The 56,790-nt window shown below is 59.0% G+C and carries 53 protein-coding genes (2 of these 53 running past the window's edge); 12 read left to right on the top strand and 41 right to left on the bottom strand.

Features of this window, described 5'->3' with window-relative positions; all coding sequences use genetic code 11:
* On the bottom strand, positions 1–318 hold the 5' portion of the coding sequence (locus tag HMPREF2614_RS10160; protein ID WP_016422221.1) for a sigma-70 family RNA polymerase sigma factor. 312 nt of this gene lie to the left of the window's left edge; only the first 318 of its 630 coding nucleotides appear in the window; it begins with the start codon at positions 316–318; its stop codon lies beyond the left edge, outside the window.
* A gap of 97 nt (positions 319–415) precedes the next feature.
* On the opposite strand from HMPREF2614_RS10160, the gene ybaK reads away from it, so the two are divergent.
* Positions 416–928, top strand: coding sequence for a Cys-tRNA(Pro) deacylase (gene ybaK, locus HMPREF2614_RS10155; protein WP_038627936.1), 513 nt, complete (start codon positions 416–418; stop codon positions 926–928).
* Between the two features lie 39 nt (positions 929–967).
* Here the strand turns inward: ybaK and HMPREF2614_RS10150 are convergent, their stop codons facing one another.
* On the bottom strand, positions 968–1,663 hold the full coding sequence (locus HMPREF2614_RS10150; RefSeq protein ID WP_038627934.1) for an SOS response-associated peptidase: 696 nt from the start codon (positions 1,661–1,663) through the stop codon (positions 968–970).
* Between the two features lie 70 nt (positions 1,664–1,733).
* Here HMPREF2614_RS10150 and aroA point away from each other — a divergent pair, with 70 nt between their 5' ends.
* The 3 genes from aroA to HMPREF2614_RS10135 are packed head-to-tail and all read left to right on the top strand — an operon-like array spanning position 1,734 to position 5,633.
* Positions 1,734–3,212: a 3-phosphoshikimate 1-carboxyvinyltransferase gene (gene aroA / locus HMPREF2614_RS10145; protein WP_080972919.1), complete on the top strand. Its 1,479-nt coding sequence runs from the start codon at positions 1,734–1,736 to the stop codon at positions 3,210–3,212.
* A gap of 2 nt (positions 3,213–3,214) precedes the next feature.
* The gene (gene rsgA / locus HMPREF2614_RS10140) at positions 3,215–4,261 is read left to right on the top strand and encodes a ribosome small subunit-dependent GTPase A (RefSeq protein ID WP_070560914.1); all 1,047 of its coding nucleotides are present in this window, start codon (positions 3,215–3,217) and stop codon (positions 4,259–4,261) included.
* Complete coding sequence (locus tag HMPREF2614_RS10135; RefSeq protein WP_038627927.1) at positions 4,248–5,633, top strand: chloride channel protein; 1,386 nt, start codon at positions 4,248–4,250, stop codon at positions 5,631–5,633. The genes rsgA and HMPREF2614_RS10135 overlap by 14 nt, the downstream gene beginning before the upstream one ends.
* On the opposite strand, the gene HMPREF2614_RS10130 is transcribed toward HMPREF2614_RS10135, so the two are convergent.
* The 4 genes from HMPREF2614_RS10130 to HMPREF2614_RS10115 form a co-directional block, all read right to left on the bottom strand.
* Positions 5,630–6,970, bottom strand: a complete 1,341-nt coding sequence (locus HMPREF2614_RS10130) for a fatty acid desaturase family protein (protein ID WP_070560912.1) — start codon at positions 6,968–6,970, stop codon at positions 5,630–5,632. The genes HMPREF2614_RS10135 and HMPREF2614_RS10130 overlap by 4 nt on opposite strands.
* Positions 6,971–7,039: 69 nt before the next feature.
* The gene (locus tag HMPREF2614_RS10125) at positions 7,040–8,104 is read right to left on the bottom strand and encodes a flavin reductase family protein (protein WP_038627922.1); all 1,065 of its coding nucleotides are present in this window, start codon (positions 8,102–8,104) and stop codon (positions 7,040–7,042) included.
* A gap of 327 nt (positions 8,105–8,431) precedes the next feature.
* Complete coding sequence (locus HMPREF2614_RS10120) at positions 8,432–8,923, bottom strand: DUF6912 family protein (RefSeq protein WP_038627920.1); 492 nt, start codon at positions 8,921–8,923, stop codon at positions 8,432–8,434.
* Complete coding sequence (locus HMPREF2614_RS10115; protein ID WP_038627918.1) at positions 8,923–9,333, bottom strand: HAD-IA family hydrolase; 411 nt, start codon at positions 9,331–9,333, stop codon at positions 8,923–8,925. The genes HMPREF2614_RS10120 and HMPREF2614_RS10115 overlap by 1 nt, the downstream gene beginning before the upstream one ends.
* Before the next feature lie 285 nt (positions 9,334–9,618).
* On the opposite strand from HMPREF2614_RS10115, the gene HMPREF2614_RS10110 reads away from it, so the two are divergent.
* Complete coding sequence (locus HMPREF2614_RS10110; RefSeq protein ID WP_052155585.1) at positions 9,619–10,242, top strand: hypothetical protein; 624 nt, start codon at positions 9,619–9,621, stop codon at positions 10,240–10,242.
* A gap of 3 nt (positions 10,243–10,245) precedes the next feature.
* On the opposite strand, the gene secA is transcribed toward HMPREF2614_RS10110, so the two are convergent.
* The 9 genes from secA to HMPREF2614_RS10065 form a co-directional block, all read right to left on the bottom strand.
* A complete protein-coding gene (gene secA, locus HMPREF2614_RS10105; protein WP_038627913.1) occupies positions 10,246–12,948 on the bottom strand; it encodes a preprotein translocase subunit SecA in 2,703 nt (900 codons plus the stop codon).
* Positions 12,949–13,109: 161 nt separating this feature from the next.
* The gene (hpf, locus tag HMPREF2614_RS10100) at positions 13,110–13,769 is read right to left on the bottom strand and encodes a ribosome hibernation-promoting factor, HPF/YfiA family (RefSeq protein WP_038627911.1); all 660 of its coding nucleotides are present in this window, start codon (positions 13,767–13,769) and stop codon (positions 13,110–13,112) included.
* Between the two features lie 161 nt (positions 13,770–13,930).
* Complete coding sequence (locus HMPREF2614_RS10980) at positions 13,931–14,188, bottom strand: hypothetical protein (RefSeq protein WP_052155584.1); 258 nt, start codon at positions 14,186–14,188, stop codon at positions 13,931–13,933.
* A gap of 493 nt (positions 14,189–14,681) precedes the next feature.
* The gene (locus tag HMPREF2614_RS10090; protein ID WP_070431947.1) at positions 14,682–16,523 is read right to left on the bottom strand and encodes an LpqB family beta-propeller domain-containing protein; all 1,842 of its coding nucleotides are present in this window, start codon (positions 16,521–16,523) and stop codon (positions 14,682–14,684) included.
* Positions 16,524–18,197 carry an MtrAB system histidine kinase MtrB gene (gene mtrB, locus HMPREF2614_RS10085; RefSeq protein WP_038627906.1) on the bottom strand — a complete coding sequence of 558 codons (1,674 nt, stop codon included), beginning with the start codon at positions 18,195–18,197 and terminating at the stop codon, positions 16,524–16,526.
* 78 nt (positions 18,198–18,275) lie between these two features.
* The gene (gene mtrA, locus HMPREF2614_RS10080) at positions 18,276–18,950 is read right to left on the bottom strand and encodes an MtrAB system response regulator MtrA (RefSeq protein ID WP_070431948.1); all 675 of its coding nucleotides are present in this window, start codon (positions 18,948–18,950) and stop codon (positions 18,276–18,278) included.
* Between the two features lie 54 nt (positions 18,951–19,004).
* Entirely contained in the window at positions 19,005–19,634 is a 630-nt protein-coding gene (locus tag HMPREF2614_RS10075; RefSeq protein WP_038629425.1) for a dTMP kinase, read from the bottom strand.
* A 45-nt stretch (positions 19,635–19,679) separates the two neighbouring features.
* Positions 19,680–21,134: an adenosylhomocysteinase gene (gene ahcY, locus HMPREF2614_RS10070; protein ID WP_049182268.1), complete on the bottom strand. Its 1,455-nt coding sequence runs from the start codon at positions 21,132–21,134 to the stop codon at positions 19,680–19,682.
* 67 nt (positions 21,135–21,201) lie between these two features.
* On the bottom strand, positions 21,202–21,576 hold the full coding sequence (locus HMPREF2614_RS10065) for a DUF4259 domain-containing protein (RefSeq protein ID WP_038627901.1): 375 nt from the start codon (positions 21,574–21,576) through the stop codon (positions 21,202–21,204).
* Positions 21,577–21,926: 350 nt separating this feature from the next.
* On the opposite strand from HMPREF2614_RS10065, the gene HMPREF2614_RS10060 reads away from it, so the two are divergent.
* Positions 21,927–22,685, top strand: a complete 759-nt coding sequence (locus HMPREF2614_RS10060) for a hypothetical protein (protein ID WP_070560907.1) — start codon at positions 21,927–21,929, stop codon at positions 22,683–22,685.
* Here the strand turns inward: HMPREF2614_RS10060 and manA are convergent.
* The 4 genes from manA to HMPREF2614_RS10040 all read right to left on the bottom strand — a co-directional run bounded on the left by manA (position 22,682) and on the right by HMPREF2614_RS10040 (position 26,929).
* A complete protein-coding gene (gene manA, locus HMPREF2614_RS10055) occupies positions 22,682–23,884 on the bottom strand; it encodes a mannose-6-phosphate isomerase, class I (protein ID WP_038627896.1) in 1,203 nt (400 codons plus the stop codon). The two genes, HMPREF2614_RS10060 and manA, sit on opposite strands and share 4 nt — an antisense overlap.
* An 86-nt stretch (positions 23,885–23,970) precedes the next feature.
* Entirely contained in the window at positions 23,971–24,987 is a 1,017-nt protein-coding gene (locus HMPREF2614_RS10050; RefSeq protein WP_038627894.1) for a hypothetical protein, read from the bottom strand.
* Positions 24,988–25,025: 38 nt separating this feature from the next.
* Complete coding sequence (locus HMPREF2614_RS10045) at positions 25,026–26,405, bottom strand: phosphomannomutase/phosphoglucomutase (protein WP_081914004.1); 1,380 nt, start codon at positions 26,403–26,405, stop codon at positions 25,026–25,028.
* Positions 26,406–26,521: 116 nt separating this feature from the next.
* A complete protein-coding gene (locus HMPREF2614_RS10040) occupies positions 26,522–26,929 on the bottom strand; it encodes a DUF3499 domain-containing protein (RefSeq protein WP_005509890.1) in 408 nt (135 codons plus the stop codon).
* A gap of 172 nt (positions 26,930–27,101) precedes the next feature.
* Here HMPREF2614_RS10040 and HMPREF2614_RS10975 point away from each other — a divergent pair, with 172 nt between their 5' ends.
* Entirely contained in the window at positions 27,102–27,584 is a 483-nt protein-coding gene (locus tag HMPREF2614_RS10975; RefSeq protein ID WP_070628649.1) for a metallopeptidase family protein, read from the top strand.
* A gap of 123 nt (positions 27,585–27,707) precedes the next feature.
* On the opposite strand, the gene HMPREF2614_RS10030 is transcribed toward HMPREF2614_RS10975, so the two are convergent.
* The 4 genes from HMPREF2614_RS10030 to rfbD form a co-directional block, all read right to left on the bottom strand.
* Positions 27,708–28,076: a WhiB family transcriptional regulator gene (locus tag HMPREF2614_RS10030; RefSeq protein WP_005510060.1), complete on the bottom strand. Its 369-nt coding sequence runs from the start codon at positions 28,074–28,076 to the stop codon at positions 27,708–27,710.
* A 320-nt stretch (positions 28,077–28,396) separates the two neighbouring features.
* Positions 28,397–29,554, bottom strand: coding sequence for a mannose-1-phosphate guanylyltransferase (locus HMPREF2614_RS10025; RefSeq protein ID WP_038627889.1), 1,158 nt, complete (start codon positions 29,552–29,554; stop codon positions 28,397–28,399).
* A gap of 41 nt (positions 29,555–29,595) precedes the next feature.
* A complete protein-coding gene (locus HMPREF2614_RS10020; RefSeq protein WP_049182273.1) occupies positions 29,596–30,519 on the bottom strand; it encodes a glycosyltransferase family 2 protein in 924 nt (307 codons plus the stop codon).
* Between the two features lie 11 nt (positions 30,520–30,530).
* Positions 30,531–31,505 (bottom strand): dTDP-4-dehydrorhamnose reductase, encoded by a 975-nt coding sequence (gene rfbD, locus HMPREF2614_RS10015; protein WP_070560905.1) that lies wholly within the window; start codon positions 31,503–31,505, stop codon positions 30,531–30,533.
* A gap of 168 nt (positions 31,506–31,673) precedes the next feature.
* Here rfbD and HMPREF2614_RS10010 point away from each other — a divergent pair, with 168 nt between their 5' ends.
* Positions 31,674–33,308, top strand: coding sequence for an LCP family protein (locus HMPREF2614_RS10010; protein ID WP_371199666.1), 1,635 nt, complete (start codon positions 31,674–31,676; stop codon positions 33,306–33,308).
* Here the strand turns inward: HMPREF2614_RS10010 and HMPREF2614_RS10005 are convergent.
* Complete coding sequence (locus tag HMPREF2614_RS10005; protein WP_038627884.1) at positions 33,305–33,565, bottom strand: HypC/HybG/HupF family hydrogenase formation chaperone; 261 nt, start codon at positions 33,563–33,565, stop codon at positions 33,305–33,307. The genes HMPREF2614_RS10010 and HMPREF2614_RS10005 overlap by 4 nt on opposite strands.
* Positions 33,566–33,569: 4 nt before the next feature.
* On the bottom strand, positions 33,570–34,925 hold the full coding sequence (locus tag HMPREF2614_RS10000) for a nickel-dependent hydrogenase large subunit (protein WP_038627881.1): 1,356 nt from the start codon (positions 34,923–34,925) through the stop codon (positions 33,570–33,572).
* Positions 34,926–34,965: 40 nt separating this feature from the next.
* Here HMPREF2614_RS10000 and HMPREF2614_RS09995 point away from each other — a divergent pair, with 40 nt between their 5' ends.
* The gene (locus HMPREF2614_RS09995; protein WP_187271236.1) at positions 34,966–35,325 is read left to right on the top strand and encodes a hydrogenase maturation nickel metallochaperone HypA/HybF; all 360 of its coding nucleotides are present in this window, start codon (positions 34,966–34,968) and stop codon (positions 35,323–35,325) included.
* Here the strand turns inward: HMPREF2614_RS09995 and HMPREF2614_RS09990 are convergent.
* From HMPREF2614_RS09990 to HMPREF2614_RS09965, 6 genes are all read right to left on the bottom strand, one after another.
* Complete coding sequence (locus tag HMPREF2614_RS09990) at positions 35,322–35,906, bottom strand: hydrogenase maturation protease (RefSeq protein WP_038629417.1); 585 nt, start codon at positions 35,904–35,906, stop codon at positions 35,322–35,324. The two genes, HMPREF2614_RS09995 and HMPREF2614_RS09990, sit on opposite strands and share 4 nt — an antisense overlap.
* A 61-nt stretch (positions 35,907–35,967) precedes the next feature.
* Positions 35,968–37,236, bottom strand: coding sequence for a Ni/Fe-hydrogenase, b-type cytochrome subunit (gene cybH, locus HMPREF2614_RS09985; RefSeq protein WP_052155583.1), 1,269 nt, complete (start codon positions 37,234–37,236; stop codon positions 35,968–35,970).
* On the bottom strand, positions 37,233–38,981 hold the full coding sequence (locus HMPREF2614_RS09980; protein WP_038627878.1) for a nickel-dependent hydrogenase large subunit: 1,749 nt from the start codon (positions 38,979–38,981) through the stop codon (positions 37,233–37,235). Before HMPREF2614_RS09980 ends, cybH begins: the two co-directional genes overlap by 4 nt.
* 11 nt (positions 38,982–38,992) lie before the next feature.
* Complete coding sequence (locus HMPREF2614_RS09975; protein ID WP_038627876.1) at positions 38,993–40,231, bottom strand: hydrogenase small subunit; 1,239 nt, start codon at positions 40,229–40,231, stop codon at positions 38,993–38,995.
* Positions 40,232–40,560: 329 nt separating this feature from the next.
* Positions 40,561–41,367: a hydrogenase nickel incorporation protein HypB gene (hypB, locus tag HMPREF2614_RS09970; protein WP_070560903.1), complete on the bottom strand. Its 807-nt coding sequence runs from the start codon at positions 41,365–41,367 to the stop codon at positions 40,561–40,563.
* 16 nt (positions 41,368–41,383) lie between these two features.
* Positions 41,384–41,701 carry a hydrogenase maturation nickel metallochaperone HypA gene (locus HMPREF2614_RS09965; RefSeq protein WP_038627871.1) on the bottom strand — a complete coding sequence of 106 codons (318 nt, stop codon included), beginning with the start codon at positions 41,699–41,701 and terminating at the stop codon, positions 41,384–41,386.
* A gap of 76 nt (positions 41,702–41,777) precedes the next feature.
* Between HMPREF2614_RS09965 and hypF the strand changes: the two genes are divergently transcribed.
* Positions 41,778–44,180, top strand: a complete 2,403-nt coding sequence (gene hypF / locus HMPREF2614_RS09960; RefSeq protein ID WP_083300230.1) for a carbamoyltransferase HypF — start codon at positions 41,778–41,780, stop codon at positions 44,178–44,180.
* Here the strand turns inward: hypF and hypE are convergent.
* Complete coding sequence (gene hypE, locus HMPREF2614_RS09955) at positions 44,177–45,319, bottom strand: hydrogenase expression/formation protein HypE (RefSeq protein WP_070560898.1); 1,143 nt, start codon at positions 45,317–45,319, stop codon at positions 44,177–44,179. The genes hypF and hypE overlap by 4 nt on opposite strands.
* Before the next feature lie 127 nt (positions 45,320–45,446).
* Between hypE and HMPREF2614_RS09950 the strand changes: the two genes are divergently transcribed.
* Both HMPREF2614_RS09950 and hypD read left to right on the top strand, forming a co-directional pair.
* Positions 45,447–45,716: a HypC/HybG/HupF family hydrogenase formation chaperone gene (locus tag HMPREF2614_RS09950; protein WP_038629409.1), complete on the top strand. Its 270-nt coding sequence runs from the start codon at positions 45,447–45,449 to the stop codon at positions 45,714–45,716.
* A 16-nt stretch (positions 45,717–45,732) separates the two neighbouring features.
* On the top strand, positions 45,733–46,884 hold the full coding sequence (hypD, locus tag HMPREF2614_RS09945) for a hydrogenase formation protein HypD (RefSeq protein ID WP_016422178.1): 1,152 nt from the start codon (positions 45,733–45,735) through the stop codon (positions 46,882–46,884).
* Here the strand turns inward: hypD and HMPREF2614_RS09940 are convergent, their stop codons facing one another.
* The 9 genes from HMPREF2614_RS09940 to HMPREF2614_RS09900 all read right to left on the bottom strand — a co-directional run.
* On the bottom strand, positions 46,885–47,748 hold the full coding sequence (locus HMPREF2614_RS09940; protein WP_070560897.1) for an HpcH/HpaI aldolase/citrate lyase family protein: 864 nt from the start codon (positions 47,746–47,748) through the stop codon (positions 46,885–46,887).
* A gap of 129 nt (positions 47,749–47,877) precedes the next feature.
* Positions 47,878–49,086, bottom strand: coding sequence for an acetyl-CoA C-acetyltransferase (locus HMPREF2614_RS09935; RefSeq protein WP_049182283.1), 1,209 nt, complete (start codon positions 49,084–49,086; stop codon positions 47,878–47,880).
* 58 nt (positions 49,087–49,144) lie between these two features.
* Positions 49,145–49,813, bottom strand: coding sequence for a 3-oxoacid CoA-transferase subunit B (locus tag HMPREF2614_RS09930; protein ID WP_038627860.1), 669 nt, complete (start codon positions 49,811–49,813; stop codon positions 49,145–49,147).
* Positions 49,814–50,566: a CoA transferase subunit A gene (locus tag HMPREF2614_RS09925; RefSeq protein ID WP_038627858.1), complete on the bottom strand. Its 753-nt coding sequence runs from the start codon at positions 50,564–50,566 to the stop codon at positions 49,814–49,816.
* Positions 50,567–50,570: 4 nt separating this feature from the next.
* The gene (locus HMPREF2614_RS09920) at positions 50,571–52,325 is read right to left on the bottom strand and encodes an AMP-binding protein (RefSeq protein WP_038627856.1); all 1,755 of its coding nucleotides are present in this window, start codon (positions 52,323–52,325) and stop codon (positions 50,571–50,573) included.
* 103 nt (positions 52,326–52,428) lie between these two features.
* Positions 52,429–53,307: an HpcH/HpaI aldolase/citrate lyase family protein gene (locus HMPREF2614_RS09915; protein ID WP_070560895.1), complete on the bottom strand. Its 879-nt coding sequence runs from the start codon at positions 53,305–53,307 to the stop codon at positions 52,429–52,431.
* A 7-nt stretch (positions 53,308–53,314) separates the two neighbouring features.
* Positions 53,315–53,857, bottom strand: coding sequence for a MaoC family dehydratase (locus HMPREF2614_RS09910; RefSeq protein ID WP_038627852.1), 543 nt, complete (start codon positions 53,855–53,857; stop codon positions 53,315–53,317).
* 2 nt (positions 53,858–53,859) lie between these two features.
* Positions 53,860–55,029 (bottom strand): acyl-CoA dehydrogenase family protein, encoded by a 1,170-nt coding sequence (locus HMPREF2614_RS09905; protein ID WP_049182292.1) that lies wholly within the window; start codon positions 55,027–55,029, stop codon positions 53,860–53,862.
* 62 nt (positions 55,030–55,091) lie between these two features.
* Positions 55,092–56,790, bottom strand: partial view of an acetyl-CoA carboxylase biotin carboxylase subunit gene (locus HMPREF2614_RS09900; protein WP_070560893.1) — the 3' portion only. It continues 395 nt past the right edge of the window; only the last 1,699 of its 2,094 coding nucleotides appear in the window; the start codon falls outside the window, past its right edge; the stop codon is at positions 55,092–55,094.

The following is a 56,790-nucleotide window of genomic DNA, read 5'->3' as shown; positions in this document are numbered from 1 at the left end:
ATCGGTGATGTCATCGGTGGCGTACTCGGCAGGACGACGCTGCGCCTTGCGGTAGTTGTTGATGTACGCATTCGTCAGAATGCGGTAGAGCCATGCTTTCAGATTCGTGCCCGGCTTGTAGGAGCGGAAGCCCTGAAAAGCCTTTATATAGGTCTCCTGCACCAGGTCTTCGGCATCGGCGGGGTTGCGTGTCATCCGCAGCGCCGCTCCATAGAGCTGATCCAAAAGAGGCATGGCATCACGCTCAAAGCGCTGCGCAAGCTCCTCATCCGACTCATCAGTCCGGATGGCCGATGTTCCTGTCTGATCACCTGACATGCTACCTATCCTAAAACATCCGCACCCACGAGTCGGCAGACCCCCGTCACCAGGCATTTCGTAGCGTAATTGCGCTGATGTGCAACGATGGGAAATTATGTCGAAGAAGTCCGCCAAAAAATCCGCTGCCGCCACCCCGGCCATCGCCTTCTGTCAGAACGCCGGAATCGACTTCCACGTTCACCAATTCCCCCACGGCAGCGACAACTTCGGCGAAGAGGCCGCCTCTTGGCTGCTAGAGCACCTCGGCATCGAGCCCGAACGCATCTTCAAAACTCTCATTATCGAGCTATCCGGCAAACGCACTGGGCTGGCCATCGCCGTCGTTCCCGCCACCGGAATGCTCAACCTCAAGGCCGCCGCCGCGGCTATCGGGGCTTCCAAGGCCACGATGGCCGACCCCCATGACGCGTCACTTGCCACCGGCTACATTCCCGGCGGCATCTCCCCGCTTGGCGGTCGCCGCAAGCTCCCCACCGTCATTGATGAGACAGCCACTCTCTCCGACACTGTGTTCGTCTCCGGTGGTCGCCGCGGGTGGGACATCGAACTGTCACCCGCTGATTTGGTTTCGCTTTGCGACGCCACGGTCGCCGACATCGCCCGCTAATCCTGCGGCTACTCCTGCAACCTCCCCGCTGATACGGCCTTAAAACAGCTCCTCGTTGTGGCCGGGTACCGCGCCATCGGGCTCATCCAACAGGTGCGGCCCTTCATTCGCAACATTGCCGACGGCGCGGTTGACCGGTCGGATGGTCAGTTTGTCCACCACCTCGGCGCTGGTCACGCCAACATCTCCGTTTGCTGCCCAGGCCGAGAGATCCAGCCAATCGCTGACTTCGTCGTCGGCAAGCACGCGCGGCATACGATGATGCAGATCCGCGAGCTGTCCCACGGCGTCGGTGGTGAGAATTGTGGCGGAGACTATATCTCCCCAGCGTGCCCACAGACCCGCGACGGTGAAAAGCGGTGCATCATCACCGAAGCTGACGAAGTAGGGCTGGCGATTTTTCCATTCATACCAACCGTTCATGGGGATTGCGCAGGGAAGGCCGTCCCGGAAAGTCGGTTTGGACTGCCAGGTTTCCGCACGGGCGTTGAAGAAAGGTGTCGTTGGCACTTCGCGGGCCCACTGCGGAATTAAACCCCAGCGCACGGCGGCTGCAATGGTTCCTGTGCGGCCGGGATGCTCGCGGGCAAGAGCAACTATTGGCATGGTCGGGCCGATGTTGTAGCGGGAGGTGGGCAACGGGCCGTCGGCACGCACGGGCGCCAAACCGGGAATTTCAGCCGTGGTGCTGAGCAGCTTTTCGGCGACTGCGAAATTGACGAAACGACCACACATACCAACTGATTGTGCCGATGACTCCCCCTCTAGTCGAGGTATGGAGTGAAAGTGTTCCATAATTGGTTGTGTGTGTTCCCAAAATCAGAATTGGTCCGCCCCTACTGTAAGTGTCGACGGTGCCGAATCCGGTCGACAGCCTTTTAGCGCCACGGTGCAGATTGCCGGCTCGAAGTCGATTACGAACCGTGCTCTTGTCATCGCGGCGCTATCTTCGACCCCATCGGTTATCCATGGTGCTCTGCGCTCTCGCGATACCGATCTTATGATTCGCGCACTGCAGGCCTTGGGAACTGACATCAGTGCCGACTCGACATATTCGGGTGCCCCGAACCACACGCTCCGTGTCACTCCACGCATGCTCCGCGGTGGTGTCGTGGAATGTGGCCTTGCAGGTACGGTTATGCGCTTCGTGCCGCCTATCGCAGCTCTTGCGCAGGGGTCGGTGTTCTTCGAGGGCGACGTAGAGGCCAAGGCTCGCCCGATGTCGGCCGTGCTGGATGCCCTGCGCGGCCTCGGTGTGAACATCACTGGAAATGGGCTTCCTTTCACGGTCAATCCACAGGGTCCGAACCAGGGCAACCGCCTCGGTGACTCGGTCCAAGAGCAAGATCTGCCGGACATCGGCGGCGAAGTGGAAATTGACGCTTCGGCCTCAAGCCAGTTCGTCTCTGGCCTGTTGCTGTCAGCGCCGCGCTATGGCCGTGGCCTCGTACTTCACCCGACCGGTGAGATTCCATCCCGCCCGCACATTGACATGACCCTGGACATGCTTCGCGAGGCCGGTGTGCAGATCGAGGAGACCACGGCCGACGCACCTGAGGGATCACGCACAACGTTCACCATTCGCCCCACCGAAATGATGGGTCGTACTTGGCAAATCGAGCCCGACCTGTCCAACGCTGCCGCCTTCCTGGCCGCTGCGGCTGTCACTGGTGGCAGCGTCACCGTGCCCGACTGGCCAGAGCACACCACGCAGCCGGGCAACCGCATCCGCGAGATCCTCACCGCTATGGGCGCTACTGTGACGTTCAACCGTCACGAGGGCGGCCGCACCAGCCTCACCGTCGTGGGTCCAAAGCCGTCGGAGCTGCGCGGAATCACGATGGACATGTCCGAGATTGGCGAGCTGACCCCAACGGTCGCTGCCATCGCCACCCTGGCCACCACCCGCACCGAGCTGACGGGTATTGCACACTTGCGCGGTCACGAAACCAACCGTCTTGCCGCGCTCACCACGGAAATCAACCGCCTCGGCGGTCGCGCTACGGAGCTTGACGACGGCATTGCGATTGACCCCGTTCCGCTCCACGGTGGCCTCTGGCACAGCTACGCCGACCATCGAATGGCCACCGCTGGTGCCATTGTTGGCCTGCGCACGGAGGACGTGGAAGTCGAAAACATCAGTACCACCGCTAAGACCATGCCTGGATTCGACCTGCGCTGGCTGGAGATGCTCGGACTGGCCTCCCCCAGCCCTAGCTCGTTGGAAAAGTCGGTCGACACTCGACTTGATGGCATGGAGAACGGAACCGAGGCAGGGAAATAACAGTGGCGGCACGCAGGCGTGGACGGCAATGGGACGAGTCCGATGTACGCATCCGCCCCGGTAGAGGGTCTCGGCCACGGACGAAGGATCGCCCCAGCCACGCCGATGCCCACTGGGGCATGGTGGTGACCAAGGATCGTGGTCGTTGGGGTGTAGTCCTCGATAACAACGCTGATGTTGCAGTGACATGCATGCGTGCCCGCGAGCTCGGCCGCACCAATATCGTTGTCGGTGACCGTGTCGGTGTCGTCGGCGATGTCAGCGGCCGTGAGGGCACACTGGCCCGCATCGTCAAGCTGGCAGAGCGCAGCACGGTTTTGCGTCGCACCGCTGATGACAATGACCCGTATGAGCGCATTGTCGTGGCCAATGCCAGCCTGCTACTCATTGTGTGTGCAGTCGCCGATCCTGAACCCCGCACCGGTTTTGTCGAACGCGCGCTGGTCGCGGCCTACGCCGGCGGTGTCCGTCCCGTGCTCTGTCTGACTAAGTCTGATCTGGCTGACCCAGAGGAATTTGCCGGGGAGTTTTCCGCACTCGGAGTGGATGTCGTTATCTGCGGTATTAACGATGACTTGGCTCCTTTGTCAGAGCTCATCGATGTTCCAGGACGAGTGACAGCTTTGGTTGGGCATTCCGGTGTTGGGAAATCAACCCTCGTCAACCGGATTGTTCCCGAAGCCAACCGTGAGACCGGCGAAGTCAGTGGTGTGGGTAAGGGCCGCCATACCTCCACGCAGTCGGTGGCGCTGATGTTGCCGTCGGAAAGCGAAAACAGCGCGCCCTCGTGGATCATTGATACCCCGGGCATTCGTTCCTTTGGCCTGGCTCATGTGACACCGGAGACGCTACTGGCGGCGTTTCCAGATATCCAGGCGGCAACAGATGAATGCCCACGTGGTTGCACCCATTTGGGACCACCCGCGGATCCAGAGTGCGCCCTGGACAAGTTGGAGGGAGTTCAGCACCGTCGAGCGATGGCAGTGCGTCGTCTATTGATCGCTATCAGCGACAACGAGGACTGGGAGCTGGACATTGAAAGAGACTAGCCACACCAATTCTGCGGAGTCGTCCTCTGAAGCCTCGGCAAGTGCTGAGTCGAACAAAGAGGACTCCGGTCTCTACCCCGCTCCCGGCAGCTGGATTCGACTGTGCATCTACACACTTATCGTGGGTCTTGCGACGGGGCTCGGAGCAGCCGGGCTCGCGCTGATTATGCACGGAATCGAGTACGCGGTCTACGGGCAGCACGAGGGTGACGTAGCGGTCGTAACCGATGGCACCACCGGCCTACAGCGCTTTGTCGGGATCGTGTTGGCGGGGCTGATTGCAGGACCAATGTGGGCTGCTTTGCGCACAAAGGCGAAGCCCATTGAAAGCGTTGAGGCGGGCATGCACGGCCGTCTCATGCCTGTGTGGTCGACTCTTGTCAATGTGTTTTTACAGATGGCGACCGTAGCCGCAGGTGCATCCATGGGACGCGAGAATGCCCCGCGTGAGCTAGGTGCAATGGTGGCCTCGCAGATGTCGCATCGACTACGCATCGATCCGCTACACCGCCGTATTCTGGTCGCAGCAGCGGCCGGTTCCGGCCTGGGGGCGATTTATCACATCCCGCTGGCCGGAGCGGTTTTCTCGTTGGAGATTCTGCTGGGCTCACTGAGCATTACCGCGGTGATGGTGGTACTGGCGTGTTCAGCCATTGCCACGGTGACGTCGGGCATCGTGGTCGGCAGTAGCCCGCTCTACAGCCCAATCAATCTCTCAGACGGCTGGGGCAACCTCGGTGCGGCACTGCTCCTCGGCGTTATCTGCGGCGCCATTGGCTACGCATTTCGCATTCTCAGCTCGCGGGTGTTAGACAAGGCACCGACTGGCTGGCATTCTGCCTGGGCCATCCCCCTCGCGTTCACGCTAGTTGGTGTGATCTCGCTATGGATTCCAGAAGTATTGGGCAACGGCCGCATCGCTGCGACCACAGTTCTCATGGATCGCCCACTGCTGGGGTTTGCGGTCATGCTGCTGATCGCGAAAACTGTCGCGGTTCTAGTTACTTTTCGTTCGGGTGCCGTCGGTGGTCTGTTAACTCCCGGCTTTGCCCTTGGCGCGCTCAGCGGTTTCATCATCGGCTGCTTCGTACAACCATTGATGCCCTCAATTCCGCTGAGCGACTTTGCAATTCTCGGCGCGGCGGCCTTCCTGTCGGCGTCCATGGCAGCTCCACTTTTCGCACTGATCGTGACCGTGGAGTTTACCGGCCAGAATTCCTCGGCTTACTTAGCGCTCTTCCTCGCTGGTGCAACTGCGACACTAACTGTGACCATAATTCGCGCCTGGCTACGGCTCCCCCACAAACAATCAATGCCATGGAACCGCGAACCGGCAGCCGCAGCTGCAGTCCGCAAGCGGGTCGAGGGCTAACCGCGCCCAGCAGTGTGCGTTGAGCGACCTGTATAGGCTCGGACAATTTCCCGGACGCCTGGGCGAAGACGGCGGAGCATTCGCAGGCCCGTCGCTAAGCCCTTGCGTTGCGGGGAACTGGACTGGAGCTCCGCTTCAACCTGCGGATACTTCTTGAACGCCGCCTCCGAACGCACCTCTGGGGCGTTGTCCGGGTCAGCGACTAAGAAGCGATCCGGCAGCGACAACTTTAGTAGTGTGCGCTGGACCTGGAAGAACTGCTTCGGGAACGACCCCGTGTTGTATGGCAGGTCGTATTCTCGGCAAATCTGCTGAACCTGCTTCGAAATCTGCGCGAGCCTGTTGGATGGCATGTCTGGGAAGAGGTGGTGCTCAATCTGGTAATTCAGATTTCCCGAGAGCACCGACAACGCCAGCCCACCGTGGAAGTTCGCCGAGCCCAGCATTTGGCGCAAATACCACTCACTCTTGTCCTCGGTGTTGTACTGCTCCTTGGTGAAAGTCTCGGCATCATCCGGGAAGTGTCCGCAGAAGATGACAGCGTAGGCCCACAGATTACGGGCGAGGTTGGCCATCATATTCGCAAATGCCACTTCGCGGTAACGCGGACCCGCCATCGCCGGGAAGAGAACGTAGTCCTTGATCACCTGGCGCCCCGACTTGTTGAGAACCTCCATGAGCTGCGGCCGGGCCTCATCCCAGGATTTCTTGCCTGCAAACACACGCCCGAGCTCAACGTCGTAGAAAGCCACTGCCCATTGAAAAAGGCTGGCCAAGACCACGTTTGTCACCGGCTGCAACAGCGTCGATGGCTTCCAACGGCGGTCACGAGTCACCCGGAGAATGCCGTATCCCACATCGTTGTCCATACCTAACACGTTGGTGTACTTGTGGTGGACAAAGTTGTGGGAGTGCTTCCACCCGCTCGATGGGCAGGAATTGTCCCACTCCCAGGTGGCCGAGTGAATCTCGGGGTCATTCATCCAGTCCCACTGACCGTGCATGGTGTTGTGGCCGATTTCGAGGTTTTCCAAAATCTTTGCCAGCCCCAGCGCTGAGATGCCCGCCCGTTTGAAACCCCAGTGTGCGGTGTTCTTCCACGACCTCGGCAGCAGCCCCAATTTGTTCAGGGCCATGCCTGCGGTCGGTACCATCAGCAGACCTCGACCAGTCACCTCAAGGGTGCGTTGAATGCGGATGAGCGTGCGGATGTAGCGAGCATCCTTCTGCCCCAGCGAATCGCGGTGTTGCTTTTCGATTTCCGCAAACCGACGCCCAATCTCTGCGACGTCTTCTTCGCTCAAGTGCGCATACGATGCGATATCGGAAATTGCCATGGGAAGGGTCCCAACTCCTTTAGGTAGTTTCTCCTGGTTAATGCAGGTTGAGATAGATGTGGGGCGAACTTACAGTTCGATACGCGCGTGCCCCGCCGGCGCACAGACGCACGTTCGGACCCGCTCGCCCGCCACAAACGTCGCACCGGTGCGGATGTCCCGCGCTGCGCCGTCGGAGAGTTGCTGCACGCAGGTCGCACAAATTCCCATCCGACAGCCGTACGGCAGGTCGACCCCGACGCGCTCGGCCGCCTCCAGGATGGTGGTTGCACCGTCTACGTCGACATCTCCTCGGCTGCCGAAACTCACCGTGCCACCGGCCTCCTCCGCCGCCGAGCGGTCAACGGTGAAACGTTCCGTCCGCAGCTCGGGGAACTCCGACTCAAGGCTTTTCAGCAGTTCAACCGGACCACAGGCATAGGCGCTTGCCGACGATGCCAGCGCTCCAAAGTCAGCAATGATGTCGGTAACCGCAGCAGCGTCAATCCGCGGCTGCGTCTCCGTATTCCAGGCATGCAGGCGATACTTCAACGCGCTAATAGCGCTGCGCTGTTCCAGCTCCCGGAGTTCGTTGACAAACACAGCTTCTGCCTCGCCGCGGTAGGAGTGAATGTGTTCGACTTCCACTGATGCATTGCGAGCTGAAAGATCACGCAGCATGGAAATCACAGGAGTTACGCCGGAGCCTGCGGTAACAAACGCAATACGGGCTGGGAGTGGCTCCGGAAGATGGAAATCCCCAGCCGGGGCAGCCAGGCGGACGACAGTACCCGGTTTTACATTGGCGACGAGATGTTGGGACACGTAGCCGTCGTTGAGTGCACGAATGTTGATAGTCAGCAGCCCATCATGAGGCCGCGGTGCATTTGTCAGTGAGTAGGAACGCCACAGGTATTTCCCCTTGACCTCTACGCCGAGTCCAATGAACTGACCTGACTTGAAGTCTGTTGGCATCCCCCAACCCGGACGGATTATCAACTCTGCTGAAGTAGGAGATGTGGGATTAATGGCCTCAATCTGACCGCGCAGCTCGCGACTTGACCACAGCGGATTTAGCAACTGCGTGTAGTCATCGGGCAAAAGTGGCGTGGATAAATGCTTGAATACCCGGGAAACTTTGGTCTTAAGTCCCATTCCTGACCCTCCTGACTGTCACGGGAGAACAAGTAATAACACTGTTCATCAGCGGGCAATCCCCGCCCAATCCATTATTACGTGCCCGTAGGTTACTTAGACGTAGACTACGAAGTGGTAAGTTATTGGTCAAGAGAAGCAAATGATTTTGACACAAATAGCGAAATTGTCATTACCCCCGCTTTCCTGCGAAGCGCCCCCTTTGACATGGAGCTTATCCACACAAAACAATCCCGCCTTATATACCCCCGCAGAAAAAACTTGTGCCATACAAAAAGGGACTGGGTTCCAAACCCAGTCCCCTTCTTCAACACCAAGCACGCGCTACTACAGGAAGTCGACCACCATGCCGAGCTCAGCTACGTCATACCACGCCAGCGGAATCTCCAGCGCATCGCCGACAGTGAGCTCCGCATCCTCGTCACCGAGATCTGCCTTATCGACGGCTTCAATTGCAGCCTCAACCTTGCTTTCCGCCTCTTCCACATCAATGTGGAGCGCTGCAACGTCGGCAAGCGAAATTGGGCCGCCGACCTTAACCACAGCATCGCCCATATCCGACTGCGGTTCCGCCTCCACATCGACGGAAATGACTACTCGGCGGTGCGGGAACTTCTCTTCTGCAGCATCGAGCAGACGGAGCGACGCACGCGCAGCCTCATCAAAGGCCACATCTGCCAGTTCCTCATCATCGCCCTCAGTAAAGAAATCGCGCAGCGCCTCAGTGACAGCAAAGCCCCAACCACCGCGGGCGTGGAAGAGCTCATCCTCCTTCAGCGCCTCAAGCATGGAGAAAGTCGCTGGGATATAGACACGCATTAGAACTCGCCCTCGAGCCCCAGTAGACCGGCAATCTCGACCACTGCGCGGTCGAACTGCTGATAGAAGACTCCCACCATGCCGTTAGAGACGGCAGCATGGATGTTCTCAATCGAATCATCCACCAACACACAGTCCCGTGCCGGCAGTTCAATAGCCGCAGCAGCTGCATTAAAAGCCTCTGCCGAAGGCTTCTCATGGCCAATTTCACCAGAGAGCACAACTGCGTCTACCAGGCCCTCATCTTCGAGCTTGCGAATCGGATCCGCTGATGGGCCACCTGGGTCATTCGACAGGACTGCCAGGCCAACACCATTTGCACGCGCCTCTACCAGCAAATTACGCCAACGTGCCTGGTCTTCATCCGTACCGTCGAGGACACCACAGTAATCGATAATCATTCCGCGCATGGCCTGTAGTTTATCGCATGACCTGCACGTTTGCCTTTTTTCCAGTTCAGCGTGTTAATTGGCTGTTCGTTACGCCAATTTATAGACGACCAGAACGGCTTTGACGGAAACCTATAGGGCTATTAACAGCGAGACACTCAGCCCACTTCGCGGCTGCATCTTCTCCCCACCCCCATGCCAGCCGTGAATTCCCCTTCACAAGCTGCACACTTAAAGCACTTGTAGGACAATGGTCTTCAGCAAGGGGGGAACTTGCCAATGGAGAGTTTTTAGGGGGATTAATCCATGGCACCTACGTCTCACGTACCAACATCGCAGGCGCCGATGCCTTACGCGCTGTCGCACGCCGCTGAGAACCGATCCAGTGACAGGGAATTCATCGAACCAGCAACGGGCTTTTCGCTTCTCCACACAATTCAACTTGGCCAGTCAGCTAATGCCGCCACTTCTCCAACCGCAAAAGTGGCACCGACCTATAGCGGATGTTCCGTTGCTTCCGGGACCGCTGTCATGACGGCATTACCGCCCGCCGTGGCCACTCCTGCGGCAAAAAAGACGCCGCAAACACCGCACGTCGTCCAGCACTGTGAGCAGAATCTGAGACAGGAGCTTGGCACGATTACTCGCCGCGTCTTCGACATTATCGCGGGTCGCCGGCGAGTCAACGATTTGCGTCGTATCAACATCGACCCGATTATTCACGCTGCGATACTCACGCTGTCGAAAAACACCAGCCTCAAAGGTGTCGCGTTGCAATCCTTCCACGCCAGCGCTTCAGCGGACGGCAAAAAGGTCGAATTCCTGGGTAGTTGCCGTGTCGGTCCGCGCGTTCGCGCGTTCACGGGCACGTTCCGCCGCGGAACAGCAAAAACGCGGCCATGGATCATGACCGCGTTTCGTGTGCTTTAGTGCTTAGCGACGGCGCTTGCGAGCCGCCTTCCGACGCTGCGCCCGGTTGCCCTCACGCTCTTGATCCATGCGCTGCTGCTCTGCACTGCCGTCCTCGCTGGGGCCGGAGTAGGTCATCTGCTGATTTTTCTCAGCAGCTTCCGTTGGCAGAGCCGGAGCCTGGTTTTCCTGCCCCTCAGTGTTTTCCACTGCGGGCATAACCTGCTTACGGATTAGGAACAGCTGACGAACCGATTCTTCCTTGATGCCGTCCATCATCGCGGTGAACATGTCGTAGCCCTCACGCTGGTACTCCACCAGCGGGTCAGCCTGGGCCATGGCGCGCAAGCCAATGCCCTCCTTGAGGTAGTCCATCTCGTAGAGGTGCTCGCGCCACTTCTGGTCCATGACGTTCAGGATGGTGAAGCGCTCAATGTTGCGCATCTGGTCGTCGCCACCAATTGCGGAAACCGCATCCTCAAGCTGGTCGTAGCTGGCGGAGATATCCGTGTGCAGAGCCTTGGACAGCTCATCGGCCGAGAGGTCACCCGGGGTACCGAAGTCAGAGCCATCGATGAGCTCCTGCGCCGTAAACGTCGGGCTGTAGAGCTGCTCAAGGGCATTCCACAGCTCGTCGAGGTCCCAATCCTCCACGTAACCGTCAGCGGTGGCACCGTTGACATACGCGTCGACGACATCGTCCTGCATGTCGCGAACCTGAGTCTTCAAATCCTCACCTTCGAGGATGCGACGGCGCTCAGCGTAGATGACCTTACGCTGCTGGTTCATAACCTCGTCATACTTCAGAACATTCTTACGGATTTCGAAGTTCTGGCTTTCCACCTGAGCCTGAACGCTCTTAATGGAGTTGGAGACAACCTTGGAGTCAATAGGAACGTCATCCGGGACATTCAGAGTGTTCATCAGCGCTTCCATGCGCTGGCCGTTGAAGCGAACCATGAGATCATCGCGCATGGACAGGTAGAAGCGGGTAACACCCGGGTCACCCTGACGACCGGTACGACCACGCAACTGGTTGTCAATGCGGCGCGACTCATGGCGCTCAGTGCCCAGGACGTAGAGTCCACCGGCCTCACGTACCTTGTCAGCTTCTTCCTTCGACTGCTGACGAACGCGCTCAATCTCAGCGTCCCACGCCTCTTCGTACTCTTCCGGAGTTTCCACCGGGTCCAGACCACGAGAGCGCAGATTCAGGTCAGCGATGATGTCCGGGTTACCGCCCAGCACGATGTCAGTACCACGACCGGCCATGTTAGTTGCCACGGTAACGCCTCCGAGACGACCCGCCACCGCAACAATCTCAGCTTCCTTCTCGTGGTGCTTTGCATTCAGCACAGAATGAGGAATACCTTCGCGCTGCAGGAGCTTGGAAAGGTACTCGGATTTCTCGACTGATGTCGTACCAACGAGAACTGGCTGGCCCTTTTCATGGCATTCGCGGATGTCCTCGACAACAGCGGCGAACTTTGCCTCCTGCGTCTTGTAAATCAGGTCGGGCAGATCCTCGCGCTGCTTCGGGCGATTCGGCGGGATCGCCATGACGTTCAGCTTGTAAATCTGGTGCAGCTCAGCCGCTTCAGTCTCAGCCGTACCGGTCATACCGGACAGCTTGTCGTAGAGGCGGAAGTAGTTCTGGAGCGTGACGGTTGCCAGCGTCTGGTTCTCGTTTTTAATCTCCACCCCTTCCTTGGCCTCAATTGCCTGGTGCATACCCTCGTTATAGCGACGGCCTGCCAGCACACGACCGGTGAACTCATCGACAATGAGAATCTCACCATTACGGATAATGTAATCCTTGTCGCGGGTGAACAGCTCCTTGGCCTTCAGGGCATTGTTCAGGTAGCTGACCAGCGAGGAATTTTCCGGAGCATACAGGTTTGAAATACCCAGCTGATCCTCAACGAATTCAACACCCTCTTCACGAATACCGATGGTGCGCTTACGCTCATCGACTTCGTAGTGAATGTCGCGCTTCATACGCGGCACAATCTTGGAGAACGCCAGGTACCAGTGCGGATCGCCATCCGCCGGACCGGAAATAATTAACGGGGTACGGGCCTCGTCAATCAGAATCGAGTCAACCTCATCGACGATGGCGAAGTGGTGCCCACGCTGCACCAAATCGTCGAGCGAATGCGCCATATTGTCGCGCAGGTAATCAAAGCCGAACTCATTGTTCGTGCCGTAGGTGATGTCGGCAGCATAGGCCTTGCGGCGCTGGTCCGGGCTGAGCTCAGAGAGAATCACCGAGGTCTCAAGCCCCAGGAAGCGGTGGACTCGACCCATCCACTCCGCGTCACGCTTAGCCAGGTAGTCATTAACCGTAACGACATGAACGCCCTTGCCTGCCAACGCATTGAGGTATGCGGGCAACACACAGGTCAGGGTCTTACCTTCACCAGTACCCATTTCGGCAACGTTGCCGAAGTGCAGTGCCGCACCGCCCATAACCTGGACGCGGTAGTGCTTCTGACCCAGCACGCGCCAGGATGCCTCACGCGCCGTGGCGAAAGCATCCAGCAGCAGATCGTCTACATCGGCACCGTCAGCCAGCTGCTTCTTAAACTCCTCGGTCTTGGCGCGGAGTTCATCGTCTGAAAGAGCTGCGTACTCGTCTTCCTTGGCGATGACCTGATCTGCAATATTGCCAAGCCTCTTGACAGCGCGGCCTTCACCAATGCGGAGCAACTTGCTGAGCGAAAACACTAAATTGGGACCTTTCCGGCCGATTCACGTCGAACTTTAATGTGCAACGGTTGATTATACGACGAACCCGCCTTCCCTTCTAAGAGAAGACGGGCTCATGTGAGCAATTACTTACCAATACACAGCTCTGTGCGGCATTGCGTGCTCTTTTTGATGAAGACTTACTTCTCGTCTTCCTCTGCCAGCTCAATCAGACCGTAGTCGTATGCGTGACGACGGTAGACCACGGACGGACGAGAGGTTGCCTCGTTAACGAAGAGGTAGAAGTCGTGACCGACGAGCTCCATCTCAGACAGAGCATCTTCGACCGTCATCGGAGTTGCGGAGTGCTGCTTGGTACGCACAACCTGGCCCGGACGTACGTCCTCAACCAGATCCTCGTACGGATCAGCCTTTTCCGGAGCCGCTGCCTCAGCCTCTGCAACCAGCGAAGCAGTTGCCTCGCCGACGGACATCGGTGCACGGTGGCCAGAACGGCTAATCTTGCGGCGAGCCTTCACCTTACGCAGGGAGCGCTCCATCTTGCCCAGAGCAGACTCCAGTGCAGCGTAGAAGCTATCTTCCTTCGCCTCCGCACGAGCCAGGTGCCCCTTGCCAGTAGCGGTGATCTGAATACGGTCAGAGCGGTCTGCACGGCGCGGATTCGGCTCGTGCTGGAGCTCCACGTGGAAGAAGGTCAAAGTCGGGTCGAGGCGCTCAATCTTCGCCAGCTTCGCCTTAACACGATCTGCGAAGTGCTCTGGAACCTCAACATTGCGCCCGGTGATGGTCACCTGAGCGTTCGGGCTGAGTACCTCGTTGTTGTCAGCAGGTGTGGACACTTGCTACCTACCTCCCGGTATGGCCACCGCCCTTCCGTGAGCGGGATTACTCACGGCGTCTACGGTGACGAGTCTTTCTGCACCCCCAGGATACAGTTCCGGGGGTAACCAATGCCACGTTCCCCTCGTTTATTTTTCGCTTGCCGACGACACCCCTGCGTCTACGCCCGGGCGAGTACCAACACCATGTCGATGCGAATCCCCAATGACGCTGCCACCAACTCGGTTTCCGCTGCAGTGGCACCAGTGGTGGCCACATCATCAACCAGAATCACTGTCACCTGGGCACACCGTTGTCGCAGCTTGCCACTAATTCCGTGCTTGAATTGCGTCAGCGGCACAATGTGGCCAGAAAGGTTTCGTCTGCGTTGAGAAGCCCCAAGCTCCGCGGAATCCCGCGTGCGCTCAGCAATGCGCACCAGGGGCAATACCGAACTAGAGGGGAGCTGACTGCAGGCAAAGTCGCAGGCAATTGTTACCGGATCCCCACCCCGTTGTCGACGGGATGACAATCTTGTCGGCGCGGGAATCAAAATGACGGGGGTAATTTCCGGGGGCATTATATGGCCGTCTGAGGCCAGCCTTCGTACCGCAGCGGCGAACACGGCCCCCATGATTCGTCTGGCTTCACCACTGCCCCGTTCTTTGGCCGACAAAATGAGATGTCTCCTCGCACCGGAGTACGGACCGCAGGTCCACGCTGCTGCGCGTAACGCAGCCCGCGGTGAAAACCGCACTGGAGGTTGCTGAAGATCGTCCTTGCAATCACGACACAGCGTCCCGGAGCAGCCGCACACCGGGCAGGTTTCCGGTATCACGAGGCCAATCGCATCGCGAGTGACGTCGTAAAGCACGCGTAGTACATCCTGCGATGATTTCCCCTGCGCCATTGATCCCCTCCCCGATTTGCGCTTACTCCACAGACACCGGAGCCATTCGACCACGCGCACCCGGAACCTGGCGCCAGAACTGCTGTTGCCCCTCGCTGGAGATCAGCTCCATAACACCGGTGGCATCCAATGCGTAACGCTTCGACGAGGTCGCGGTAACCACAGGAATTGGCGGTGTCAGGTTGAGCTTCGGCAGAACGGAGCTGGTCGCACCGTCCGGGAAGGCACTCCACATCGGGGTGTCTCCGCTGTAACCGCCCACCGTGACCGTTTGATTCGGCGACCACGTCAGCGACACCGGGGAAACGTTTTCAGGGAGCGGCAGAGCGCGCGGATGCGTCAACTTCCACGGTTTGTCGTCATGCCTTTCGATGGTGGCGATATAGACCTCACCAGCGATAATCATCGCTACCTGCGTGCCTGAAGAATCGACGCGGAATTCAGAAATACCGGCGCTTGGGTGCCCCGTGTCTTCGCCGCCGTCAAGAAGGTGACTGAGCTCAGAGGTATCAACCTCCTCCTGCTGAATCCGGGACGACGTCGACTGCCGAACCAGGCGTACGACGGTTGTACCGTCCTTCACTGTCCAGACCGCCTCGGCATCTGGCGACCATGTCGGACGGGTGAGACTCTCGCCAGTCAGCACAGGAACCGGCTGATCTTGTATTCCGCCGAGCATCAATGTGGACTCCCCAAGGTCATACGAACCGGTACGACCATCCACAGCCGAGCGGAACACGGCGGCAATAAGCTCGCTGCCATTGGGGTTGATGCCCACTGCCGCGGAAAACACCGCAGTGCTGCCGCTGGCAGTCCAGCCGCGTCCCACAGGTGTGGCGTGGCCGCCAGCAATCTCGTAGATACCGCTGCGGTCGACCGTCCGCAACGGCGCGTTATCAGCCGGTAGATGATTCGGGTCGTAGAGCTGGATTGCGTCGGTATCCTTCGTCCACGGCTCGTCGTGGCTGGCAATTAGTGGTTCGCCGTCGGCCATGAGGATCCACGGACCACGGAAATCTGCCGAGTCGAGAGTCCAGATAATCTGTGCCGCGAGCATGACACGCAGTTCCTCGGAAACATCACCCAATCCGGTGATTTCGACCCTGCGACCGTCCGAGTTGGACACAGGTCCTGCTTCCACCGCAATTGAGGCATTGGGCTTGAGCACTGTGGTGACGCCCGGTCGCAGTGGTGCTGATGGTCCGTTCTTCAGCTTTGTCAACAGATTGGTCGCGCCATCGGTGACGCCACGATAGAGCCAACGACGATCTGTGACCAAATGATTACCCGCCGGGTCGAGGAAATAGACATTGCGAGGCACATTGTTTTCCAGGAATGCCTGACGCTCCATGACAACACCGTCGGGCAGCGAGGAAATGCGCCACTGCCCATCCGAACCGAGCTTCATCTCCACGGTTTCCTCATAGTCACCGGACTGGGGCTCATAAGCACCATCAGTACCAAATTGACCAACGCTGCGACCTCGGGCAACGAAGGACTGTCGAGAACCTCCTTCATCCCGTTGAGCGATGAGGTTGACACCGTCGAGAATGCGGGCGCTTTCGTGCGGCTTCCAACTGGCCGCAAGTTCCGGGGTCATGAAGGCACGCATAGCTTGAAAATCATCAACCGGATGCGCGGCCGCGGCGAAAAAGTCGCGCAGGACAATGTCTGCATTGACATTCGGCCGTGGCTGCGGAACCTCAATACGAACTTGGGGCGGCTCAAACGGACGCAGCACCTGGGGGCTGGTGTTCCTCGGAATGGTGGTACATCCTGCGGCCGTGCCCAAAATGATCACTGAGCTAAGCGCCACTGTCTTACGCAGGACGCGACGAGCCTTTGACTGTTGCTGCGCCGTCATTTAAATATCCTCCTCTCGTGCCTGTCGGGATTCGCTATCGCTAGTCCGCTGCCCCTTATCCTGATCCTGGCTCTTGACTTGCGGTGCAATCGAATCCGATTCCAACTCCCGTGCACCAATTTCCTGCTGATGCGGAATCTGATCGGGCAGCGGCGGAACTTCTAGGCCGAGCGGATGCTCACCGAAGCTCGCATCAGGCTCCAGTGGCACAGTCAGGCGGAAACAGCTACCGACCGTCGGCACGCCAAATGCCTCCAGTTCCCCACCATGCAATTGTGCGTCCTCACGCGCGATCGCCAAGCCAAGTCCGGTACCGCCGGTGCGTCGGACACGCGAGGGGTCAGCGCGCCAGAACCGGTTAAACACCAGCTCTTGCTGCTCCGGCTTTAGCCCCACACCGTGGTCAACGACCGTAAACGAGACCGCGGAATCGCTCGCCTGCACTGTGACATCCACCGGATTGCCCTCACTGTGGTCAACAGCGTTGGCCATAAGATTGCGTAGCACGCGCTCGATACGACGCGAGTCGACTGTTGCCATTACCGGTTCATCGGGCAGGTGGAAGCGAATGGGTGTACCGGTCTCCTTAGCCACGACCGTTACCTGCTGATAGGCAGCATCCACGCAGCGACGGACATCGACCTTTTCTGCGGACAGGTCAGCAACGCCGGCATCGTGGCGTGAGATCTCAAGCAGGTCATTGAGAAGCATCTCAAAACGCTCAAGCTCCTCATTCATCAGCTCAGCTGCGCGGCGAGTCGCCGGATCGAGGTCCTCAGCGCCGTCAGCAATAAGATCGGCGGCCATACGCACCGTGGTCAGAGGCGTCCTCAACTCATGCGAAACATCGGAGGTGAACTGTCGCTGCAGACTGCCGTATTCCTCCAGCTGTCTAATCTGCGTCGACAGCGATTCGGCCATCTTGTTAAAGCTCATGGCCAGTCGCGCCATGTCATCTTCACCCTGCACGACCATGCGTTCGCGCAAGTGGCCGTCGGCAAAGCGTTGGGCAATCTGGGCGGCGGAACGCACTGGTGTCGTCACCTGATTGGAGAAGAACCAAGTAATACCGCCGAGAAGCGCCATGATGACTACTGTCGCACCGGCGAGCAGACCACGAACCAACTTAATAGTCGATTCCTCTGCAGCCATAGAGGTGACCAGATAGAGCTCGAGCCCATCAACCGAGGTAGAAGTAGGGCTACCGATAATTAACGCCGAGTACGTATCGCCGCGGTTATCAGTGACTTGACGTACCTGATACGCAATTTGCCCTTGTCGGACTACTTCATGCAATCGTTCTGGGACATCGGCCTTAATCGGCGATGAAGCCAACACCGTGCCTCGTGGCACCGGCGCCACGAGCAGCGGTTCATAACTTGTCAATGGCGCAGCACCGGAACCGGCTGCACGGTTCACAAGGGCATCGCGCCCCACGTTGAGCAGAGCTTGCAGCTCGTTGGACGAAGAGTTCTCAATCGCCTGCTCCACCACCGCGCGAGCACGGTCAATTTCCTCGTCGGCAGCGGTAACCTTTGCGTCGATAAGCCGCTGGGTAACAATAGTCGCCAGCGCGAAACCGAGTACCGCAATCACCATCGCGCTCAGTACCACGACAGAGGTCAGAATGCGCGCTTGGATAGACGTACGCCAGAGCGTAACCGCCCAGGTCACTCCCCTATTGGTGAAGTCTCGAAGCTTCGTTATTAATCGACGCAAGAATCGGCTCCCACTAAAGCTGACTGACCTTGATTAGTCACCCGTCTTGTACCCGACACCGCGGACGGTCAGCACAATCTGGGGGTTTTCCGGATCCAGTTCAATCTTCGAGCGCAGACGCTGAACGTGAACGTTGACGAGTCGAGTATCCGAGGTGTGCTGATATCCCCAGACCTTTTCCAACAACTCATCACGGGAAAAGACCTGCTTCGGACGGGATGCAAGAGTGTGCAATAGGTCAAACTCCAACGGGGTCAGAGAAATCTCCTTGCCATCGCGGAACACGGCGTGACCGGGCACGTCGATAGTCAGGTCGCCGACCTCGAGGGTCTCACTCGGGCTGTCCTCTTGACGACGCAGCCGAGCGCGCACACGCGCCACGAGCTCCTTCGGCTTAAAGGGCTTCGTGACATAGTCATCCGCACCGGATTCCAGGCCGAGGACCACATCGACCGTGTCGGTCTTCGCAGTCAACATGATGATCGGCACCGCCGATGTCTCTCGCACAGTGCGACAGACATCGACACCACCCATGCCCGGCAACATGAGATCCAGCAGAATCAAATCTGGATTCTCCCGCTCTGCTGCCTTGACAGCTTCGATGCCATCGTCGACTACTACTGTGTCGAAGCCCTCGCGCTCCATCACCATCGTGAGCATTTCGGCGATGGCCGGATCATCATCAACAACCAGGATTTTTGAGCTCATGCGTCATATTCTAAACGTAAAGCTATCTAGTTCTGTAGTTTCCAGTTGAGGTGGCTAGCGCAGGCGTGCACTGATCCATTCCACAAGACGGTCCGCCCCATCATCCCCCGTAAGCATCAACCATGGTGACTGCCACGAGCCCCCCGCGAACTTCTGGTACGCCGCCAGCGTGCGCTCCTGCAAACCCGAGTCCTTTTCGTAGGTATCCCTAGTTCGCTGCGCATCAGAGGCTTCCCGATTGCGTGCGCGGTCGGCTGCCACTCCCACCGACGTGGCCAGACAGACCTGAACGTCGGGAAGCGGAAGCTGGAAATCTCCGAATTCGGTCTTCTCAATCCACTCGACGATCGCCGGATCCTGCGTGCGAGCCAGGGAGTAGGCCGCGTTGGACGCGACGTAGCGGTCGATGATCAGAACATCGTTTTCGCGCGCTGCATCAACAATCGCTTCACGACGTTCTTTGCGGTCCAGAGCGAACAGGAGTGCCATTGCCCAAGCGGAGTCCGCAGTGTCGCCGAGCTGACCGTGCAAAGCTTGATCGGCGAAATCAGCGAAGATCGTCTGCCGGTACGCCGGAAAGGTCATCGATGAAACGGAGTGCCCTTGACTTCGGAGTTGATTGGTAACAGCTGTGACAAGCGTGTTCTTGCCAGCACCGTCGATTCCTTCGACTGCGATAATCAGATTTTTCTCCTCGCACACATGGCTACGACCAAGCCTTGGCTAGAACTAGTAGCGGTAGTGCTCTGGCTTATACGGACCCTCGACATCAACGCCGATGTATTCGGCCTGTTCCTTGGACAGCCGGGTGAGCTCGCCGCCAAGTGCCTCGACGTGAATGCGAGCGACCTTCTCATCCAGAATCTTCGGAAGACGGTGGACAGAGTTGTCGTACTTTTCGCCGTTGCAGTAGAGCTCAATCTGAGCGATTGTCTGGTCGGCGAAGGAGGTCGACATTACGAAGGACGGGTGTCCGGTGGCATTGCCCAGGTTGAGCAAACGCCCCTCGGAAAGCACGATCAGAGAGCGCTCTTCGCCGTCAGCATGCGGGAAGATGTACTCGGTGACCTGCGGCTTGATCTCCACACGACGGACATCATCGCGATGGTGCAGGCTGTGCATGTCAATCTCGTTGTCGAAGTGCCCGATGTTGCCCAGCAGCGCGTGGTTCTTCATCTGCTGCATGTGCTCGAAAGTAATGACGTCCTTGTTGCCTGTGGCGGTGATGACAATGTCGACATCTGCGATGACGCTCTCAGTAGCGACAACGTCGAAACCGTCCATCAATGCCTGCAATGCGTTAATCGGGTCGGCCTCGGTGACCTGAACGCGAGCGCCCTGGCCAACCAGTGCCTCTGCGCACCCCTTACCCACGTCACCGTAGCCACAGACCAGTACGTTCTTGCCCCCAACCAGCATGTCGGTACCGCGGTTGATGCCGTCCAGAAGGCTGTGACGGGTGCCGTACTTGTTATCGAACTTGGACTTGGTGACCGCATCGTTGACGTTCATGGCCGGGAATGGCAGCACTCCCTGCTCTGCGAAGTGGTAGAGGCGGTGGACACCAGTGGTGGTCTCCTCTGTGACACCCTTCACCGACTCTGCAATTCGGTGCCAACGGCCGGCATCCTTCTCCAGGCTGGCGCGAAGCATGTCCTTGAAGGCAATAAACTCATCCGAATCCGACTCTTCTGCAGGCGGCACCAGGCCAGCATCCTCGAATTCCATGCCCTTAATGACAGCCATGGTAGCGTCGCCGCCGTCGTCCAGAATCATGTTGGCATCTTCATCGCCCCAGTCGAAGATGCGGTCGAGGCACCACCAGTACTCTTCCAGTGTCTCGCCCTTCCAAGCGAAAACCGGAACACCCTGCGGGTCCTCCGGAGTGCCGTTTCGCCCAACGACGACTGCCGCAGCGGCCTCATCCTGGGTGGAGAAGATGTTGCACGAGGCCCAGCGGACCTGTGCGCCCAGCGCCGTCAACGTCTCGATGAGCACTGCGGTTTGAACCGTCATGTGAATGGAGCCGGAAATACGGGCACCGGCCAGTGGCTGCTGCTCCGCGTACTCTTCGCGCAGCGCCATTAGACCTGGCATCTCGTGCTCAGCCAGACGAATCTGGTGACGACCGGCCTCAGCCAGGGAGAGGTCTGCAACCTTGAAATCAATGTTCTTCGAGGACATGTAACGCTTTCTCTAGATTCTTTGACGTGAGATTCTTCTTAAAGAATTACTACTGGGGACGCGAGAGTTACTCTACCGCTTCGACGCAGTTTTCCAGCGCCGCCTGGTCAGACTCACTGAGTTCCCCCAGAAGACTATCGAACACCTCGGATGCGATAGCCAACGCATCTTCCTCGCTGCCGTGCGCCTCGGAGATTCCCTCCCGGATGAAGCTGTAGTCCTCCACAATGTCACCGCCGCTAAATGGCGCACCATTCCAAATTGCAATGATCACAGCCGCCGCGAGTGCGCATGCTTTCTCATCGCTATTTTCGGAATCCACCCCAATGCGGCCAGCATCAATCAATGCACCAACACGATCCTGTGAGTCGAGATCCTGAACCTCATCGAAGAGTTCAATGACCGAATCGCTACCAAAAATCTCAGTATCCCAGATGGACATGATAGGTGGCCACGCTCCTTTCGCGCTTCGAACCAATAGCCAGTTTTCGTCTATCGACGAGCGCTTTCCAAAGAGCGCTTTTCGACGAGCCCACGGTAATCTGGCCGCCGACCTAAAAGCTGTCGCCTGCACGTACCGCTAGCCGGAAAACCGCATGTGGCCTTACCGAAGTTCTACCCGACTTTTCGTCACTTTTACAGTTCGAGAGACATATTTAATCCCTTCAACACAAATTTCACCCTAGAGAGAAGATAACGGGCATGTTAAGTTAGTTCCCAGACCTCGTAATGCAACTGTTATCTTTTTCGTTACAGGGCGACCTCACGCATGACACGAAAGGAGTACCTACCATGGTGAAGAAGGCTTTTGGAGCTCTTCTGCTCGCAGCCCTTCCCCTGAGCGCTTCGCTCGTAGGCTGCTCCGATAGCAGTGCCGCCAAGGGGGCGAATCCGGAAAACGCCGGCTCTCAGTCGAAAATGGAGACCTCTGCTCCACTGCCTCCAGTTCCTAGTGATGCCGAGCTGCAGCAGACCACTGAACCGAATTCAGATTCCTCGCTGACTGAGACGAACGGCAGTCTAGTACCTCGTCCGACCACGTCATCGAGCACCGAAATCGTTGAGGATCCGTACCTGCCACCGCAGGCCTACATCCCCCCGACTTCCACAAGCTCAAGTGCGACAACTCCGACGTCGACGACATCGACACCTCCGACGACCACAGAGACCACAGAGCCCACCTCTGACGACATATCTTCGCCGACGCCCAGCAAGCCGGTGCCACTGCTACCGGAAGATAACTCGGAAAAGCCGAACGACAGTCTTCCGGAAGGCGACGGTGGTGCAGCAGCTGAGCCGAAGCCGCCTTCATCGCAGGCGCAGTCCCAGTCGGGTACGCAAACTACAACTCCGTCCGAGACTCCTCAGAAAACTCCTTCGAAGGAACCGACACCTCCGAAGAGCCAGACCTCTTCGAAGGACCAGACCCCTTCGACGGAGAAGGACACCACTGGCGGCAATGGGGCTAGCAATAGCAAGATTTCCCCAATCCCGGAAAAGCCGAAGGACTCCGGATTCCTGGGAAATTTCTTCGATAACGACGAGGACTAACCCACCCGCGGGACGGTCGCGACAAAGACGGTTGCCCCGTCTTGGCGCGCAGTCAGCTCAATATCAACTGCGTCGACAGCCGGAACCCAGGCCGCATGGCCGCTGGGAACCTCAACCACGGAGTCGTCGTGACGCAACGCCACCGTGCCCGCTGTAGACAACACAACCGTGGCGGATTCTTCGTCGAGCAGAACATGTTCGCCCGGCTCCAGGTCCCGCGAACGAAGGCGGAACTCGCGCACCGGCGCGTCATAGTCATTCCAGCCGTCATCGGTCAGCCACGACTGCAGCACCGGATCTGGCAGCGGTCGGAAAGAGAGCACGCGCAGTAGCTCCACGACATCGACGTGCTTAGAGGTCAGCCCTCCGCGCAGCACGTTGTCGGAGTTGGCCATGATTTCCACGCCCATGCCATTGAGGTAAGCATGCAGCTGTCCCGCACCAAGGTAGATGGCTTCGCCCGGCTGTAAGCGAAGGCGATTAAGCAGCATCGACCCCAGGACTCCCGGGTCCCCCGGATACTTTCGAGCCAGTTCGCAAGTGGTCTCGGCCACTCGCGAGAACTCCTCGTCATCGCCACTGTAATCCGCGCACTTGGCAGCCACGGCCTTGACCAGCTCATCGAGGACATCCTGGGGCAACGTCAACCACGTTGTAAACAATGCCCGCAGAGCACTCTCGTCATCGGCGGCATCGAGCAGTCCCATGTAGTGGTCGAGCTCCGGTACCGCCAGCGTCGCGAGCAACTCCTTCGTGCGCTCCACCGGGCGGAATCCGGCCAACGCGTCGAAGGTAGTCAGGGCGACAATAAGTTCTGGCTTGTGGTTGTTGTCCCGGTAATTGCGGAAATGTGCAGTGGCCGGAATGCCCTCCGCATTTTCGCGTGCAAATCCCTCCTGAGCTTCTGCCAAGGTGGGGTGTGCCTGCAGCGATAGCGGCTCATCGGCTGCGAGCAGCTTCAACAGGAACGGCAGCCTGCCGTTGTCGGTGTCAATTGCATATCCGAGCGCAGCTGCCGGATCCTGCGCAATGAGCTCGTCCAGCGGCGTGCCGGCCACCGTGGCCGATGCCAGTGCATGCGCACCAAACCACAGTTCCGCCCAGGGCTTCGATGTGGGAGCGTCCGCACCGGTGATTCTCGCCAAATGTGTACGAGACCCCCAGGGGTACGACTGCAGCACGGGGTCCAACAGCTCCATGCCCGTATCACTCCTCTAATAGTCACTTCTGGCGCAAGCACGCCAATCTCACCGAAGGCCCAAAAGCCTTCGGTGACACCCGGCGATTACGCAGAAAACGCCGCAATCGCACCAACTCTGGCTGCAGCAACACATACTTCAACCAATGGATGATGAGTCTCCGCATCGAGCGCAGGGCACTCCACACGAGCCCATCCAACCTCGCCGTAGTGGTCCCGGTAGTGGCCCACATTGTTCGGCGCAGCTAAAACAATCGCCCCCAACGGTAGCACTGTCGCCCCTTCATCCCCACCATCAATGAACGGGTCATAGAAAATATCACGGCTTTCCTGGGGCTCTGCAGCGAGCAACGCGCCCACACTAAGAGACAATTCGCTTATCGACGACGCTGCCGAGACCACGCCTGCCTCAAGCATCTGTAACGATGCCAGTTCCGCTACCGGTGCCAGCGCCGAGGTCGTCGACACTCCAAGCATTCTGCGGCCTGCCACCCACTGCGCTACCTGCCGCGCGGGATTAACTGTTTCATCTCGCTGCGGAGCACAGGCGGCAATATCGGCGTCCACCGCATCAGCGACTTCCTCCACGACCCCGGCCGGAGCCAGGGTGGTGGCACCACATTCGGTGAGCGCGCTGGCGATGGCACCGACATAGGCGGTAAAGGACGCGGACTCCGCCATCGCCGGGCGCGGAACCACAACCGTATCGGGGCTACCGGCGGCACGCAGTGGCCCTTCACCGGGATCCACCACGACCGTGGCAGCACCTCGCCTATCAGCTTCAGCCAGAGCTGCCCCCAGTGGGCTGCCGGGGTTGTCGTCACAGACGATGACCAAGTCGAGGGCACCGACATAACTGGGCAACTGATGCGCAATTACCACCGGGCAGCGGATGTCGTCGGCAAGCGCGCGCACGGATTCGGCAGCGAGCTGCGCCCGACGATTTCCCACGAGGATGACCGCACTGCGCGGCAGTGGAAGTTGAGCAAACGCACCCCCGCGAGTCGCGGAAGCAGCAGCTCTGAGACCTGCACCGGCAGTGGCCATACGGTAGAACAGGGCCTCTTGGCGCGGGTTATGGGAGGAGTCGAATGACGAGGTCATACTCCCAAGCATGCCTGAAAACGGGCGCGTGGGGTTGATTAACCGCGGATGATGCCGAGAACTTCGTCGACAAGAGCGTCGACCTCAGCACGCGTCGGAGCCTCGACGTTCAGACGCAGCAGCGGCTCCGTATTGGAGGCCCGGACGTTGAACCACGCCTTGGAGTCCGCCAGCTCAATGGTCAGGCCATCCATCCAGTCCGAGGACTCCGTGCGATCGGCAAACGCGGCCTCGATTTCCTTCTGCTTGGCCTGCTGCTCCTCGGCGCTGCCCAGGCGGGAATTAATCTCACCGGAGGCCTCGTAGCGGTTGTACTCGGCCATGAATTCACTCAGCGGCTTGTTCTGCTCGGCCAGTGCGGCCAGGACATGCATGGCAGCCAGCATGCCGGAGTCTGCGTTGAAGAATTCCTTGAAGTAGTAGTGCGCTGAATGCTCGCCACCAAAAACAGCACTGTGCTCGGCCATTTGCGCCTTAATAAAGGAGTGCCCAACACGGGTACGAACCGGAGTTCCGCCGTTTTCCACAATCATCTCCGGCACGACGTGCGAGGTGATCAGGTTATGGATGATAGCCGCACCCGGGTTCTGCTCCAGGTAGCGGGTGGCCACCAACGCACAGATGGCCGATGGGCTGACCGGGTTGCCCTTCTCGTCGACGACGAAGCAGCGGTCAGCGTCGCCATCGAAGGCAATACCGATGTCTGCGCCCTGCTCCACCGTAAACTTCTGTAGGTCAACGAGGTTGGCGGGCTCCAATGGATTGGCCTCGTGATTCGGGAAGTTGCCGTCGAGCTCAAAGTAGAGGTCAGCAACATCCATGTCTTCTCCGAGCACTGCCGGAACTGTCAGTCCCCCCATACCGTTACCGGCATCGACTGCAACCTTCAGGCGACGGCCGGAGCGGATGTCGACCAGCCCATGGAGGAACGCCGCGTAATCCTGCAGAACATCCTCACGATCAATTTCGCCCGGAGTGCCGGTGTACTCCGGGATTCCGTCGACAAGCAGATCCTTAATCTGAGCAAGCCCTGTCTCCTGCCCGATTGGGCGGGCCAGCGAACGGCACATCTTGATGCCGTTGTATTCAGCTGGGTTGTGGCTGGCAGTGAACATCGCGCCCGGGCATTCCCTTACTCCGGAGGCGAAATACAGCTCGTCCGTAGAGGTCAGGCCGAGCAGGGTGACATTGAGCCCCTGCGCTGCCGCGCCATCGGCGAAACTAGCCGCCAACTCCGGCGAGGACTCACGCATATCGTGACCAACTACGGCACGCGTTGCGCCCTCTGAACGCATGATGTGCCCAAAGGCGGCGCCGATGGCTCCGACAAGGTCCGCGTCGATGCCCTCACCGACAACACCGCGCACGTCATAGGCCTTGATGACGGCATCCAAATCGGAACGATTGTAAGTGCCCACGAAAAACCTCTCTGGGTAAGTATCAGTGTTGTGAAAAATGATACTAGCCACAGAGAGGCTCTCACAAAGAAATGCCGCGGCAAGATGGCATGAGCTGGGGCACGGCGCCCGCCCCGTTAGTCGTCCGAATCCTCCGGATCGCGAACTACATGCAGGTGACCGCGCGCGGATTTCCGCGTCGACGGGTGACGGCTGGAATCAATCTTGTAGGTCTGCGGACGGTTGTCGACCTCATCCCGCAACACCAGGCCAGTCGCGTTGCGGCCAGCTTCACGGACGGCTTCCGCCAATGCGGTCAAATCATCATCGTCCTGGGCGGGCGTCGGCACGTCGTAACGCACGAGCTCCCAACCCAGCGGTGCGGTGATGGAACGCGCGTGCTTCTCACAGAGATCCCAGCTATGCGGTTCGGACGCGGCGGCGAGCGGACCCACCACAGCCGTCGACTCCGCGTAGGCATACGTCAACGTAGCTACGGCAGGTTTGCCACAGCCGGGCCGGCAACAACGTCTAAAAACACTCACGGCATCAAAGTCTAGACCCTAACTTTAAGTTTCGATAGTTTTTCTCCCACTCCGGGCGTTTTCGCTTTCCGACGCTCCCCCGGAGCACCCCAGCCTTACCCAGCAAACCCGCGACATGGCCGAAAGTTGACCTCACCCACGTTGACAGGCCGACCGATTATGCTCAACAAATATGAATTCATCGGCTTATACTCCGCGCTCGTTGCGACGCTCACTGCGACGCGGTCGCGGACCTCGGGGGCCTCTGCTGCCGCCGGAAGTACCTCGTTGGAAGAGCCGTTCAGAAGCTTTTGACCAGGCGGTTATTGACGCCTATGCCCCATTGGATCAGCGCTGGTCCCGACAACTGTCGCACCTGGACATCGCCATCGATACGATTCCTCGCATGCAGTTGCGCCCGGACATGTACTTCCCGGAAGAGGTTGTCGCTGACGGACCTGTCCCACTGGGACGGCTTATCCCTGCTGGCATTGACCGCATAGGCAACCCCACCCGCCCCTGCGTAGTAGTGTTCCGCCGCCCCATTGAGCGCCGTGTGTCGGGCCGAGTGGAACTGGACCGGATGCTGCAATATGTACTGACCCGCCTGGTGGCGGTATATCTGGGTATTGATCCGGTTGAGGTGGACCCTAGTTTCGACGAAAACTTCCTGTAGAAAGCTCTCTTCTAAGGAGCTCCCTAGAGAGCAGAAAAACCCGTTCAACGAAAAATCCCCCAGGGTATTACCCAAGGGGAAACTGCGAGGTCGAGAGAAGGATAAAAACCGACCCCAGCCTTCCTAGCCAATCTGCCGCTTCAAACGGCGGCGCTCACGCTCAGAGAGGCCACCCCAAATACCGAAGCGCTCATCATGCTCGAGAGCAAACTCCAGGCATTCATCTCGCACACCACAAGCACGACAAATACGCTTTGCTTCGCGAGTGGATCCACCCTTCTCAGGGAAGAAAGCTTCTGGATCAGTCTGGGCACACAGAGCCTGCTCCTGCCAGTCCTGATCGACGGCTTCAAACAACCCCGAAAGGTCATCTGCCCACTCTGTCAACGGCCGAGGCTGGTTTTCAGAGGAGCTATCGTTCACAGCGATGTCACCCGCATTCGTCTCACTATCCACAGCAGAGCCGCCATCAAACATGCTGGACTTTTCCATGCCGAGGGCCTCCTGATGGTTGTTGCTGCGGGTCTTTAAATTGGGCTTAGTGTGCGAAACACACATTTGTGATTACACACGTGTAACCCACCATCGGTCAAGCCGAATAGAGAATTTGCCCCAATACTTTTCATTGCCCCTGAAGCCCCTCCCCCCGCGTTGGGGATTAAGTTCAGGTTGAAGGATGGTGCCTGAACCCTAAACCTGCCACCTGAACTCAACCACATTCACCACATGCCTCTCACCAGCAACTTTGGCGATACTCCGGCAATTCTAATCAGATATTGCCGACAAAAGTCTGACACGCCGAAGGCTGCAGACTAGACATCCGTCGAAAAACGTACTCCGTGATCGGGGATCCGGACGCCCGGCCACACACGGATACCGTTGATCAATTCACAGCGCGCACCAACGACGGCACCCTCGCCGATAATGGCATCACTGATGACCGTCCGCGGGCCAATATCGGCGCCATCGGCAATCACAGAGCGCTCAATCACAGCACCGGCACCGATGCGTGCGCCGTCGAAGATCACCGATTGATCAATCCGAGCTCCCGCACCAATCTCCGCCCCACGGCCGACGACAGAGCCACCGTAGAGAAGAGCGCCGCCACCGACCGACGCAGATTCGTCGACAAGCGCTTCGCCGTGCTTACCCTCTAGAAGTGGTGACGGCGCGATACCGCGGACCAAATCGGAGGAGCCGCGGACGAAGTCACCCGGAGTCCCCATGTCACGCCAGTAGGCGTAATCAACGTGACCGTAGACGTTCATACCGCGGTCGAGCAGCGCTGGGAAGATTTCACGCTCAACGCTAATAGGACGACCAGCCGGAATCGATTCGATAATCTCGCGGCGGAACACGTAGATACCGGCATTAATCTGATCGGTTGGCGGATCCTGGGTCTTCTCCAGAAACTCCAGGACGCGCCCATCCTCATCGGTCGGAACACAGCCGAACGCGCGTGGATCCGGCACACGTACGAGGTGCATCGTGACGTCCGCGTCCTTCTCCGCGTGAGTACCCAACACCGCGCGCAAGTCGGTGCCGCCGAGGACATCGCCGTTGAAAATCATCGCGGTGTCATAGCGCAGCTTGTCGAGGACGTTTCGGATACCGCCACCGGTCCCCAGCGGCTCAGCCTCAAAGACATATTCAATTTCGAGACCCAAATCCGAACCGTCGCCGAAGTGTTCTTCAAATACTTCAGCACGGTAGGAGGTGCCCAATATCACGTGCTTCATACCTGCTGCACGAATGCGGCCAAGCAGATGCTCCAGGAATGGATGTCCTGCCGTGGGCAGCATCGGCTTCGGCGTATTCACAGTAAGGGGACGCAAACGCGTACCTTGCCCGCCGACCAGAATGACAGCGTCAGTCTGTTCAGCCAACGTGGCTCCCGCCTGCTGTGCAGCATCCGCTCCCGGCTGGAAAGCGGAGCCATGCCCAGCACTCGGACGAACTTCGGTAGTCATGAAATCGGTAACTTTCTTCGATGGATCATTCCAACAGTCAATTAATTCCTACGCTTTTTGACCGCGATTATGACTTTGCCACGCAGGAACAGCCCCAAACGCAATGCCAGTCGCACAGGTGCCAACGCCGGCCCCGGCAGGCGATCTGACATAAAGCGGTAGGCCGACTCGTGATGGGCCTTTACGGTAATTTCTGGGTGCTTACTGGCAGAATGCCCCTGCGCGTGACGAATCTCTGCACGAGGACAGAAAATATTCCTCCAACCAGCCTTGCCCAGTCGGTCGCCCAAATCCACGTCCTCCATGTACATGAAGTAGCGGGTATCAAAGCCATCAATCTGGTCGAACGCATCCCATCGCAGCAGCAGGCATGCGCCCGACAACCAGCCGGCCGGTCGCTCGCGATCCATATCCGCGTCATCCCGGTAGCGCCGTGAGAAAGGGTTAGTAGGCCAGATATCGGCGAGCAGCGCGTGTCCGATACCACTGACAAGCTCAGGAACCGCGCGTGCCGACGGGTACACGCTGCCATCCGCCTCGCGAATCAGCGGACCAATCGCTCCGGCTTTGGGATTGCGCTGCGCGCATTCCAACAGAACATCGATTGCGCCAGGGGCAAACACCACGTCAGGGTTGACCAGCATGACGTAATCAGGATTAATCTCACCGGCACGGCGAGCCCGTCCCAGCTCCGCAATGCCACGGTTGGCGGCCGCGCCATAGCCAATGTTGCCGCCGGTGCGCAGAAGCTGAACATCCGCTCCGGTCTCCTTGGCCCGAGCTTCTTCCTTCTCCACGGAACCATCCGTCGAGCCGTTGTCGGCCATGATCAGACGCGTGGAGGCACTGGCGGCGGGGCCCAGCGAATCCACCAGCTTGCTCAGGTGCTCACCGGGCGAAAAGGTCACGGTGACCACACCGAGCGGAAGCTGTGAGGATTGCGGGGAATTCGAGGTTGCATTCACAAACCTAGACCCTAGGTCAGGACTGCACGCAAAGTGTCCTGCCACTCCGGAAGCGAATGTAGACCTACCTCACTCCATGCGGAACCATCCAACACGGACCAGGCCGGACGCAGGGCCGGACGAGGGAACTCACTGCTGGTACACGCCACCACACGCTGTGGATCGTGACCGGTGAGCCGAAACACTTCGCGAGCCACCTCGAACCATGTTGACTCACCGCTGCCCGTGACATGGAAGGTGCCGGTCGGTGCGCTGCTCGGTTTGGACAACACGCGATCGGACAACTCCCAGATAGCTCCGGCGAGGTCACCAACAAAGGTGGGGTTGCCGTGCTGATCGTCAACGACCTTAATAATTGCCGGATTGCCCTTGTCATCAGTCGCCGTCTCCGCCAGACGCATCATCGTGGAGACGAAGTCCTTGGCCTCTGGCTGTGTGGGCCCCGACCAGACCCACGCCGTACGCAAAATAGCGGAACGCGCGCCCGAATCACGCACATTGTTCTCCCCCACTAACTTGGTACGTCCGTACATAGTCTGAGGCGCGGTGAAATCATCAACTCGCAGCGCTCGGCGCTGCCCCGTCATCTCATCGATTGCTACATCACCGAAGACATAGTCGGTGGAGATATGAATGAGATACGCGTCTTCCTTTTTCGCCCGAGCCGCCAAGTACTTCGGTCCGAGTGCATTGATTAGATGTGCCGAACCGGGATCGGATTCTGCACCATCGACATCGGTCGCCGCTGCCGCGTTAATGATGATGTCGACGTCGTCAAGCAGAGGCGATGTCTCCACAGCATCCGAATCAGTGATATCCAACTGTGCCCGAGTGAGAGGGCGCACCTCAACATCGGCGGCGAAAGAATCACGCTGAAGCGCAGTACCCAGCTGTCCAGCCGCACCAGTTATGGCAATAATGGGACGCCGCGAGTTGCTGTGCGTTGGTCCATGAGTGGCGAAATGCGAGACTGATATTTCAGACATATTCTTCTTTATCACTATCGTAGATACGATTGACACTGTGTTGAGGTGTAACCGGATACGGATTGACACTGTGTTGAGGTGCAACCGCACACGGTTGGACGGCTAAGGTTTATGTAGTTTCCGCAGCTGCTTACTGCCCTCCACGATGTGTGGAATGCCCACGCAGACATGCAGCACAAATTATATTTTCGAAAACGGTTTAAGAGGAGCCCCGGTTTGAGCAGCCACACGCCACGCGCGCGTCACGCACGCGATATTCAAGCGCCACCGTCCTCTGCAGAGAGTACCGCCCAAGCTTGGCCGCCGATGCTGCGCAATGCGCTTGTACTGCTCTCGGCCATTATCCTGGTTATTTCCGCAGTTGGCTGGTGGACACTCGGTAGGACCACCGACAACTTGGGTTCGGGTGGCGACTTCGGCCTGGGCAGTGAGAAGGACGGTGCAACCGATATTCTGCTCGTCGGCTCAGACTCCCGCACCGATGCCCAGGGCAACCCGCTGACTCCGGAAGAAATTGAGCTTCTGCGTGCCGGCGACGAAGAAGCCACGAATACAGACACGATTATTGTGATTCGTGTTCCTGCCGATGGCTCTTCCGCGACGGCGATTTCCATTCCGCGCGATACCTATGTCCACACCAATCGCCTAGGCAACACAAAGATTAATGGTGTCTACGGCAATACAAAGCAGATGGTGGAAGAGGAACTCGCAGGAAGCGGGGCTTCGCCGGATGAGATTGAGCGTCGCTCGACTGAGGCCGGACGTAGAGCTCTGATTGAAACCATTAGCGACCTCAGCGGTATCACCGTTGACCACTACGCAGAAGTTGGCCTGCTCGGCTTTGTCCTGCTCACCGATGCCATCGGTGGTGTCGATGTATGTCTGAATGAGGCTGTTTACGACGAGTTCTCTGGTGCGGACTTCCCGGCGGGCTCACAGACGTTGATGGGTGCCGACGCGCTCTCATTCGTCCGCCAGCGCCACGGTCTGCCCCGCGGTGACCTCGACCGAATTACTCGCCAGCAGGTCTTCATGGCCTCGTTCACCAATAAGCTGCTCGGCGCTGGCACACTGTCCAATCCCGCGAAGCTGTCTGAACTGGGCAACGCTGTCCAGCGCTCGGTGGTGCTCGACGACAACTGGGATGTCACCGGATTTGCTACCCAGATGCAGGGCCTCAGTGGTGGCAACGTGAAGTTTGAAACGATCCCGGTGACCTCGATTGACGGTGTCGGCGACTATGGCGAGTCGGTGGTCACAATCGATAAGGGCCAAGTCCACCAGTACTTCGAGACCCTGCTGGGCACCAAGGAAGAAGAAGCTCCGACGAAGGAAGAAGACGATAAGAAGGCTGACCCCAACGCGGCTGAAACTACAGTCAGCGTTTACAACGCCACAGGCATTGAAGGTTTGGCCAGCGGCGTCTCAGGTTTCTTAACGGAAAAGGGCTACACCCAGGGAGAGGTCGGCAACGCTGAGTTCGCCGGCGTTGCCTCCAGCCAGATCAATGCGGCTGACCCAGAGGATCCGGCAGCTCAGGCCATTTCTGAAGCACTCGGTGGCGTACCGATTGTCCACGATCCATACCTCGATCCGCACCACATCTCAGTGACGATTGCCGGTGACTACGACGGCCCAGGATTGACATCAGAGGGAATGGACACTGATTCGGGCGAGAGTGCCGAACCCGCACCTGACGTCGAAGATGGTTCCAATGGCGACATCATCGGCCAAGAGGGCGGCGAAATTCCGCAGGAAGATCGCCCCGCTATCGACGCCGCTGGCGTGACCTGCGTGAACTAGGTCCGTCTCTTCGGGGAGACCTCAGCGACATGTTCGATGAGGTTATATTCCTCAATTGCGGCTAAGGAGTCCTTGGCCTCCTGTTCGTCCAGCACGTTCATGATGAACCCGTTCTGGACGAACACCCAATCACCTACCACCAGCTCAGGCACGTACATTGCCGAGCATTGCCGCTTCTGCCCCGCCATATCCACCATCGCCATCGGCAGTGGACCATCGGCGATTGCCAAAACCTTGGCAGGAATTCCAAGACACATCGTGTTACTTCGTCCTCTCCACTACGGTCGGGGCATCCGCCGAACTACGGCTATCCGTTGTCATATTGTCCGCAGGTGCACCGGCATGTTCCTGCATCTTGAATGTCATCACTCCCGCAGGTGCCGAGCTACACGGTAAGCACGGATCAGCGGCCCAGATGGACTTCTCGACCCCCGCAGTCTCCCCGCCACCGCACATCTGCGCGGTGAGCATACGCGTCAGCCAGAGTTCATTCTGCGCAGTTGGCGTCATAATCTGACAATCCGTGATGATGCCGTCAGCCCCTGCCGTATAGCGATGTACTAACAGCCCACGCGGACCGTCAATAATCCCGACACCACTGCGATGCCCTTCAAAGTCAGCGCTCTCAATCGCTGTCGCGGCATTCGGATCGCACACATGCTCGCCGAGCAGTTCCCCGTCGGCAAGCACCCGCCTCGCCCAAGCCGCGGTGTCGGCGAGAAGCTGGCGTTGGGCGTCGCGTGGGCTCACCCCACGCTTATCGACGACAACCTGCCTGGAGACCGGCCCCACCCGGTAGAAATCGGCCCGATGACCTTCACAGCCATGTTTGCCCAGCTGCTTCGAGGCATCAAACACCGGTCTGGGAGCGGCATCGCCCGGACGGGATTCACGAACACGTGTGGGCCAATCAGCAGCCGGGAAAATCTCCGCCGCGGTATCGGTGTCATGCCGCGCGACTGCCAGGTAATTTCCCAGCGGCGCAAGCTCACCGTCGGCATCGACAACTGCCACATCGAGGCCGTCAAAAGTATCTGTCCAAGCATCAGGAGCATCGGGAGTGGGAAGAAGCTCCACTTCCTTGATTACCGCCGTCTCAGCCAGTACCTCCAGAGCAGTTTCTGCCTCAGAAACCAGCGTCTTATCCACTGTCGCGCGCACACCGCCGGGGACGGCGACATCCGGGAAGTGCGACGGTGCCCCCGCTGCACGCATCAGAGCTTTTCCGGCACGCTTCATTGCCCGCGCCCCCTCGCGGTCGACGGCCACAAATTTGGTCGCTAGATTATCCAAGGTCGACCCGGCCGCCAGCAGCTCTCGAATCAACTGTGCGGTTCGAGGAATGTCGGAGATCCCGTAGAGGTCCTCTACCGCCCGCACGCCTGCAAGATGATGCACAACCGGGCACAGGCCACACAGCCTCTTGGTGATATCTGGTACAGCCAGCGCCTGCTTGCCCACGAGCATCCCGTCGATACGCGGTAGCCCTGAAAGGTCGAAGGCCACCTGTGTGATGGCGCCGTTGTCATCGCGATAGACATCCAGTCGTGCCTCGAATGGGTCAACAAGCTCATCGAGCTGGATGTGCTGGGTAACCGGAACGGATTTGGATGACATGGTCCGCCTGCGCCTCCTTTGCGCTGAGTGCTTCGCCATAATGGTATCTGTGCATGAGCTTGGATTGTTGACCAGCGTGGTGGAAAAGATTGCCGAGGTCTGCCCGGGACGCACCGTGACAAAGGTGTCAATGCGTGTGGGCGACCGCTCCGGAGTCGTCTACGATTCCCTCATCGCCGCGTGGCCCGTGGCCAGTGCCGCGACGCAGTGTGAGGGCGCCGAGTTAGACGCCGAGCTCATTGTGTCGACGGTCTACTGTCCCACCTGCGAGGCCGAGCATGAAATCGATGAATTCTATGCTCTAACCTGCCCCGTCTGCGGCACTCCAACTGCGGATCTACGGCACGGTCGCGAGTTTGAAATCTCCAGTATTGAGGTCAACGCTGAGGGCGAGAGTTAGACGCCGCTGTCGTGCTCGTCGGCAAGCCAGCTGTCGATGAGCTCGCGCGCAACCTCAGTCGCTTCCTCAATGCCGACAAGTGCCGTGTCACTGAGCCCCACCACCATGTCAGCCGACTCGTAGACCACTCCCACCACACCGACGCGCGCAGGCTCCTGCCCCAACAGGCGCGCCGCGGTGAGCAAATCCAACAAGCCGACCTGGTGCGCGGACAGCTTTGCCGCCAATAGTCGAGGAATCTGGTCACCGACGAGCTTAACGACGGTACCGGGATCCCCCGGACCAGCGAGAGCATCGAGCAACAATAAGTTCTTGGCCTCCTGCACGATGGGCAGCAACTCCATACCGCAGGTGCCGCCATCGATGTAGGCAACCGCACCCGTCCATTCGTCCCCCCGCCCGGCGATGTTCGCAGGATCATCGAGATTAGAGGGCGACCAGACCAAATGCGCAGAATCTCCGGCCTGAGTTGTCTGCCTCATGCCTGCAGATTCCAGTTCCGGGGCGAGGCGCCTCAGCAGTTCGAGACCAATGCCGTCGTCGCCCATGACGGGGTTGCCGATGCCAAGAACCGTCACCAACGGGGTTCCAGTATCGGCGCCGGTGGCTGCGTCAGACGTCTTATCGTTACCCAATGATCTCCTATCCAATGCGTGGAGAGTCAACCGGTTGCGTGCCGCGCGGTAGCCAGACAGAGCCACCAATCATCGAGGACAGACCACCGTGGTTGTGCACCGCATCGGAGCGGATGACCAGGTAGACGTGAATGATGGCGAAGAGCCAAATCAGGTACATGATGATTGTGTGAATCAGGCGGAAGTAACCGATGCCAATCCAGTGCGTGGGCATAGCCAACAGCTGGAAGAACCAGTTGGACTGATCCATCATCGCATATAGCGACAAACCTGTGAGCATCTGGATGAAACACATCGCGTAAATACCGGTGTATGCCAGCTGCTGCAGCGGATTGTGCGCGAAGTAGAACGGCCCTTCCTTGCGCAGGAAGAGGTAGTACTGCATCGTGTGCCAGAGGTCTTTAACATCCTGCTTGTTATAAATCGGCCATAGCGCACGCCATCGTGTTTGTCGGTCGTGGGTAACAAACAACAGAATGGCACGCCACAATCCCACCGCAATCCATAGGAATCCGGCTAAGAAGTGCGCGAAACGCACATACCCCATCGCAAAACCCGCGGCCGTGCCGTCATAGGTGCGCTCGGTCAAATAGGGCTGCATGATGTACCAGCCAGTAAAGGTCATCACCAACATCAGCGCCAGGTTCAACCAATGTTGAACGCGCAGCGCCCATCCCCACAGGTGAACCTCGACCCACGAACCGGAACCCTTCTTGTTCTCCGCAATGGCCTCGTCGAGTTTCCGCAGCCCCATTGCCACGAATCCTTCGAAGATGAACTCTCCGATGATATTTCCGTCTTTGTCAATGGGCGCGAGAGCGACCCCCATGCTGCGATGACCGCGGCCATGGTGCATGTTCGCGTTACGACGAAGTAGAACACCTTCCTCGCGGGACATCGTGGATGCCTCTACGACTGAGTCCAGTTCACCACGCATGATTGCCACATCGACCGTTTGATCGGCGATATTGAGACCGTGCACCTTAGCGATGGAGTAACGGCGATCCGGTGTTGCCGGATCGTACGAATCCGGGGTCAATTTCATCAGTGGCGTGCCGTCGAGGTGGAAAAGATCGTCACGACGACGACGCAAGCTGACCTTCAGCGCAAGGTCGACAGGATCGCGGGACTCGTCCGGGACAATTGCTGCGGCCTGAATGACCTCAGATGGCGACAACCAGTGGCTGGTGTGTGCGTCAATAACCGCAATAACCAGGGGGTTGCCCTTGGAATCCTTTAGTCGCAGTTCCGGATTTTCACTCACTGAGGGGGTCATGCCGTCGTCACCTTAAACATCTCCTGACCAGACGGATCCAAAACATGGACTGCGCAGGCCATACATGGGTCGAAGGAATGAATCGTGCGAAGTGGCTCAAGCGGCTGCTCAGGATCGACCAGCGGATGCGTGCCATCGCCAGCCAGCGCGTGCTCGTACGGGCCAAGCTGCCCCTTGGGGTCACGGCCACCGGCCAGCCACGTGGTAGGAACCACGGCTTGGTAGTTGGTCACCTTGCCATTTTCGATTTTGACCCAGTGGCTGAGCATGCCACGAGCGACCTCGAGAAAGCCCACGCCCTGGCACTTTTCCGGCCACGAGGACGGCTCCCAACGGCTGTTGTCGAAGACATCAATATCGCCGTTCTTCAAGGCCTCAACGAACTCTGGGAAAATGTGATCTGCCAAGTAATTGGCGGTAGTCACAGATTCCACGGCACGAGCGTAGGTGCGTCCCGCAGTGGAGTTCATCTGCTCAATGCGTAGGTCGAGCTTGTCCATAACCTCGTCGACCAGGCGCACCGTCTCCGACTCCTTCTGCAGGTACGCCAACAGCACACGTGCAACCGGGCCGACTTGAACAGCGCGACCGTCGTAACGCGGCGCTTTCGACCAGGTGTACTTTTCATTGTCGGACAGCCACTCGTACGGCGGTTTCGGTCCGGTGTAGTTCACTGTGGTTTCACCGTCGTACGGCTTGAGGCCGACATCGTCGCCTGCTTCCTGCGTGTACCAGGCGGAGTTAATGAATTCCTCGATCTTCTCCGGCTGGAATGGGTGGAGCTTGGTGTAATCACCGTCGAGAATGACACCGGGCTTGATGTTTGGATGCACGGTCTGGACACGGGACTTAGCCGGGTCGCCGGAGTAAGTGGCACCGGCCATGCCGACCGCCAGGAAGCTGTCGGAGGAGCGACCGATGTCGAAGTAATCCTTGTAAACGCTCATAATGGCGACTGCATCTGGGTAGAAGCAGTCATTGACGAACTCCACGATCTCATCGATCCAGGACTTGATCTGGTCAATGCCGACTTGGTTGACCGTCTCCGAGCGTTCCGGGTCTATGGAGCACGCCATACCTCCGACCAGGAAGTTCGGGTGGGGATTCTTACCGCCAAATACGGTGTTAATGCGGATGATAGAGCGCTGGAAAGCCAAGGCGTCGAGGTAGTGCGACACTGCCATCAGGTTGGCCTCGGGCGGCAAGCGGTAGTCCTCATGCCCCCAGTAGCCGCCGGTGAAGATGGACAGCTGGCCGGAGTCCACAATGCCCTGCACGGTGTCCTTGACTCGGGCGAAGGTTTCTTCGTTATTGCCCTTCCACGTCGAGCCGATCGACTGCGCGAACTCAACGGTCTTCTTCGGATCTGCCTCGAGAGCCTTCGTGACATCAATCCAGTCCAACCCGTGAAGATGGTAGAAGTGCACGACGTGGTCGTGAATCTCCTGCGAGCCAATCACCAGGTCGCGAATACGACGTGCCTGCGGGGGCGGTGTCGAGCCAATGGCATCTTCGACCGCAGCAATAGATGCCACCGAATGAGTACCCGTGCACACACCACAGATACGACCAACGAACGCCCAGACATCGCGAGGATCGCGGTTTTTCACAATGGTTTCGATGCCGCGGAACTGAGTGGTCTCACTCCACGCGGTTTTAATCTGGTCTCCCTCGCGTTCCAGCTCAATGCGAAGGTGTCCCTCGATTCGGGTAATCGGGTCAATTACAACTTTTTCCGTAGCCATGTCCTATGCCCTTAGTTGTCCTTCGAATCGGATGCTGTCTCACTCTGCGTGCCCGGTGAGTTTGAAGGAAGGTCGACCATCGGAGGCTTTCGGCCTTCCACACCACCAAACGCAGCCAACACCTTTTCTTCGCCGTTGGAGCGCCTTATCTTCAGTTCCTTCACCAATGTAAGTCCGCCATGGACTGCGGTACCCGCAGCAGTAGCAGCCAGCAGTCCAACGCCGACCTTGTTCACACTGGACTCCACCCCAATACCCGGGATACCCGGCAGCTTGTCATAGAACGGAGTGAACTGGTCGAAGAAGTCCTTCTCAGTACAGCCAATACATGGGTGACCAGCACCGATTGGCCAGCCAGACTTAAGGTTCCACTGCACGATTGGGCATGGGCTAAACGTGGATGGCCCCTTACAACCGACCTCGTAAAGGCACCAGCCGTTGCGTGCACCCTCGTCATCGAAGGTTTTCACGAACTGACCGGCATCATAATGTGCGCGGCGCGGACAGGAGTCGTGAATACGCTGGTCGTAGGCAAACTTTGGCCGCCCCTCAGCGTCAACCTCCGGAGTCTTGCCATAAGTGAGCACGTACGTCAGAGTGGCGGTAATAACCTCACCAATCGGCGGACAACCAGAGACATTAATCACCGGCTTGTCCTTGATAATCTCATCGACGCCCTTAGCGCCGGTCGGATTCGGCTTAGCGGCCTGAACAGAACCCCAGACAGCACAGGCACCAACGGCCAGGATTGCCGTGGCCTTCTCAGCAGCCTCGAGCAGCACTTGTTCTGCCGACTTACCGCCGATGGTGCAATACGCACCGTGCTCGCCGGTCGGGATCGAGCCATTGACCACCAGAATGTGGTCCTCGGCATTCATGTCATCCAAAGCCTTTTCGGCCGCGTGCCCGGACGGCGCCATGAGCAGCTCGTTATAGTCCATCGAAACTAAGTTCAGCACCACGTCTTCAGCAGTAGTGCCTCCGGAACGCAATACGGATTCCATACATCCGGTGCACTCCTGCAATTGCAACCAAGCCACCTTCGGCTTCTTTACAGCTGAGAGCTTGTCTGCGATTTCCTCCGCCGAGGGAGTCAGCGACTGCGCCGCGGCCTCACCGACATTCGGAGTTCCCGCGGCAAAAATTGCCGCCATGGTGCCACAAAACTTCATGAAACTGCGCCGTGAGACACCAGCTCTAGCGAGGTTGTCGCCGAGGGTGCCTTCCTGCCAATTCGCGCCACTAATCATTTTTTCGCTGCGCCTTCTGCTTAGTTATTAGGAATATTGGTTTCGAGGTTTTACAACTACCCAGGCCCATTGCCTATACATGGCCAAGTATAGCGACCTAAGAACAACCTGAATAATGGTGCTGCGCAGCGGTTATAACAAAATAATATGCAAGATAAATATTGCGTAAATATAGCTCCAGGTACAGGGAATGAACGTGAAAAACCGCGGCAGATTACGGCCGGATATCACCTATCCCCCACTAAGGTGGAGCGAAACGGGGGGGGGCAGCGGGACCGTCGTCAAGCATGCCGTAATGTCCCCTGCTTCACGACGACCCCGGCGCGTGCTTAATCACCCAGCGCAGGGTTGACCCAACGGAGCCACTTGTCGATGCCCTCCCCGGTCTTAGCGGAGACCTCAATCACCTTCACCCCTGGATTGACCTTTTCCAGGTTGGCGCGGAAGAGCTCCATGTCGAAGTCAAGGTACGGGGCAAGATCCATCTTGTTGATAACCACTACCTGCACAGAGCGGAACATCACCGGATACTTGACCGGCTTATCCTCACCTTCAGTAATGGAGTAGACCATTGCCTTGCGAGTCTCACCGACCTCAAACTCAGCCGGACAGACGAGGTTTCCCACATTTTCAATCATGACCAGGTCAAGCGTGTCCAGATTCAGCCCCTCGAGCGCGCGGGAGACCATGGGGGCGTCCAAGTGGCATTCGCCACCGAATCCGTTGCCCGTGTTCAGCAGCGAAATCTGTGCCCCGTAGCCCTCCAGACGATCGGCATCGAGGGCCGTCTCAATATCGCCCTCGATAATGCCGACGCGCAGCTTGCCCTGCGCAGCCACCAGTGTCTTCTCCAACAGCGCGGTCTTGCCTGAACCCGGGGAGCTCATCAGGTTGATGGCCTCAACACCATGTTCGGCAAGCAACTCGCGATTATGCTCCGCGCGGTGGTCGTTCTCGCTGAAGATGTCCTCGAGGATGGTCACGCGTTCCACACCAGTTTCATAACCCGAGTGGTCGCCGTGGCTGGTGTCATTGGGGTCGGCGAGATGAACGTGGTCATGGCCGTGGTGGTGGTCATGGTCATGATGATGGTGGTGGTGTGCGTCATCGCCGTCGTGCCGGTGGAAACGTCCCATGATTAAACCGTCTTTCCTACTTGTGCGCGTCGACGTCGATGTCGACGATTGTGAACTCTTCCCCCGAGATTACGCGTCCGGGCTTTCCGCACGTGGGGCACAGCAGACCGTCGAGTGGCCCGACCTGTTCGCGATGGCCGTGCGCGCATTCGACAACGGCAGGTACCCAGTCAATCTCCAATTTCGCGTGCCCCAAACCGGTATCGCGACTGACGAAATCCCACGCGTATGAAAGGGTTTCTGGAACAACCTGACGCAGAGCGCCTATCCGCAGGTGCACAGTGCGTACATTCCGCCCCTCGGCTGCTCTCGTGACAACCTTCGCCAACTGCATGCTCAACGCTACTTCGTGCACAATCTCCAAAGTAGCAGTGCGAACGGACCCGAGTCGCTTACGTAAAGTTGAACGCATGGAAAAGGCAGGCACGACCGGGGCGGGGATGGGCACGGGCATTCAACGCATTCGCTGGCGTATCGAAGGAATCGTCCAGGGGGTCGGATTCCGCCCTTTTGTGGCCACCATCGCCCGGCGCGCGGGTCTCGTCGGCTTCTGCGGCAATGATGAGCAGGGCGTATTCATCGAGGTAGAAGGCACGTCGGACGCCCTCGCGGCCTTCCGCAGCCAGCTTTTCACCGAACTGCCGGCGCTTGCCCGCATCATCAATCACTCCGCCGAGCACATCGCTGCGCTGGGCCATGAGCGCGAGTTCACCATCGTGCCCTCTCGCCACAGCTACTCCGGCCGCGCGCTGCTTCCGCCCGACACCGCACTGTGCCCGGACTGCCGCCGTGAGTTTTTCGACCCTACCAACCCGCGCTACCTCTACCCTTTCATTTCCTGCACCAACTGCGGGCCTCGTCTGTCCATCATCACTGAACTGCCCTACGACCGCCCGCGCACCACTATGGCGGCCTTTCCGATGTGCACCCCGTGTGAGCGCGAATACACCGACCCCGCCGACCGCCGCTATCACGCCCAGCCAATCAGCTGCTTTGACTGCGGCCCGCGTCTGAGCTGGCACGATACAGGCGGCACCACCACCGCTACCTCCCGCGAGGAAGTTCTCGCACTCTTTCGTCGCGCACACGCGCTGCTTGACGACGGCGCCTTGCTCGCCGTCAAAGGTATTGGTGGTTTTCACCTGGTCTGTGATGCCGCCAACGACGCTGCCTGCGAGAAACTACGGATGCGCAAGCGTCGACCCGACAAACCGTTGGCGGTAATGGCTCCCACTGTTGACACCGCTGCCCAACTGGTTGAGTTAACTGAGCAGGAGAAGCGTTTCCTCGACTCCCCTGAGGCACCGATTGTGATTGCACCGAAGCAGCAGTCGGGGCCGCTTTCCGATCTCATCGCCCCTGGTCTCAACAGCTTCGGCATTATGCTTCCATACTCAGGCATTCACCTGTTGCTTTGCGATCGCCCGCTCGTGGTCACCAGCGGCAACCTCAGTGGCGAGCCCGTGTGCACCGACAATGCCGACGCGCTGAAGAAGCTCGGTCACATCGCCGACGCTTTCATCCTCCACGACCGCGAAATCCACGTACCCGTTGAAGATTCGGTTTTCATCGGCACCGCCCCATCGCGCCGGTCCCGTGGCTTCGCTCCCATCCCCATTTCAATCGCGGCCATCGATTCTCGTAGCCACACGGGCACTAGCACCGGCACTGGCCCTGGCACCAGCGCCCGTAGTACGTCGCAACCCACCATTTTCGCGACTGGCGGGGAGCTGAAGAACACTTTCGCGATCGCGCATGGGGACCTCGTTCACATCTCCGCACACATTGGTGACATGGGTTCGTGGGCTAGTCAGAAGACCTACCAGAGAGCAGTTGATCAGCTCCTTTCCATGCGTGACGCGACCCCGGATTTTGTCGTCTGCGACCTTCACCCGGGCTACGCCACTACCGCCTTCGCCGAACGCTTCGCTGCCGAGCACGACATCGAGCTGCTCTCGGTTCAACACCACTTCGCCCACGCGCTCTCCCTACTCGCCGAACACCGCCTCCTTTCCCCCGGTGCCGGTCGCGCAGTCGTCGCTACCCTCGACGGCACTGGCTATGGCACAGATAGTTCCATCTGGGGCGGAGAAATCCTCACACTCAGTCGAGATTCTGCAGGCTGGGAACGCACCTGGCACTGCCCCTCTTTCCCATTGGTAGGCGGCGATCGTGCCGTCACGCATCCGTGGCGGCTAGCCCTCGGTCTCACTCACGCATGGGCGCTTGACGACGACCGTCTCTTGCGCAACCTCTCCAACGAACACGAAGTAGCGCTGGTTAAAAGCCAGCTGGCGACGGGAATCGGCACCGTGCAAACTTCGTCTCTAGGCCGCATATTCGATGCCGCCGCAGCTCTGCTGCTTCCTCGCTGGCGCGGTGGTGCGGCCATCAGCTATGAGGCGCAAGCGGCCATGGAGTTGGAGGCAGTGGCGACTCGCTACGTGAGATCGCATGCGGAAGCGCTCGGAGCGGTCAGTTCGGGGACGAAGCCGGTGCCCCTCCAGGAGGTCATCCCGGAGGCGGTAGCATCGCCTGACGTTGAGCAGGCCGCATTTTTGTTTCACAGTGGGGTTGCGGGCGTCGTCGGCAAGCGATTGGTGCAGGCGGCGGAGGAAACTGGAACCGATGTTGTCGGTGTCAGCGGGGGTTGTGCGAATAATGCGCTGTTGATGGAGTTGCTGCGGCGCGAAGTTGCAGCTGAGGGCTTTACTCTGTTGCAGCATCAAATCGTGCCGCCGGGCGATGGCGGCTTGAGTCTTGGCCAGGCGGTGGCCGGTCGCCTGCTGGCGGCAACCGGCATGGATGTCTAGCAGATGCGCGGCAGCGGGTCGCCGACCAACATGTCCACCATGCGGGTGCCACCGAATCCGGTGACCAGCACCACGGAAGCGGCGGGCTCGTCCTCGATGGAGCCGATATCACGAGCCTCGGAAGCCCCGGCTGCGTGGAGCGCACTGAGCGCTGCCTCGGATTGCTCAGCGGGGACAACGGCGACGAAGGTGCCTTCATTGGCGACGTAGAGGGGGTCGATGCCGAGCATGTCACAGGCCCCACGGGTCATTTCACGAACCGCAATGGATCCGTCGTCAAGCACGACACCAAAACCGGTGCCACGGGCGAGCTCGTTGGCGACCGTGCCGAGGCCGCCGCGGGTGGCATCGCGCATCCAGCGAGTGCCGGGGGCAGCTTCAAGTAGCGCTTCGACCAGACCGTTGACGGCGCGGGTATCGGACTCGATAGGTGCGGCCAAAGCCAAGTCGCCACGGGCGAGCATGACGGCCATGCCGTGATCGGCGATTGGCCCGGAGACAAGAATTCGGTCTCCAACCTCGATGTTTGCGTAGACAGATCCTGCCGTAGCGGAACCGGCGTAGTCGCTGCTGACCACGCCCACCCCGGCCGTGGTGATGTAGACCTGGTCACCTGCGCCCTTCGGCACAACCTTGGTGTCGCCGGCGACGATGCTCACCCCTGCGGCATCGGCAGCGGTGCGCATACTCGCCACGATGCGACGGAGAGTCGCGATCTCCAGCCCCTCTTCCAGGATGAACGATGCGGTCAGCGCCAGCGGCCTGGCTCCGGCTACCGCCAGATCGTTGATTGTGCCGTTGACGGCCAAATCGCCGATGTTGCCGCCCGGGAACTCGATGGGGTTGACCACATAGGAGTCGGTGGACATAGCCAACCGCGCTCCGCCATGTGCGGAAGCGGTCGCAGCCTCGACAACAGCAGCGGCTGCGAAGAGCCCGGAATCTCCTCCCTGTCCGAGAATCTCATTGCCGTAGGCGTCGAAAAAGACCTGTTCGACTAAAGCGGCGGATGCCTTTCCACCGGAGCCGTGTTGCAGGGTGACATAGTCATCGAGAAGCCTGAACGGACGCGCCCGAACGCGCCCGATATTGGTGTTGACCTTGGCTTCGTTGGTGTTCAGACGATTCTTCGGCTGCATGGCTACATATCCTTAAACTGCACGGCTGCGAGGCGGACAATGACAAATTGCGCAACTAATACTCCAAAAACGAGGCGCACTGCCCCTGATGGTAGTCTCGAAAAGTATTGCAAACGAGGAGAAGCGTATGTGTCTTGGTGTCCCTGCAGTGATCACAGAAGTCCACGATGCGGCCCGCGCAACAGTGGAAATTGGTGGTGTCGCACGCATGATTTCCACCGATTTACTTATTGACGAGAACCTCACCGCCGGTGATTGGGTTCTCGTACATGTCGGTTTCGCCATGAGCAAGATCGACGAGGAAGAGGCCAGACTCTCGCTCCAGCAAATCAAACAGCTAGGTGGCGACGCTTACGAGGATGAGCTGGAATCCTTCTCATCGTCACAGATCAACTAAGGGGCTGGACGGCACCATGAAATACGTTGACGAATTCCGCGATCCCGCCGCTGCGAAGAAGCTGCTCGCACGCATTGAACGCGAGGCCACCAAGCTGGAAAAGCCCATCGCACTGATGGAAGTCTGTGGCGGGCACACGCACACCATTTACCGCTACGGCTTGGAAAACCTCCTACCGGAGAACATCGAGCTGATTCACGGACCCGGCTGCCCCGTCTGTGTCATCCCCATGGGGCGCGTCGACGATGCCATCTGGCTGGCACAGCAGGAAGACGTCATTTTCACGACCTTCGGCGACATGATGCGCGTGCCGGGGTCCGAAACGTCGCTGATGCAGGCACGTGCGCGCGGCGCCGATGTACGCTTTGTCTACTCGCCTCTCGACGCTCTGAAAATTGCCACCGACAACCCCGATAAGCAGGTCGTTTTCTTCGCCGTCGGATTCGAGACCACCGCCCCGTCGACTGCCGTGACCGTTGAGGCCGCACGCCGGCAGGGTGTGGAAAACTTCTCCGTGTTTTCCAACCACGTACTTATCGAGCCGCCGCTGCGCGCCATCGTCAACGGCGGCGAAACCAAGGTTGATGGGTTTATCGGCCCAGGCCACGTGGCCACCACCACCGGCACGGACGCTTTCGAGTTCCTGCCGCGCGAGTTCAATCTGCCGGTGGCGGTCACCGGTTTTGAGCCATTGGATGTACTCCAGGCCGTCGTCATGCTGCTAGATCAATTCGTCAGCGGCGACGTTGCTGCCGGTAAGTCGCGGGTGGACAACCAGTACGCGCGCGTTGTGCGCTCCTCCGGCAACACCACCGCGCAGAAACTTATGGACCGCGTCTTTTCCCTCCGCGACACCTTCGAGTGGCGCGGTCTCGGCTGGATTGAAAACTCCGGCCTCGGCATCTCTGAAGAATACGCAGCATTCGACGCCGAGCGCCGTTTCCAGGTGCCGGGGCGCCGTATCCCAGACCCCGTGACCTGCGAATGCGGATCTGTGCTCACCGGACACATCAAGCCGTGGCAATGCGCGGTCTTCGGCACCGCCTGCACCCCGGCGACCCCCATCGGCACCTGCATGGTCTCCCCCGAAGGCGCTTGTGCGGCGTACTACAACTTCGGCCGCATCGACCGGAAAGTCACCGAGAACCTGGCGAAATCCCGCCGCTAGTTACTCCGAAATCCCCGCACGCGCGAGCGCTGCTACCGATTGCTTTACGACGGGCGCGTCAATCATCTCGCCATCGAGCTGGAAGGCGCCAGTGTGCGTACCTGCGTGATCGACAATCTTCCGGGCGCGGGCGAGCGTTGCTTCCGACGGCTTATATGCCTTGCGCACCGGCGGCACCATCGCCGGGTGGATGCAGGCCGTAGCCAAGAAACCACAGCCCACGGCATCGAGAGCCTCTAGGTACTGGCCGCGCTCATCGCGAAAGTCAGTATGAACGGCATCAATGGCGGCAATACCCGCTGCAGCTGCATGCACCTGAACGAGTGCACGCGCCAATCGCTGCGGATCGCGGTAGTGGCGACGAGGGTTTTCATCCACACTCTGACGCGAGGACGCCCCACCGAGTTCGGCGGTCAGGTCTTCGGCACCCCAGAACAGCCCCACAACGTCCTGGTGCGTGGCAATCTGCTGGATATTAATCATGGCCTGCGGGGTTTCAATCATCGCGATGATCTTCAACCCTTCGAGCTCTGCGGGAATGGAGTCTCGAATCTTGGGCACCATGACGATGTCGTAGTCACATGTACGGGCAAAGGCGACATCCTCCGCGAAGGTCGGAGTCCCAGGACCGGTAATCCGAAGAATAGTCACCTCCGGGTCGAGCGGATTGTTGATGATGTTCGCACGTGCCTGCTCGTGATTGTCAACGGCAGCGCCGTCCTCCAGGTCAATAATGACCATGTCCGATCGTTCAGCAGCTTTCTGGAAACGTTCCGGACGGTCAGCCGGGGCGAAGAGTAGCGCCGGGCCAGAGGGAAGCCAAGGGAAGGTCTGTTCACCATCGAGGGAGCTAAAGCCTGTCATAGCTCCTAACCTAATTGAAAACTCGAATCACCTTCGCGCAGGCTCTCCCAGGAGACAACAAAACCCGCGTTGTGGGGTCCATAGAGTGGAAACCACAACGCGGGTTTACTGAGTTTTTAACCTATGCGATTAGTCGCGGTACAGCAGCAGCGCGTCGCCCTGGCCGCCGCCACCACACAGGGACACACCAGCGCGACCCGAACCGCGACGGTTCAGCTCCATTGCAGCGGTCAGAGTCAGGCGGGCACCGGAGCAGCCAATCGGGTGGCCGAGGGCAATCGCGCCACCGTGGATGTTGGTCTTTTCCAGCGGGTAGTCCAGCTCACGCAGGGACTTGACGGCCACCGCACCAAATGCCTCGTTGATCTCGATGAAGTCAAGCTCCTGCGCGTCCCACTCAGCGCGACGCAGAGCCTCCTTCAAAGAGTCCGCCGGCTGAGCGTGCAGGGAGTTATCCGGACCTGCGGTCTGGCCGGCCTTGCCCACAACTGCGAGGTAGTCCAGGCCGTGCTTCTCTGCGTAGGCACGCGATGCCAGCACAACTGCTGCGGCACCGTCGGAAATCGGCGAGGAGTTACCGGCAGTGATGGTGCCGTTTTCCTTCAGGAAGACCGGACGCAGCTTAGCCAGGGTCTCCACAGTGGTCTCCGGGCGAATGCCCTGGTCGGTGTCGACAACTACCGGGTCACCCTTGCGCTGCGGAATCTCGATTGGAGCGATTTCCTGCGCGAAAATGCCGTCTTCCTGCGCCTTGGCTGCACGCTGGTGAGAAGCGGCCGCAACTTCGTCCTGCTGCTCGCGGCTAATGCCGAGGTCGCTGTTCGGACCGTCGGTAAGCGTACCCATGGACACACCATCGAAGGAGTCGACTAGACCGTCGCGCTCCAAGGTGTCCTCCAGCTTCAGCGCACCGAAGGACTTGCCCTGACGAACACCGCGTGCAACGTGCGGAGCGTGCGTCATGGACTCCTGACCACCTGCAACAACAACGTCTGCATCACCGAGACGAATCAGGCGAGCGGCGTGAATGACAGCGTTTAGGCCTGAGAGGCAGACTTTGTTAACGATCTCAGCGGTCGTATTCCATGGCAGACCTGCCTTAATGGCGACCTGTCGGGCCGGGTTCTGGCCAGCGCCTGCGAGAATCACCTGGCCCAGAACGACGTGCTGAACCTCTTCCGGGGCAACGCCGGAACGCTGGACAGCGTGCTTGACAGCATGTGCGCCGAGTTCGACGGAAGTAAGCGGTGCCAGCTGGCCGAGCAGCTTGCCCTGCGGGGTGCGGGCACCGGCGAGGATAACGACATCATTCGGGCTGGGAGTTGGAAGGTTACTCATGGATGGATTCTCCTAAGTCAAATCTGATGAGTGTGGACTGACCATGATTGCTGCGTATTTAATTCTCGAGGTCAACCACGTATGCGGCTTCGGTGTTGGCCTCGATATCGGCTAGCGTCACCCCAGGTGCCAGCCTGCGTAACACCAGGTGATCATCAGCGACATCGAAGCTTCCCAGGTTGCTAATAATCCTTTTCACTACTTTTGCACCTGTGAGGGGCAGTTCGCAGGCTTTTACCAATTTTGGTTTGCCATCTTTGGAAACGTGATCGGTCAAAACCACCACTCGAGGGGTACCAGCGACTAAGTCCATCGCGCCGCCCATGCCCTTGACCATCTTTCCTGGAATCATCCAGTTGGCCAGGCCACCGCACTGGCTAACCTCCATTGCACCCAACACGGCCATTTTCACAGCACCGCCGCGAATCATGCCGAAGCTGGTGGCGGAGTCGAAGATTGCCGCGCCCGGCACCAATGTCACGGTCTGCTTGCCCGCATTGATAAGGTCGGCGTCCTCTTCACCTTCATATGGGAAGGCGCCCATTCCCAGAATTCCGTTTTCACTCTGCAGCAGAACACGCACACCTTCGGGAATATGGTTTGCCACCAGTGTCGGAATGCCGATACCCAGATTCACATAGTCGCCATCGCGCAGCTCTTCGGCGGCCTGCTGTGCCATCTCGTCACGGCTCCAGCCCTTGTCCATAATTGTCTTCGCAGGTGCCATTTAAATCTCCTCCCCTGCTGCCGCGTCACCGGCATCGTGGCTGGAATCGGTATTGCGTGGCCGAGTTGTGCGCTTTTCAATGAGCTTCTCACGGCCGTCACCGCGGACGATGTGCTGGATATACACACCCGGAGTCATCACCAGATCCGGGTCGATCTCACCGCGGCCAAGCAAGTGCTCCACCTCCGCAACGGTCACCCTGCCGGATGCTGCGCACAGCGGGTTGAAGTTCTGCGCGGTCCGGCGATAGACAAGGTTGCCCTCGATATCGCCGTGGTAGGCGTGCACCAGGCCAATGTCAGCAACGATGCCACGCTCCTGCACGTAGGTCTGCCCGTCGAAGTCGGCGTGGGGCTTGCCCTCTGCAACGAGCGTGCCGACGCCGGTTGCGGTGTAGAACGCGGGAATACCTGCGCCCCCTGCGCGAAGCCGCTCAGCCAGAGTTCCCTGAGGGGTGAACTCCACCTCGATTTCTCCTTCGAGGTACTGGCGGGCAAACTCCTTGTTCTCGCCGACGTAGGAGGCCACTACCTTTGCCACCTGTTTGTTCTCCAACAGAATGCCGAGTCCAGTACCGTCAATGCCCATGTTGTTGGACACGATGGTGAGGTCTTTTGCCCCGGAGTCGCGCACGCCTTCGATGAGGGTATATGGCACACCACACAGGCCAAAGCCGCCAACTGCCAGGGTCATTCCATCAGTGACAAGGCCTGCGACAAGCTCTCGGCCGGTCTGATCAGTTGTTTTTGACATTGTTCTACACCCAGCCCAGGATTCGCGGAGCCATCTCACGCATCTCGACCTTGCGGACCTTGCCCGACGCGGTCATCGGGAACTCTTCGACGACGTGGACGTAGCGCGGAATCTTGTGACGCGACAGCTTGCCGTGGGCAAAGGCCGCCACATCGTCAGCGGTGAGGTCTTCCACATCGTCGTGCAGAATTACCCATGCCATAATCTCTTCGCCGTACTTGTCATCCGGCACACCGATGACCTGCGCATCGACGACAGCCGGGTGGGTGAACAGGAACTCTTCAATTTCGCGCGGGTAGATGTTCTCACCGCCACGGATGAGCATGTCCTTAATACGTCCGGTGATGGACAGGTAGCCCTCGTCGTCAAGCACACCCAAGTCGCCGGTGTGCATCCAGCCGTCGGCGTCGATGGCCTCGGCGGTTTTTTCCGGGTGTTCCCAGTACTCCTTCATAACGGAGTATCCGCGAACGACAACCTCGCCCTGTTCGCCTCGCGGCAGCGTCTCACCCGTTTCTTCACAAATGATGCGGGCTTCCAAGTGCGGCATGATTTGGCCGACGGTGTTGACGCGCTTTTCCAGCGGAGAATCCGCGCGGGTCTGGAAGGACACCGGCGAGGTCTCCGTCATGCCGTAACAGATGGCAATCTCGTGCATATTGAGTTTGTCCATCACATCACGCATGGTCTTCGACGGGCACGAGGTACCTGCCATCACACCTGTGCGCAGCAGCGACAGGTCGTAAGGGGATCCGTATTCCTCCTGATCATGAGCTTCTTCAAGCTCATTGATGAACATCGTCGGCACGCCGTAGAGGCTGGTGGCCTTGGCCGAGTGCACAGCCTTGAGTGTTTCACGCGCCTTAAACGACGGGGCCGGGATGACAATAGCGGCACCGTGGGTGAAGGCGGCGAAGGTGCCAATCACCATGCCGAAGGTGTGGAAGAACGGCACCGGCACACAGATGCGGTCGGTCTCGGTGTAGCCCAACAGCTCACCGATGAAGTATCCATTGTTCAGCAGGTTGCGGTGCGTTAGCGTAGCGCCCTTGGGAAAACCTGTCGTGCCCGAGGTGAACTGGATGTTGATCGGATCATCCGGCTTCAGCTGGGAGGTGTACTCGCTCAAGTCGTCGATTTCGCTGTGCATGTGCTCGTACCATTCGGACGAACCGAAGTAAATGACCTTGTCCAAGCGCACACCGCGCTGCTTGGAGGCCTCGATCAGCATAGTTCGGTAATCGGAGTCCTTGTAGCGGCGAGCGGCAAAAACCATACGCACACCTGCCTTTTCCAGCACGTAGTTCAGCTCGTGCTGGCGGTAAGCCGGGTTGATGTTGACCAGCACCAAGCCGATGTGGTGGCAGGCGTACTGCACCACGGTCCACTCCCATCGGTTGGTAGACCAAATGCCGATGCGGTCTCCTGGACGGTAGCCCTCCCGGATGAAAGCGCTGGCCAGGCGCAAAACTCGGTTGTAGAAACGCTCAAAGGTAAAGGAGACATCCGCGTAGACGTCAACGACGGCGTCGCGGGAAGGGAATTTCTCCACAATCGCACGCAGGTTCTCACCGAGGGTCTCATCGCGAAGTGGAGCGGCACCTTGCTCGACACCGGCGCCGAACACGTGGCTCATCTTGTTGCCATCGGCATCGACAACATCCTTGCCGTATGGTGCCGGCACAGTGGTGAAGCCCTCCGGCAGCTTCGAAGGATCAGCAGTGCGCTGTTCTGCGTGGTTCTTCAATGTCGCGGTCATGGGGAGATCTCCTTGGTTTAAGTGACTCCGCAGAGTGCGGAGTGTGTGAGAGGAAAATGTGTTCTTTAGGCGGATAAATCAGTGGTCGTTACCGGCCGTGGGACTAACCGGTTACAGCAGCTCGCCGAGCAATGGCTTCTGCTTGACGGAAGAGCGGCGCATCCACCATCCGGCCGTCAAAGCTGAAGGCACCGGTGTTCTCTTCCGCTTCCGCCAAGAGCCGACGCGCCCAGTCAATCTCCTCGTCGCTGGGGCGGTAAGCCTGGCGAATTGTCGGGACCTGACCGGGGTGGATACAGACGGTGGCGGCAAATCCCAACGCAGCGGCATCCGCTGCCTCCGCAGCTAGCCCATTCGCGTCGGAGATATTGACATAGATGGAATCCAGACTGGCCTTACCGTGCGCCGCTGCAGCCAGGTGAACGTGGCTGCGGGTATGTACCGCCACACTGCGGTAGCTACCCGCATGGATACGGCCCGGCACGAGTGCAGCCTCTGCTTCGCTAAAGCGTGATGACGTTCCCGCCAATCCCGCCACCAGGTCCTCTGCGCCCCAGAACAGTGCAACGACACCATCGGCCCGTGCCAGCTCTTCGGCGCGCATGACCCCAAGCGGAGTTTCAATAAGGGCAATGACCTGGGTCTTCTCCCCCAGTGCCGCTACCAACTCATCCACTTGCTGAGCCGATGAAGCCTTGGGCAGCATCACCTGGCGGAAAGCGGTGCCACGCAGCATGTCAATATCCGCTGCGTAGTCCTCAACCTCCGGTGGATTGACACGCACAATCGTGCGGGCCGGGTCGAGGTCACAGGAGGCGATAGCCTCGCGGGCGGCCTCACGGTTTTCTGCGCGACAGCCGTCCTCCAGGTCCAGAATCACCATGTCGGCACGGTCAGCAGCTTTAGCGAATCGTTCCGGCCTGTCTGCCGGCGCAAACAGAATTGCAGGGCCCAGCGGCTGCCAGGAGTTATGCGTAGACATGGGCCACTCACTTCCCCGCTGAAGCTGCGTTCTCGGAGCCGTCGTCAAGCGAAGTCGGTGCGCATTGGACGAGCGTGGACCGGACGGCGCGGCAGACGACGGTGCCGTCCTGATTGCGACCGATGTGCTCGAGCTCGACAATGCCCTGGTTGGGGCGGGACTTGGACAGACGCTTGTTACGGCAGACGGTCTCTGCATACAGGGTGTCGCCGTGGAACATCGGTGCGGGAAACGCCACTTCGGTGAAGCCGAGGTTGGCGACGATGGTGCCGAGCGTCAGCTGCCCGACGGACAGCCCGACAACCGTCGACAGCGTCCACATGGAGTTGACCAGCCGCTCGCCGCCGAATCCCGGCTGCTGGCTCGACCAATGCGCATCCAGGTGCAGTGGCTGGGTGTTCATGGTCAGCGTCGTGAAGAGGACGTCATCGGTTTCAGTGACGGTTCGCCCCGGACGGTGCAGGTAACGCGCGCCGACCTCGTACTCTTCGAACCACAGTCCGCGCTGGACGACGTCGTGGGTGACTTCGGTTACGTTGTTGTCAGCCATTTTTACAGCCCCAATCCGCGTGCGATCAGCATGAGCTGAACTTCAGTGGTGCCCTCGCCAATCTCCAGAATCTTGGAGTCGCGGTAGTGACGTGCCACGCGGTACTCGTTCATGAATCCGTAGCCACCGAAAATCTGTGTCGCGTCGCGCGCGTTGTCCATCGCGGCCTCGGAGGCAATCATCTTGGCGATGTACGCTTCACGACGGAAATCTGCGCCCGCGGCCATCTTTGCGGCTGCGTCGTACCACGCCATACGTGCGGCATGCGCACGCGCTTCCATTCGTGCGATCTTGAAGGAAACAGCCTGGTACTCACCAATCGCTCGGCCCATGGAGTGGCGTTCCTTTGCGTGGCGAACAGACTCGTCGACACAGCCCTGCGCAGCACCAGTGGCAAGAGCTGCAATCGCGACTCGGCCCTCCGCCAAGATGGACAGGAAGTTAGCGAAGCCGCGACCACGGGTGCCCAGCAGGTTCTCCTGGGGGACGCGGACATCGGTAAAGGTCAGTGGGTGGGTGTCGGAGGCATTCCAACCGACCTTGTCGTAAGCCGGTTCCGCGACAAAGCCCTCCGTGCCACTCGGCACGATGATGGTAGAAATCTCCTTCTTTCCATCGTCCTTCTGGCCGGTGACTGCGGTGACAGTAACCAGCGAAGTGATGTCGGTACCGGAGTTGGTGATGAACTGCTTGGCACCGTTGATGACGAAATCATCGCCGTCTTCACGGGCTGTCGTGCGGGTGGCACCGGCGTCGGAACCTGCATCCGGCTCGGTGAGACCAAAACCGGCCAGCTTCTTACCAGCAGTCAGCTCGGGCAGGTAGGTCTCCTTCTGCTTGTCATTGCCGAAGTGGAAGATTGGCATGGCACCTAGGCCAACGCCCGCTTCCAGGGTGATAGCGACCGACTGATCGACTTTAGCTAGCTCCTCCAGAGCAATACCGAAGGACAGGTAGTCACCGCCCATGCCACCGACTTCCTCGGGGAATGGCAGACCGAACAGGCCCATTTCTCCCATCTGCGAGACAATCTCGTACGGGAAGGTGTGGTTGCGGTCATGCTCGGCGGAAACCGGATCGACAACTTCATTGGCAAATTCGCGAACTACTTTCTGCAGTTCCACGTATTCGTCGTCGAGGATGGCGGTTGCAATCTTGGTGCTTTCGGACATGATGAGTGCTCCTTAAAGATTTTGTAGGTGTGGGACCTGATTGGTGCGTTTTGTGTGGGTTTTTATTCCTCGGCTTCGGCCACGGTGATGACGGCCAGCTGCTGGTCACCGGTGACCTGATCGCCCGGCGCGACGGTGAAGCTAACCTCACCTGCAATTTCGGCAGTGAGAGTGTGCTCCATCTTCATGGCCTCCATGACCAACAGAGCGTCACCAACTTCGACGCGGGTTCCCTCCTCCACCGCCAGCGCGATAATCGCGCCGGGCATCGGAGCTTGGATAACTCCTGAGCCACCGGCATCGGCTTCGGCGCCGGTGGTGACTACCTCGGTGCGGGGCAATACCCAGGTGCCGTGGGCACCGGCGACGACGTATTCTTCGTGGTTCGCTGACCCAGCGTTGTCGATGGTTTCGACCAGGAAGTGCTGTGCAACTCCGTCGCGGACGATGCGCAGATGTTCCCCGTCGCGATAGACCGAAACTTTGTAATTTCGCGGTTCTGGAACGTCGATATCTTCGTTCTCCGCTTCGGCCGACAGACCTGCGACTACGTCACCGACAACGACGTCGGCACTCGACGAGGTGCCCACAATCGAGATCAGGCGCGAGTCCTCCCCTGCCCCGAAGCGAATGCGCTGCGCGGCAGGCGCACTGGCACGCCAGCCATCCGGGGTGAGCCACGGTGAGTCGGTGGCCTCTTCAAAGCGAGAAGCCAGCCAGTCCATCGCGGCGGCGAGGTACACATCGTCCGGTGTTTCGGTGGTGGCGAAACCTTCGGCAACGCGGTCGAGCAGACCGGTATCGAGATCGCCGGCGCGAACCTCGGGGACGTTCAGCAGATAGCGACAAAAATCGATATTGACTCCGACACCTGCGACAACGGTGTCTCCCAGCGCCTTGTCCAGTCGCTCGAGCGCCTGCTCGCGGTTTTCACCGTAGGAGATGATCTTCATCAACATCGGGTCATAGAGAGATGAGACCTCGGAACCGTCGACAATGCCGGAATCCACCCGGATCCCCGCCCCGCTCGGCTCGACGACACGTGTGACCGTGCCACCGGTGGGCAGGAATCCCGCCGCCGGGTCTTCGGCGTATACGCGAGCTTCAATCGAGTGACCGGTAAGAGTTACATCTTCCTGAGCAACCGGCAGTGGGCGTCCCGAGGCAATGTCAACCTGCAGCGCCACCAGATCCAGGCCGGTGACCTGCTCAGTCACGGGGTGCTCAACCTGCAGGCGCGTATTCATCTCCATGAAGAAGAACGACGACGGGTCCTTCGCCGGCACAATGAACTCCACCGTGCCCGCGCCGACGTAGCCAACCGAGCGTGCCGCGTCACAGGCCGCTTCACCAATTGCGCTGCGCGTTTCCTCATCCAGCAGAGGGCTCGGCGCTTCCTCGATGACCTTCTGATGGCGTCGCTGCAGCGAGCACTCACGCTCGCCCAAGTGGATTACATTGCCGTGTTTATCTGCGAGAATCTGCACCTCGATATGCCGCGGGGTGTCGACGAAGTGCTCGATGAACAGGGAATCATCGCCGAAGGCACCCGCCGCTTCACGACGAGCTGTTGCGAGTGCCGCCGGCAGGTCAGCAGCATTTTCCACGCGGTGCATCCCCTTGCCGCCACCGCCTGCCGACGGCTTAATCAGTACAGGAAAGCCAATCGATGGGGCTGCCTCAATGAGGTCCTCGTCGCTAAGCCCGGGGCGAGAAAGACCCGGCACGGTGGGAACATCGCGGGCTTCGACGGCAGCGCGG

This window comes from Corynebacterium sp. HMSC074C11 (assembly GCF_001809455.1).
Taxonomy (GTDB): Bacteria; Actinomycetota; Actinomycetes; order Mycobacteriales; family Mycobacteriaceae; genus Corynebacterium; species Corynebacterium amycolatum.
The sequence above is the reverse complement of the archived record's forward strand: the minus strand, read 5'-3'. Positions and strand labels throughout refer to the sequence as shown.

What these genes read in the sequence shown, in the direction of transcription:
- manA (WP_038627896.1), bottom strand. Translation starts at nt 23,884, where the DNA reads ATGGAGCTGTTGGACCCCGTGCTGCAGTCGTACCCCTGGGGGTCTCGT.
- HMPREF2614_RS09975 (WP_038627876.1), bottom strand. Translation starts at nt 40,231, where the DNA reads ATGATTAGTGGCGCGAATTGGCAGGAAGGCACCCTCGGCGACAACCTC.
- HMPREF2614_RS10000 (WP_038627881.1), bottom strand. Translation starts at nt 34,925, where the DNA reads ATGTCATCCAAATCCGTTCCGGTTACCCAGCACATCCAGCTCGATGAG.
- HMPREF2614_RS09905 (WP_049182292.1), bottom strand. Translation starts at nt 55,029, where the DNA reads ATGTCCGAAAGCACCAAGATTGCAACCGCCATCCTCGACGACGAATAC.
- hypF (WP_083300230.1), top strand. Translation starts at nt 41,778, where the DNA reads ATGGAAAAGGCAGGCACGACCGGGGCGGGGATGGGCACGGGCATTCAA.
- HMPREF2614_RS09965 (WP_038627871.1), bottom strand. Translation starts at nt 41,701, where the DNA reads ATGCAGTTGGCGAAGGTTGTCACGAGAGCAGCCGAGGGGCGGAATGTA.
- HMPREF2614_RS09935 (WP_049182283.1), bottom strand. Translation starts at nt 49,086, where the DNA reads ATGAGTAACCTTCCAACTCCCAGCCCGAATGATGTCGTTATCCTCGCC.
- ahcY (WP_049182268.1), bottom strand. Translation starts at nt 21,134, where the DNA reads ATGTCCTCGAAGAACATTGATTTCAAGGTTGCAGACCTCTCCCTGGCT.
- HMPREF2614_RS10030 (WP_005510060.1), bottom strand. Translation starts at nt 28,076, where the DNA reads ATGGAAAAGTCCAGCATGTTTGATGGCGGCTCTGCTGTGGATAGTGAG.
- HMPREF2614_RS10025 (WP_038627889.1), bottom strand. Translation starts at nt 29,554, where the DNA reads ATGACTACCGAAGTTCGTCCGAGTGCTGGGCATGGCTCCGCTTTCCAG.
- HMPREF2614_RS10120 (WP_038627920.1), bottom strand. Translation starts at nt 8,923, where the DNA reads ATGCGTGTCTATATCCCAGCGACTTTCTCCATGCTTGAGGCGCTGAAG.
- HMPREF2614_RS10010 (WP_371199666.1), top strand. Translation starts at nt 31,674, where the DNA reads ATGCAGCACAAATTATATTTTCGAAAACGGTTTAAGAGGAGCCCCGGT.
- HMPREF2614_RS10060 (WP_070560907.1), top strand. Translation starts at nt 21,927, where the DNA reads ATGGTGAAGAAGGCTTTTGGAGCTCTTCTGCTCGCAGCCCTTCCCCTG.
- HMPREF2614_RS10090 (WP_070431947.1), bottom strand. Translation starts at nt 16,523, where the DNA reads ATGACGGCGCAGCAACAGTCAAAGGCTCGTCGCGTCCTGCGTAAGACA.
- HMPREF2614_RS09930 (WP_038627860.1), bottom strand. Translation starts at nt 49,813, where the DNA reads ATGGCACCTGCGAAGACAATTATGGACAAGGGCTGGAGCCGTGACGAG.
- cybH (WP_052155583.1), bottom strand. Translation starts at nt 37,236, where the DNA reads ATGACCCCCTCAGTGAGTGAAAATCCGGAACTGCGACTAAAGGATTCC.
- hypE (WP_070560898.1), bottom strand. Translation starts at nt 45,319, where the DNA reads ATGCAGCCGAAGAATCGTCTGAACACCAACGAAGCCAAGGTCAACACC.
- HMPREF2614_RS09915 (WP_070560895.1), bottom strand. Translation starts at nt 53,307, where the DNA reads ATGTCTACGCATAACTCCTGGCAGCCGCTGGGCCCTGCAATTCTGTTT.
- HMPREF2614_RS09980 (WP_038627878.1), bottom strand. Translation starts at nt 38,981, where the DNA reads ATGGCTACGGAAAAAGTTGTAATTGACCCGATTACCCGAATCGAGGGA.
- HMPREF2614_RS10975 (WP_070628649.1), top strand. Translation starts at nt 27,102, where the DNA reads ATGAATTCATCGGCTTATACTCCGCGCTCGTTGCGACGCTCACTGCGA.
- HMPREF2614_RS10065 (WP_038627901.1), bottom strand. Translation starts at nt 21,576, where the DNA reads ATGTCCATCTGGGATACTGAGATTTTTGGTAGCGATTCGGTCATTGAA.
- HMPREF2614_RS10115 (WP_038627918.1), bottom strand. Translation starts at nt 9,333, where the DNA reads ATGCGCGGAATGATTATCGATTACTGTGGTGTCCTCGACGGTACGGAT.
- hypB (WP_070560903.1), bottom strand. Translation starts at nt 41,367, where the DNA reads ATGGGACGTTTCCACCGGCACGACGGCGATGACGCACACCACCACCAT.
- HMPREF2614_RS09920 (WP_038627856.1), bottom strand. Translation starts at nt 52,325, where the DNA reads ATGACCGCGACATTGAAGAACCACGCAGAACAGCGCACTGCTGATCCT.
- HMPREF2614_RS09910 (WP_038627852.1), bottom strand. Translation starts at nt 53,857, where the DNA reads ATGGCTGACAACAACGTAACCGAAGTCACCCACGACGTCGTCCAGCGC.
- HMPREF2614_RS09925 (WP_038627858.1), bottom strand. Translation starts at nt 50,566, where the DNA reads ATGTCAAAAACAACTGATCAGACCGGCCGAGAGCTTGTCGCAGGCCTT.
- HMPREF2614_RS10130 (WP_070560912.1), bottom strand. Translation starts at nt 6,970, where the DNA reads ATGGCAATTTCCGATATCGCATCGTATGCGCACTTGAGCGAAGAAGAC.
- HMPREF2614_RS09995 (WP_187271236.1), top strand. Translation starts at nt 34,966, where the DNA reads ATGGTATCTGTGCATGAGCTTGGATTGTTGACCAGCGTGGTGGAAAAG.
- mtrA (WP_070431948.1), bottom strand. Translation starts at nt 18,950, where the DNA reads ATGAGCTCAAAAATCCTGGTTGTTGATGATGATCCGGCCATCGCCGAA.
- HMPREF2614_RS10005 (WP_038627884.1), bottom strand. Translation starts at nt 33,565, where the DNA reads ATGTGTCTTGGAATTCCTGCCAAGGTTTTGGCAATCGCCGATGGTCCA.
- ybaK (WP_038627936.1), top strand. Translation starts at nt 416, where the DNA reads ATGTCGAAGAAGTCCGCCAAAAAATCCGCTGCCGCCACCCCGGCCATC.
- HMPREF2614_RS10150 (WP_038627934.1), bottom strand. Translation starts at nt 1,663, where the DNA reads ATGTGTGGTCGTTTCGTCAATTTCGCAGTCGCCGAAAAGCTGCTCAGC.
- hypD (WP_016422178.1), top strand. Translation starts at nt 45,733, where the DNA reads ATGAAATACGTTGACGAATTCCGCGATCCCGCCGCTGCGAAGAAGCTG.
- HMPREF2614_RS10125 (WP_038627922.1), bottom strand. Translation starts at nt 8,104, where the DNA reads ATGGGACTTAAGACCAAAGTTTCCCGGGTATTCAAGCATTTATCCACG.
- HMPREF2614_RS10050 (WP_038627894.1), bottom strand. Translation starts at nt 24,987, where the DNA reads ATGACCTCGTCATTCGACTCCTCCCATAACCCGCGCCAAGAGGCCCTG.
- HMPREF2614_RS09950 (WP_038629409.1), top strand. Translation starts at nt 45,447, where the DNA reads ATGTGTCTTGGTGTCCCTGCAGTGATCACAGAAGTCCACGATGCGGCC.
- rfbD (WP_070560905.1), bottom strand. Translation starts at nt 31,505, where the DNA reads ATGTCTGAAATATCAGTCTCGCATTTCGCCACTCATGGACCAACGCAC.
- HMPREF2614_RS10110 (WP_052155585.1), top strand. Translation starts at nt 9,619, where the DNA reads ATGGCACCTACGTCTCACGTACCAACATCGCAGGCGCCGATGCCTTAC.
- HMPREF2614_RS09940 (WP_070560897.1), bottom strand. Translation starts at nt 47,748, where the DNA reads ATGACAGGCTTTAGCTCCCTCGATGGTGAACAGACCTTCCCTTGGCTT.